This is a genomic window from Flavobacterium amniphilum, from assembly GCF_023634845.1.
Taxonomy (GTDB): Bacteria; Bacteroidota; Bacteroidia; order Flavobacteriales; family Flavobacteriaceae; genus Flavobacterium; species Flavobacterium amniphilum.
Genome location: NZ_JAMLJL010000002.1, coordinates 346,028 through 403,698 on the forward strand (window position 1 = coordinate 346,028; position 57,671 = coordinate 403,698).

General features: G+C 35.6%; 48 protein-coding genes (2 of these 48 running past the window's edge). 29 read left to right on the forward strand and 19 right to left on the reverse strand.

The genetic code is table 11. From position 1 onward, the window contains the following. The 7 genes from NAT51_RS03475 to NAT51_RS03505 form a co-directional block, all read right to left on the reverse strand. On the reverse strand, positions 1-434 hold the start of the coding sequence (locus NAT51_RS03475) for a multicopper oxidase family protein (RefSeq protein ID WP_250595255.1). 1,786 nt of this gene lie to the left of the window's left edge; the window shows 434 of its 2,220 coding nt (coding positions 1-434); it begins with the start codon at positions 432-434; its stop codon lies off the left edge, out of view. 8 nt (positions 435-442) lie between these two features. Further along, positions 443-1,165 carry a heavy-metal-associated domain-containing protein gene (locus NAT51_RS03480; protein ID WP_250595263.1) on the reverse strand — a complete coding sequence of 241 codons (723 nt, stop codon included), beginning with the start codon at positions 1,163-1,165 and terminating at the stop codon, positions 443-445. Positions 1,166-1,256: 91 nt separating this feature from the next. Continuing rightward, positions 1,257-1,817, reverse strand: coding sequence for a helix-turn-helix domain-containing protein (locus NAT51_RS03485; RefSeq protein WP_250595265.1), 561 nt, complete (start codon positions 1,815-1,817; stop codon positions 1,257-1,259). Further along, a complete protein-coding gene (locus NAT51_RS03490) occupies positions 1,817-2,677 on the reverse strand; it encodes a DUF3347 domain-containing protein (protein ID WP_250595268.1) in 861 nt (286 codons plus the stop codon). The genes NAT51_RS03485 and NAT51_RS03490 overlap by 1 nt, the downstream gene beginning before the upstream one ends. A 216-nt stretch (positions 2,678-2,893) precedes the next feature. Then, on the reverse strand, positions 2,894-3,262 hold the full coding sequence (locus NAT51_RS03495; RefSeq protein WP_250595270.1) for a hypothetical protein: 369 nt from the start codon (positions 3,260-3,262) through the stop codon (positions 2,894-2,896). Between the two features lie 59 nt (positions 3,263-3,321). Beyond that, positions 3,322-6,033, reverse strand: coding sequence for a DNA gyrase/topoisomerase IV subunit A (locus NAT51_RS03500; RefSeq protein ID WP_250595272.1), 2,712 nt, complete (start codon positions 6,031-6,033; stop codon positions 3,322-3,324). Between the two features lie 24 nt (positions 6,034-6,057). Then, the gene (locus tag NAT51_RS03505; protein WP_250595274.1) at positions 6,058-7,920 is read right to left on the reverse strand and encodes a DNA topoisomerase IV subunit B; all 1,863 of its coding nucleotides are present in this window, start codon (positions 7,918-7,920) and stop codon (positions 6,058-6,060) included. A gap of 228 nt (positions 7,921-8,148) precedes the next feature. On the opposite strand from NAT51_RS03505, the gene NAT51_RS03510 reads away from it, so the two are divergent. Next, a complete protein-coding gene (locus NAT51_RS03510) occupies positions 8,149-10,863 on the forward strand; it encodes a TonB-dependent receptor (RefSeq protein WP_250595282.1) in 2,715 nt (904 codons plus the stop codon). A 51-nt stretch (positions 10,864-10,914) separates the two neighbouring features. Next, complete coding sequence (locus tag NAT51_RS03515; RefSeq protein WP_250595284.1) at positions 10,915-11,658, forward strand: class I SAM-dependent DNA methyltransferase; 744 nt, start codon at positions 10,915-10,917, stop codon at positions 11,656-11,658. A gap of 27 nt (positions 11,659-11,685) precedes the next feature. Here the strand turns inward: NAT51_RS03515 and NAT51_RS03520 are convergent, their stop codons facing one another. The 5 genes from NAT51_RS03520 to NAT51_RS03540 all read right to left on the reverse strand — a co-directional run bounded on the left by NAT51_RS03520 (position 11,686) and on the right by NAT51_RS03540 (position 15,949). Then, positions 11,686-12,363 (reverse strand): TIGR02117 family protein, encoded by a 678-nt coding sequence (locus NAT51_RS03520; protein ID WP_394799680.1) that lies wholly within the window; start codon positions 12,361-12,363, stop codon positions 11,686-11,688. 8 nt (positions 12,364-12,371) lie between these two features. Continuing rightward, the gene (locus NAT51_RS03525) at positions 12,372-13,034 is read right to left on the reverse strand and encodes a hypothetical protein (protein ID WP_250595288.1); all 663 of its coding nucleotides are present in this window, start codon (positions 13,032-13,034) and stop codon (positions 12,372-12,374) included. A 93-nt stretch (positions 13,035-13,127) separates the two neighbouring features. Further along, positions 13,128-14,222: a redox-regulated ATPase YchF gene (ychF, locus tag NAT51_RS03530; protein ID WP_250595302.1), complete on the reverse strand. Its 1,095-nt coding sequence runs from the start codon at positions 14,220-14,222 to the stop codon at positions 13,128-13,130. A 139-nt stretch (positions 14,223-14,361) separates the two neighbouring features. Beyond that, positions 14,362-15,573: a hypothetical protein gene (locus NAT51_RS03535; RefSeq protein WP_250595304.1), complete on the reverse strand. Its 1,212-nt coding sequence runs from the start codon at positions 15,571-15,573 to the stop codon at positions 14,362-14,364. 25 nt (positions 15,574-15,598) lie between these two features. Then, complete coding sequence (locus NAT51_RS03540; RefSeq protein WP_250595306.1) at positions 15,599-15,949, reverse strand: 4Fe-4S binding protein; 351 nt, start codon at positions 15,947-15,949, stop codon at positions 15,599-15,601. A 144-nt stretch (positions 15,950-16,093) separates the two neighbouring features. Between NAT51_RS03540 and NAT51_RS03545 the strand changes: the two genes are divergently transcribed. The 6 genes from NAT51_RS03545 to NAT51_RS03570 all read left to right on the forward strand — a co-directional run bounded on the left by NAT51_RS03545 (position 16,094) and on the right by NAT51_RS03570 (position 20,923). Next, the gene (locus NAT51_RS03545; protein ID WP_250595308.1) at positions 16,094-17,152 is read left to right on the forward strand and encodes an acyl-CoA reductase; all 1,059 of its coding nucleotides are present in this window, start codon (positions 16,094-16,096) and stop codon (positions 17,150-17,152) included. A gap of 124 nt (positions 17,153-17,276) precedes the next feature. Then, a complete protein-coding gene (serC, locus tag NAT51_RS03550; RefSeq protein WP_250595310.1) occupies positions 17,277-18,347 on the forward strand; it encodes a 3-phosphoserine/phosphohydroxythreonine transaminase in 1,071 nt (356 codons plus the stop codon). A 111-nt stretch (positions 18,348-18,458) separates the two neighbouring features. After that, on the forward strand, positions 18,459-19,418 hold the full coding sequence (locus NAT51_RS03555) for a D-2-hydroxyacid dehydrogenase (protein ID WP_250595312.1): 960 nt from the start codon (positions 18,459-18,461) through the stop codon (positions 19,416-19,418). Between the two features lie 51 nt (positions 19,419-19,469). Continuing rightward, entirely contained in the window at positions 19,470-20,114 is a 645-nt protein-coding gene (locus NAT51_RS03560; protein ID WP_250595314.1) for a DUF937 domain-containing protein, read from the forward strand. A 48-nt stretch (positions 20,115-20,162) separates the two neighbouring features. Then, on the forward strand, positions 20,163-20,600 hold the full coding sequence (locus NAT51_RS03565; RefSeq protein WP_250595316.1) for a DUF6146 family protein: 438 nt from the start codon (positions 20,163-20,165) through the stop codon (positions 20,598-20,600). Positions 20,601-20,617: 17 nt separating this feature from the next. After that, positions 20,618-20,923 (forward strand): DUF6787 family protein, encoded by a 306-nt coding sequence (locus tag NAT51_RS03570; RefSeq protein ID WP_250595318.1) that lies wholly within the window; start codon positions 20,618-20,620, stop codon positions 20,921-20,923. A gap of 34 nt (positions 20,924-20,957) precedes the next feature. Here NAT51_RS03570 and NAT51_RS03575 read toward each other — a convergent pair whose 3' ends face one another. Both NAT51_RS03575 and msrA read right to left on the reverse strand, forming a co-directional pair. Continuing rightward, positions 20,958-21,269, reverse strand: coding sequence for a hypothetical protein (locus tag NAT51_RS03575; RefSeq protein WP_250595319.1), 312 nt, complete (start codon positions 21,267-21,269; stop codon positions 20,958-20,960). Between the two features lie 51 nt (positions 21,270-21,320). Next, positions 21,321-21,869, reverse strand: coding sequence for a peptide-methionine (S)-S-oxide reductase MsrA (gene msrA / locus NAT51_RS03580; RefSeq protein WP_394799681.1), 549 nt, complete (start codon positions 21,867-21,869; stop codon positions 21,321-21,323). Between the two features lie 232 nt (positions 21,870-22,101). Here msrA and NAT51_RS03585 point away from each other — a divergent pair, with 232 nt between their 5' ends. The 3 genes from NAT51_RS03585 to NAT51_RS03595 all read left to right on the forward strand — a co-directional run bounded on the left by NAT51_RS03585 (position 22,102) and on the right by NAT51_RS03595 (position 26,480). Continuing rightward, positions 22,102-22,785 carry an ABC transporter ATP-binding protein gene (locus tag NAT51_RS03585; protein ID WP_250595415.1) on the forward strand — a complete coding sequence of 228 codons (684 nt, stop codon included), beginning with the start codon at positions 22,102-22,104 and terminating at the stop codon, positions 22,783-22,785. Positions 22,786-22,865: 80 nt separating this feature from the next. Next, a complete protein-coding gene (locus tag NAT51_RS03590; protein WP_250595335.1) occupies positions 22,866-23,630 on the forward strand; it encodes a TIGR02757 family protein in 765 nt (254 codons plus the stop codon). A gap of 549 nt (positions 23,631-24,179) precedes the next feature. After that, positions 24,180-26,480, forward strand: a complete 2,301-nt coding sequence (locus NAT51_RS03595; RefSeq protein ID WP_250595337.1) for a GAF domain-containing protein — start codon at positions 24,180-24,182, stop codon at positions 26,478-26,480. Here NAT51_RS03595 and NAT51_RS03600 read toward each other — a convergent pair whose 3' ends face one another. Continuing rightward, positions 26,481-27,671 carry a Pycsar system effector family protein gene (locus NAT51_RS03600; RefSeq protein ID WP_250595339.1) on the reverse strand — a complete coding sequence of 397 codons (1,191 nt, stop codon included), beginning with the start codon at positions 27,669-27,671 and terminating at the stop codon, positions 26,481-26,483. It lies immediately after the preceding gene. 27 nt (positions 27,672-27,698) lie between these two features. Between NAT51_RS03600 and NAT51_RS03605 the strand changes: the two genes are divergently transcribed. Then, positions 27,699-31,430 (forward strand): metallophosphoesterase, encoded by a 3,732-nt coding sequence (locus tag NAT51_RS03605; RefSeq protein WP_250595341.1) that lies wholly within the window; start codon positions 27,699-27,701, stop codon positions 31,428-31,430. Between the two features lie 111 nt (positions 31,431-31,541). Continuing rightward, the gene (locus NAT51_RS03610; RefSeq protein ID WP_250595343.1) at positions 31,542-31,961 is read left to right on the forward strand and encodes an OsmC family protein; all 420 of its coding nucleotides are present in this window, start codon (positions 31,542-31,544) and stop codon (positions 31,959-31,961) included. Here NAT51_RS03610 and NAT51_RS03615 read toward each other — a convergent pair. Continuing rightward, the gene (locus tag NAT51_RS03615) at positions 31,958-32,821 is read right to left on the reverse strand and encodes a hypothetical protein (RefSeq protein WP_250595345.1); all 864 of its coding nucleotides are present in this window, start codon (positions 32,819-32,821) and stop codon (positions 31,958-31,960) included. The two genes, NAT51_RS03610 and NAT51_RS03615, sit on opposite strands and share 4 nt — an antisense overlap. Positions 32,822-33,206: 385 nt before the next feature. Here NAT51_RS03615 and mnmE point away from each other — a divergent pair, with 385 nt between their 5' ends. The 10 genes from mnmE (at position 33,207) to NAT51_RS03665 (ending at position 42,270) form a co-directional block, all read left to right on the forward strand. Then, a complete protein-coding gene (gene mnmE, locus NAT51_RS03620; RefSeq protein WP_250595347.1) occupies positions 33,207-34,607 on the forward strand; it encodes a tRNA uridine-5-carboxymethylaminomethyl(34) synthesis GTPase MnmE in 1,401 nt (466 codons plus the stop codon). Positions 34,608-34,849: 242 nt separating this feature from the next. After that, positions 34,850-35,419, forward strand: coding sequence for a helix-turn-helix domain-containing protein (locus tag NAT51_RS03625; RefSeq protein ID WP_250595349.1), 570 nt, complete (start codon positions 34,850-34,852; stop codon positions 35,417-35,419). After that, positions 35,412-36,557, forward strand: a complete 1,146-nt coding sequence (locus NAT51_RS03630) for a tyrosine-type recombinase/integrase (protein ID WP_250595351.1) — start codon at positions 35,412-35,414, stop codon at positions 36,555-36,557. The genes NAT51_RS03625 and NAT51_RS03630 overlap by 8 nt, the downstream gene beginning before the upstream one ends. Further along, positions 36,544-37,497 (forward strand): hypothetical protein, encoded by a 954-nt coding sequence (locus NAT51_RS03635; protein WP_250595353.1) that lies wholly within the window; start codon positions 36,544-36,546, stop codon positions 37,495-37,497. Before NAT51_RS03630 ends, NAT51_RS03635 begins: the two co-directional genes overlap by 14 nt. Before the next feature lie 195 nt (positions 37,498-37,692). After that, positions 37,693-38,034 carry a helix-turn-helix domain-containing protein gene (locus tag NAT51_RS03640; RefSeq protein WP_250595355.1) on the forward strand — a complete coding sequence of 114 codons (342 nt, stop codon included), beginning with the start codon at positions 37,693-37,695 and terminating at the stop codon, positions 38,032-38,034. A gap of 26 nt (positions 38,035-38,060) precedes the next feature. Further along, positions 38,061-38,474: a hypothetical protein gene (locus NAT51_RS03645; protein ID WP_250595357.1), complete on the forward strand. Its 414-nt coding sequence runs from the start codon at positions 38,061-38,063 to the stop codon at positions 38,472-38,474. Positions 38,475-38,627: 153 nt separating this feature from the next. Next, positions 38,628-39,530, forward strand: coding sequence for a hypothetical protein (locus NAT51_RS03650; protein WP_250595359.1), 903 nt, complete (start codon positions 38,628-38,630; stop codon positions 39,528-39,530). Then, the gene (locus NAT51_RS03655; protein WP_250595366.1) at positions 39,520-40,101 is read left to right on the forward strand and encodes a 3'-5' exonuclease; all 582 of its coding nucleotides are present in this window, start codon (positions 39,520-39,522) and stop codon (positions 40,099-40,101) included. Before NAT51_RS03650 ends, NAT51_RS03655 begins: the two co-directional genes overlap by 11 nt. A gap of 150 nt (positions 40,102-40,251) precedes the next feature. After that, positions 40,252-41,283, forward strand: a complete 1,032-nt coding sequence (locus tag NAT51_RS03660; RefSeq protein ID WP_250595368.1) for a S1 family peptidase — start codon at positions 40,252-40,254, stop codon at positions 41,281-41,283. Positions 41,284-41,334: 51 nt separating this feature from the next. Beyond that, the gene (locus NAT51_RS03665) at positions 41,335-42,270 is read left to right on the forward strand and encodes a hypothetical protein (protein WP_250595370.1); all 936 of its coding nucleotides are present in this window, start codon (positions 41,335-41,337) and stop codon (positions 42,268-42,270) included. A gap of 140 nt (positions 42,271-42,410) precedes the next feature. Here NAT51_RS03665 and NAT51_RS03670 read toward each other — a convergent pair whose 3' ends face one another. From NAT51_RS03670 to NAT51_RS03680, 3 genes are all read right to left on the reverse strand, one after another. Beyond that, entirely contained in the window at positions 42,411-42,845 is a 435-nt protein-coding gene (locus NAT51_RS03670; protein ID WP_250595372.1) for a hypothetical protein, read from the reverse strand. A 560-nt stretch (positions 42,846-43,405) separates the two neighbouring features. Next, positions 43,406-50,398 carry an RHS repeat-associated core domain-containing protein gene (locus tag NAT51_RS03675; protein ID WP_250595380.1) on the reverse strand — a complete coding sequence of 2,331 codons (6,993 nt, stop codon included), beginning with the start codon at positions 50,396-50,398 and terminating at the stop codon, positions 43,406-43,408. A 4-nt stretch (positions 50,399-50,402) separates the two neighbouring features. Further along, complete coding sequence (locus tag NAT51_RS03680) at positions 50,403-50,846, reverse strand: T9SS type A sorting domain-containing protein (protein ID WP_250595382.1); 444 nt, start codon at positions 50,844-50,846, stop codon at positions 50,403-50,405. A 349-nt stretch (positions 50,847-51,195) separates the two neighbouring features. Here NAT51_RS03680 and NAT51_RS03685 point away from each other — a divergent pair, with 349 nt between their 5' ends. The 6 genes from NAT51_RS03685 to NAT51_RS03710 all read left to right on the forward strand — a co-directional run. Then, positions 51,196-52,923: a helix-turn-helix transcriptional regulator gene (locus tag NAT51_RS03685; protein ID WP_250595384.1), complete on the forward strand. Its 1,728-nt coding sequence runs from the start codon at positions 51,196-51,198 to the stop codon at positions 52,921-52,923. Positions 52,924-53,032: 109 nt separating this feature from the next. Then, a complete protein-coding gene (locus tag NAT51_RS03690) occupies positions 53,033-53,215 on the forward strand; it encodes a hypothetical protein (protein ID WP_250595386.1) in 183 nt (60 codons plus the stop codon). Between the two features lie 82 nt (positions 53,216-53,297). Then, on the forward strand, positions 53,298-54,971 hold the full coding sequence (locus NAT51_RS03695; protein ID WP_250595394.1) for a S8 family peptidase: 1,674 nt from the start codon (positions 53,298-53,300) through the stop codon (positions 54,969-54,971). 9 nt (positions 54,972-54,980) lie between these two features. Then, positions 54,981-55,481, forward strand: coding sequence for an ExbD/TolR family protein (locus NAT51_RS03700; RefSeq protein WP_250595396.1), 501 nt, complete (start codon positions 54,981-54,983; stop codon positions 55,479-55,481). A gap of 588 nt (positions 55,482-56,069) precedes the next feature. Beyond that, positions 56,070-57,278 carry a toll/interleukin-1 receptor domain-containing protein gene (locus NAT51_RS03705; RefSeq protein WP_250595398.1) on the forward strand — a complete coding sequence of 403 codons (1,209 nt, stop codon included), beginning with the start codon at positions 56,070-56,072 and terminating at the stop codon, positions 57,276-57,278. A gap of 65 nt (positions 57,279-57,343) precedes the next feature. Beyond that, positions 57,344-57,671: the 5' portion of a hypothetical protein gene (locus NAT51_RS03710; RefSeq protein WP_250595400.1), read on the forward strand. Its footprint extends 77 nt past the window's final position; 328 of the gene's 405 nt are visible here — the first part of the coding sequence; it begins with the start codon at positions 57,344-57,346; its stop codon lies off the right edge, out of view.

The window sequence follows — 57,671 nt, forward strand, 5'->3', positions numbered from 1 at the left end:
AAAGTTGGATCATCATTCCGTTTTTTAAAAATCATGGAACCATACATCCCGATTTGTTCCTGCAGACCTGAATGACTGTGATACCAATGGGTTCCGTTTTGTTTTATAGGGAACCGGTAAACATAAGTGCTGTGCGGTTTTATAGGCATTTGGGTCAAGTAAGGTACACCGTCTTCTTTATTCGGTAAAAAAACACCGTGCCAATGCATCGCAGTTTCTTCATCCAATTCGTTATGTATATAAATTTCCGCGATATCGCCTTCGGTAAAAGTCAATGTTGGCATTGGAATCTGACCATTGACAGCGATGGCTCTTTTTTCTTTTCCGGCATAATTTACAATCGTATCCCGGACGTATAAATCATAGCGGACGACCTTCTGTGCAAAAGCCATCGATATGAAAAGTAATAGTATACTGTTTATTAAAAATTTCATCTTATACGTTATAATAATTGAAGAAGTATATAAGCACTCATGGTGATCATCAATGCATCTTCAATAATGGTTATCGTGCTCATGGGCAAGTTAAAAACGGCTCCCAAACAAGCACACTGTATTCTTTTTTTATTCAAAACCGATTGCAAAACACCAATGATACTGACAGACATAACCACAAAAGTGACCAGATTAGTAACCATCGGATTGAAATCAATCAGAAAAGCAATTCCCAAACCGAGTTCTATAAAAGCATATATATAAGCCCAAGCCGGTAACTTGCGTGCAATCACATCATACATGACATAAGTTTCGGTGAAACCTTTTAAATTCAATAGCTTAAAAAAAGAGAAAACCAAAAAGAAACCTGCCATGAAATGACGCATCCATTCCATAAAATGAAAAGAACCGGATTCCCTTTGAATCAATAAAGTCACAGCAGTAATAAATCCGAAAATCAGTAAAACAGGTTTATAGCTTTCAAACCAGGATTTAGTTTGTTCCATTACTTCATTATGCTCTTTTGCTAAAATTTTATATTTACTGTCTTTTTCAGTCAATACTTTTTGCAAGACACTCAGCAGGACATGTTTATCCATTGAAATTACTACCGAATTTGTTTCTTTTGAAACTTCTACATTAGTAATATCGGCCACAGAAAATAAAGCTGTTTTAACTTTAGATTCGCAACTTGAACATGTCATTCCGGTTATTTGATATTCGTGTGTCATCGTTTAAATTTTTTAAGTGATTTAATAATGACAAAGTTCAGAGCATTCTATATGGGATCTGTTACACTATTCCGGGTTGGATTTGTAATTTTTATAGGTCTTCGATTTGTTTGCGCTTTTTCTCTTTCAGTTGTTTGAAATAAGTGGGTGTAAAACCGGTTACTTTCTTAAATTGGTTACTCAGATACGCCACACTGCTGTAATTGAGTTGATAGGCTATTTCGCTTAAATTCAATTCATCGTAAACCAGAAGTTCTTTCACTTTTTCTACGCGCTGCAGAATATAGTATTTCTCAACAGTAACACCTTCAACTTCCGAAAACAGATTGCTCACATAATTATAATCAAGAGATAATTTTTCACTGATAAAATCTGAAAGATTGGTTTTTATACTTTCCTGGCTATGGTGGACTAATTCAATAATAACCGTTTTAACCTGTTCGATTAACCGGCTTTTTTTATCATCAATCACTTCAAACCCGAATTCCTCCAGTTGTTTTACTACTAATTCCTTTTGGCTATCATCCAAAGAGTCAATTATTTCAGCTTCGCCCAATTCAACTGAAAGGACGTTAAGCCCGAGTTTTTCCAACTCGGACTTAACAACCAATTTGCAACGGCTGCAAACCATATTTTTGATGTAAATTTTCATTATTTAAGCGTTTCCACCGTTTTTCCACACGTCAACATCATCGAACCATAATACGGATTCTTAACTGCATTTTCCTTGCTCAGCCAATTAGCTCCTTTACCGTCGTTAGCCATCGGACAAAATTGATAATATATAGGTTCACTTAATTTTCCGGTTTTCATCAGGGCGTAAATATTTTTGGAAAGTGTGATGAAATGATCTCTTTGATGTTTTATATCTTTAGTATCAGCAATATGTGCAGCATCTTCATTTAAATCAGTATTTACTTTCATCCAAACCATATGCACTTCATTGTCCAATAATTCCATTTTAACCTGACTAAGAGCAGTAGAAAGTTCTTTTGAGATTCCTGAAGCTTTATTGCCATCAGAATTGACCAAGGCGTCTTTTAACTGAAAATAGTTTTGAAAAACATTTGCCAATTGATTTTTTTCTTGTTTAACCTCTTTGCTATCACTATGATTATCGTGGTTATGTGCTGTTTCTTCTGCAGTTGTTTTAACTACTTCCTGTTTAAATTGACGCTTATATTGGCAACATTCAGGTAAATCTTTATAGGCATCTTCCGGAGCCAAAAAAAGAGGACTGTCATAACCTGCCAAAGCGATTCTTTTTAAAATTTCCTCTTTATTGGTCTTCGTTTCATCATAACTGATTGCTGCAACTTTTGTGTCTTTGTCCCAATCAACCGAGGCAATTTTCTTCAAATTTCCTGCCTTTTCGATGGTTTCTTCACACATTTCACAGTTTCCACTGATTTTTACGGTTTCTTTTTTTGCATTTTTGATTTGGGCTTCACACGAAACAGAAAATACTGCAATGCTCAGCAATAAAACTATATTTTGAATTGATTTTTTCATATGTGTATAATTTAATTTTTAGCGGTCACATATGTTATCGCCTTGTTTTCATAAGTGATTGTTTGCAACAAACGTGTTATTAGTCGCGATTTCATAAGTAAACGATTTTAAAGCCTGAATAACAAGCTTATAATTAGTATAAAATTAGATAAATAATTGCAATCGGAAATTTTTATCATTTCCAAAAATGTACAATTATGGCTAGTCAGAAAATCGTTAGCTTATTTTAGGCAGTGCCCAAACAGTAAAGAATACTTTGCTTAACAAAGCATTATAATGGAAGTTATTATTTTTTCCTGTGACAGGAATAAAGAAATTGCTGCTGTTTTCCAAAATTCCGAAAACCATCGAAATACATCCGCCTAAAGAAGTACAGTGGCATTTTGAATCATCACAACTTTTGTTACAGCCTTTTTCTTCAGATGAAGATTTTTCATCACAGCAACTTTTATCCGATGATTTTTTTGATGTTTCTATTCTATGTGAATTGGAAGATTTTCCATTAGTACATGCATAACTTTTTCCGGGCATTACAAACATGCCGAACAGAAACACTATAGCGTATATGAATAATTTTCTTTTCATTTGATACAGGCAAATATAAAAAATAGTAACAGTGGGTACTGTTACTATTTTCTTAAAACTTAATCCAGACTCAGGGTAATTTGCCCATCGTCATCCAGACTTATATTATAATCAGCTAAATCTGATCCTTCTTCAGAATTTGAATCAATCACTTCAATTTCTTCAGGAATCACTTCTATTGGTTCTTCATACGGAAGCGGTTCCAAAAGATTCACCTGTTTTAATTTATCAGTCGTCAATTGATTTCCTAACGCTTTGATTCCTTTTACGGCAATAAATTGTTCCAAATCAATTGTCTGATTCTCTTTTTGAACTCCTTTATTCTTCGCAAAGATAATCTCTGCAACCGGACGCCAGTCGGTTGAAACAATTTCTAATTGTGATTTTTCGTGTTCGGTAATAAAAATTTCTTCTTTGTTTTCGTTTTCAACCAGAAAACGTTTTACAAAATAACGTTCTTTTTCACCATCATAGTAAATGGCCGAAACCGGTTTTTTAGGATGCCATTTTTCCAGAATAATCATGTCTTCGTCAAAATGTGTGGTCAATTCCGGAATAATGGTTTTCAATTTACCCGATTGATTGATAATCAGAAGTCGGTCATTCGGACGGAATTCACCTAACAACTCTCCTCTTGCATCCACATTCAGACGCTGAACAGTATCATCAAACCAAACTTTTCGCGGACGTAAGGTCGAAATACCTTTTTCCTTCAGTTCAATTTTCTTAATTGGATATTTTGACACCGTATTTCCTTTGGAAGCCCTTCCTTTGATAGCGATATCGGCAAAATCCAAATCCCATTTCAATTTTTTCACACTTCCTACCTGACGCAGCAAAATGGTTACTACTTCGGCTTCCCCATTCGGGTTATGTGAAAAATACAACACTTGTGATCCCGGTTTTTCCTGAGTCAGATCATAGGCTTTATCACGCGTAACTCCTGAAACATTGAAACGTTTTATAAACGAAGAACCCGATTTTCCGTCACGGTAAATCATGTTATAGATCGTTCGTTTATCATTCTTGTCGAAAACAGCAATATGGATAATGTCTTTACCGATGAATTTTTTATCGTCGACTTTTGTTATCACCATTTTTCCGTCACGTAAGAATACGATAACATCATCAATATCCGAACAATCGGCAACATACTCATCTTTTTTCAGGCCGGTACCGATAAAACCTTCTTCACGGTTCACATATAATTTAGTATTACGCAGAACTACCTTAGTCGCCTCAATCGTATCGAAAGAACGCAATTCAGTCTGGCGTTCGCGTCCTTTACCATATTTTTCTTTCAGTCTCGTAAAATAATCGATTGCGAATTCAATCAAGTGGGCCAAATGATGTTTCACCTGTTCCATTTCTTCTTCCAGTTTCGCAATCTGCTCATCCGCTTTATCCGAGTCAAAACGTGTGATACGAATCATCGGAATCTGTGTCAGCTTTTGCAAATCTTCGTCAACAATATCCCTCACGAATGATTTTCTGAAAGGCTCGAAACGATTGTACATGTATTCAAATAATGATTCCTTATCCGAATACAATTTGAAATCGATGTACATTTCTTCCCGGATGAATATTTTTTCCAAAGTCGAAAAATGCCATTTGGTTTCCAATTCCTGTAATTGGATCTCCAATTCCTGACGCAATAAATCAACAGTTCTGTTAGTGGATATTTTCAACATATCCGAAACCCCTATGAACAAAGGTTTGTTATCTTCAATCACACACCCCAAAGGTGCCAATGATGTTTCACAAGCTGTGAAAGCATACAGCGCATCGATGGTCTTATCGGGCGAAACACCCGGCGGAAGATGGATCAAAATCTCAACATCAGCCGCTGTATTATCTTCAATTTTTTTGATTTTGATTTTCCCTTTATCATTCGCTTTCAGGATACTGTCTATCAATGACGAAGTATTGGTCGAAAACGGAATTTGGGTAATTACCAATGTCTGCTTGTCCAATTGGGAAATTTTGGCACGTACACGCACACGGCCTCCGCGCAAACCGTCATTATAATTGGAAACATCGGCAATACCGGCAGTTGGGAAATCAGGATATAATGTAAAAGGCTTATTTTTCAGGATTTTAATCGAAGCCTCAATCAACTCATTGAAATTGTGTGGTAAAATTTTGGTGGATAAACCAACAGCAATACCTTCCCCACCCTGCGCTAACAATAATGGGAATTTCACCGGAAGATTGATTGGCTCGGCACGACGTCCATCGTATGACAATCCCCATTCGGTAATTTTAGGAGAATATAAAACTTCCAAACCGAATTTTGAAATACGTGCTTCAATATAACGCGAAGCTGCGGCTCCGTCACCGGTTAAAATATTACCCCAGTTTCCTTGGGTATCAATCAGTAAATCTTTTTGTCCGATTTGCACCATGGCATCACCAATACTCGCATCTCCGTGCGGATGGTATTGCATGGTATGACCAACTACGTTTGCCACTTTATTGTAACGGCCGTCATCCAACTCTTTCATGGAGTGCATGATACGGCGCTGAACCGGTTTAAATCCGTCTTCAATAGCCGGTACGGCACGCTCCAGGATTACATAAGAGGCATAATCCAGGAACCAATCTTTATACATCCCGGTTACTTTCGTAATGGTTGCATCCGGATTTTCTTCATTGTGATCGTAAAAGTGTTCTCCCTCAAAATGACCTTCTCCTGAAGAATGTTCTTCAGCGGATTGATCTTCTTGTGGTGTTAATTCTTCTTCGTTTATATTTTCGTTTTCTTCGCTCATATTTTTGCTGATGCAAACTAGTCTCTAACTTGTTAATTCTTCCACCGTATCCAATTCAACCTTAAGATTATTAATGATGAATTCCTGACGGTCCGGTGTGTTTTTACCCATATAAAATTCCAATAACTTTTCAATGGATGTTGCTTTGTCCAGCATAACAGGGTCCAATCGGATGTCGTCACCAATGAAGTGTTTGAACTCGTCCGGTGAAATCTCTCCCAATCCCTTGAATCGTGTGATTTCCGGTTTTGGCTTTAATTTATCGATGGCCATCCGGCGTTCTTCATCGCTGTAGCAGTAAATCGTTTCTTTTTTGTTACGCACACGGAATAAAGGCGTTTGCAGAATATACAAATGGCCTTCTTTGATAATTTCCGGAAAAAACTGTAAGAAGAACGTAATCAACAGTAAACGGATGTGCATACCATCGACATCGGCATCGGTAGCGATTACGATATTATTGTAACGCAGATCTTCCATGCTTTCTTCTATATCCAAGGCTGCCTGTAACAAGTTGAACTCTTCGTTTTCGTACACAATTTTTTTAGTCATTCCGTACGAATTCAAAGGCTTACCACGTAAACTGAAAACCGCCTGGGTATTTACATCACGTGACTTGGTAATTGATCCCGAAGCTGAATCTCCCTCGGTAATGAAAAGCGTACTTTCCAAACTTCTCGGATTTTTGGCATCGGTTAAATGCACACGGCAATCACGTAATTTTTTATTGTGTAGACTTGCTTTTTTGGCACGTTCTTTTGCCAATTTTCGGATACCTGACAGCTCTTTACGCTCTCTTTCCGCCTGAAGGATTTTACGCAGAAGCAAATCGGCTACTTCCGGATTTTTATGTAAAAAATTATCTAATTTGGTTTTAATGAAATCATTGACAAAAGTACGGACTGAAGCTGCATTAGGTCCCATTTCCGTTGAGCCTAATTTAGTTTTGGTCTGTGATTCGAAAACAGGCTCCTCTACTTTTACCGAAATTGCCGAAACAATTGATTTACGGATGTCCGAAGCTTCAAAAGGTTTATTGTAGAATTCTTTTATCGTACGTACAATTGCTTCACGGAAAGCGCCCAAATGTGTTCCTCCCTGAGTTGTATTCTGACCGTTCACAAACGAATAATATTCTTCAGAATACTGGGTTTTACTGTGTGTCATCGCAATCTCGATGTCATCTCCCAAAAGATGGATGATTGGATACACCATATCTTCTTCGGAAATGTTTTCTTCCAGTAAATCTTTCAGTCCATTATCCGAATAAAACTTCTCACCGTTATAAATTATTGTCAATCCCGTATTCAGGTAACAATAATTTTTCAACATCTTAATGATGTATTCGTTACGGTATTTGTAATGTTTAAAGATCGTATCATCTGCAACGAAAGAAACCTTTGTTCCTTTGCGTTTGGTTGTTTCCTGAACTTCTTCTTCAAGTGTCAAGTTACCGGCAGAGAATTCAGCAGCTTTTTGTTGGTTATCACGAACAGACTCCACACGGAAGAAAGTCGAAAGTGCATTAACAGCTTTGGTACCGACACCATTCAAACCAACTGATTTTTTGAAGGCCTTCGAATCATACTTACCACCGGTATTCATTTTGGACACTACATCCACTACTTTACCTAAAGGTATTCCACGTCCATAATCACGAACGGTTACCATTTTATCTTTAACGGTAACTTCAATGGTTTTTCCGGCACCCATAACAAACTCATCGATACAGTTGTCCAGAACTTCCTTTAATAAAATATAAATACCATCGTCAGGTGAAGAACCATCCCCTAATTTTCCGATGTACATACCGGGACGCATACGGATATGCTCCTTCCAGTCGAGAGAACGGATATTGTCTTCGGTATATTGATTTTGCTCAAGCATATAAAAAATCGGTTTAACTTCTCTATTCGACTTTTATTACTCATAAAAGCCTCGAGTGGTGCTAATATAAAATAAATGGATATCATTTAAAACACCTGACAAATAAAGTTATTGACAATATAATTATCAGCATTCTTCACAAATCTTCTTCCAGAAAAGTTAAATACTTGTTAAAATATTAAATATTTTTTTTGATATTTACAAAAAATAAACACTAATCAAACACGCATGAAAAAAATTGTTCTTATTCTTTTTGGGCTTTTTATGAGTAATACTCTACTGTCCCAAAGCAAACTTATTGGTAAAGTAAGTGATGAATCAGGTCAAGGACTTCCGGGGGTAAACATTTCAGTTACCGGCGGTAGTTTAACAACCTCCGATTTTGAAGGAAAATACCAACTTAATCTGTCAAATGGAAATTATACTATTTCGTTTTCTTTTCTTGGCTTTAAAAGCGTATCAAAAGAAATCACAATAGTAGATGGGGAAAACACTCTTGATGTAACAATGATAGATGATTCAAAATCACTGGAAGAAGTTGTGGTAGTTGGTTCCCGTTCGGCACCAAGAAGCAATACTACTACTGCACTACCTATCGATTTACTGTCCACAAAAGATCTTGCTTCAACAGGTCAGGCATCATTTGATAAAGCATTACAATACAGAATTCCGTCTTTCAACACGGTACAGACTCCTGTAAATGATGCTACTTCATTGCTTGATCCATATGAAATCAGAAATATGGGACCAAGCCGTACATTGATTTTGATTAATGGAAAACGTAAAAACATGAGTGCATTATTGTACACCCAAACCTCTCCGGGACGCGGTGAAACAGGTGCAGATATCTCTGCAATTCCTCAGGATGCAATCGAAAGAGTTGAAATTTTACGTGACGGTGCATCTGCACAATATGGATCTGATGCAATTGCCGGTGTAATGAACATCATCCTTAAAAATTCAGCTAATGCTGGTTCAGCAACTTTAAGAACCGGTATTACAGGCAAAGGCGGAGGAGAAATGCTGGGGGTTAGTATCAACAATGGTACAACAATTTTTGAAGAAAAAGGATTTTTGAATTACACTATCGATTTCTCAAAAACAAAAATGGCTAACCGTCCGGGCAAAGTTGATGCACAAGGAGAAGCTAATGATTTTGGCGCTGATATCAATGATGTACAGGAATTCTTAGACAGACGTCCAGATGCCGGAAACATTAACGCATCACCGGAAACTGCTACATCAAAATTTGAAATCAACGGTGGTGTTGACGTAAGCGACAAATCAAAATTCTATTTTAACGGAGCGTATGTTTACAAAAAAGTAAATTCATTTGCTAACTACAGAACTCCTTACTGGAGAAGTTTAGCTGATTATCCGTTTTTAGCAGACTTTTTCCCTGCTGACACACCAAGTGGATATGACGGATATGTACCTACATTTGAAGGCGACTTAAATGACTACAATGCCACAGTAGGAATAAAATCGAAAAAGAATGGCTGGAACACTGATTTAAGTATAACTTTTGGTGGTAACAAACAAGAATACAGTGTTAATAACTCTTTCAACAGATCTGATATTCAAGACGGTAATGGCGAAAATGTGTATCTGGAAAACAGTCCGATCAGCTTTAAACCGGGTGGAACAAGCTTTAACCATATCGTAGGTAATATTGATATCAATAAAATCATCAACGATCACTGGAGTTTTGGTATTGGTTCTGAGTTCAGAACAGAAAACTTTGCAGTTTTGGAAGGTGACAGAGCTTCTTGGGAAGGTGTTGGAGCTGATTCATTTGCAGGAAACAGACCTGAGAATTCGGGAAAATGGAACAGATACAACTTAGGTGCTTATGCAGCTGTTGATTTTGACCCTACAAAAGATTTCCAGATAAGCGGTACGTTACGTGCTGAAAACTACAGTGATTTCGGAAGTACAGCCGTATGGAAATTAAGTTCACGTTATAAATTCATGGATGACAAAGTTACTTTAAGAGCTTCATTATCTACCGGTTTCAGAGCTCCTTCATTACACCAGATTTATACTCAAAAATCACAATACAGCTTCGTAGCCGGTCAAGGTATCCAAGTGAGTGGATTAATTAATAATGTATCTCCACAAGCAAGATTATTGGATATTGATAAATTGAAAGCTGAAAAATCAAAAAATTTCACGTTAGGTATGGGAATCAAACCAACGGATAATTTCAGTGCTACAATTGACTATTATAATATCACTGTTGACGACAGAATTGTTTTAAGTGATGAAATGACCGATGTGACAAGAGATGGGAAAAACTTAGGGACGCTTTCTTTCTTCACTAATGCACTTGACACGAGAACTTCTGGTTTAGATGTGGTATTAAACTATAAAAACATCGAAATTGGTACCGGAAATTTAGGTTTTAACTTATCAGGAAACTACACGTTTAAAAATGAAAAAAGAAATGATGTGCCATTATTCCTTGTAAACGATGCCACGAACGAAACAGCTCCAATTATTGATAATACACAAGAACGATTGTTATTCTCTTCAAGACCAAAAACAAAATGGATTTTAGGGACTACTTATGATATTGGTAAATTCGGGTTCAACCTAAACAATACATTATTTGGTAAAACAAGATTCCAACAAGCTGGTATTGATTCTAATTTAGAAACAGAATTTGTACCAAAGGTTGTTACTGATTTAGGTGTAAATTTCAACTTAAACGAAAAAATCACAATCGCATTCAATGCAAACAACATCTTAAATGTGTTACCGGAATGGAAATTTGTTGCACTTAATGATGCCGGGCGTGCTATCCTGAGCGATCCAGCACAAGTTAAAACCCAATCCAACTTAATTACTTTTAACCAACGTTATTCAAGAATGACTTACGACGGTTATCATTTCAGTCAATTAGGTTCAATGTTTAGTTTATCTTTAAACTACAAACTATAATCACAAATCATAAAGGCTGGTATCACACCAGCCTTTTTTAATTAATCAGATATGGCAACTTTATACGAAGGCGAAATGGCCGGAATTTATGAAGCTATGTACCAAAGTTTCGTAAACTATGATGAAGAATACACTTTTTACAAAAGCATACTCGATAATTACAATTGTAATTCAGTAGTGGAAATTGGTGCCGGCACCGGTAATTTAGCCTATAGATTTTCGGAAGACAACTTTGATTACACCGGGATTGATTATAGTGAAGATATGCTTTCCATTGCCCGGAAAAAATATCCTGAACTGAATTTATTACACGGAGACATGAGAAACTTCAAACTCCAGAAAAGAACAGACGCAGCTATAATCACAGGAAGAACAACTAGTTACATCATAACCAATAAAGATTTTCACGATGCTTTGGCATCAATTTCAAATAATCTGAACGATAAAGGATTTCTTGCTTTTGATTTTATTGATGCATCCCGATATCTTCCTTTTATCCTTGAAAATAAAGATATCGAACACAAAGCTGTGGTAAACGGAAAAATCTACTCGAGAATTGGCAATTGGTTTCCAACTGAATTGGACAACTTTTTGGTAAAATGGGAAGCCGATTATTTTGTCGAATCCGGTAATGATAAAAAATTCATCCAAAAAGACACTTCAATTGTACGGATCTTTACCAAAGAAGAAATCGAATTACATCTAAAAATAAAAGGTTTTGAAATTATTGAACTTATTGACCGAAAAACATATGCTTATGATACGTATGTAGTAATTGCAAGAAAAGTGAATTAAACCAATCCACTTTTTCTGCAATCTATTTTATTTAGTATAATGATTTAAAATACCAATGTCTGTTGGTGTCCACAATGCAGCTTTCTGATCCGCAGCTTTCAAGGCATTGTTCGTCCAGGTGTTACAGGTATGAAACAAACTGTAACTTCCTTTGGCTTCATAAAAAGCATCGTTTTTACCATAAACTGCATCCGTTTCAATTTTCAGAAAATTATCTGAATCCTGCTTAAATGAATTGGTGATAAAACCAACTAATTTCATGTATTCCGATTCAGAAATCAACAAACGTTTACACTGCGCATTTTCCTTCAGACTTTTATAAAATGTAGTATGAATAGCCGATGTACTTAATCCTGAAGCCGCTTTAAACGCAGTCGAAAATTTTAAATCATCCCATGTTGGCGTTTCCAGATAAAATCCTTTATCACCCCATCCGAAAGCTACTAATTGTGCCGTAGAATCTTTCGCAATTGTATTTTCAAATTTTACTTTTTGGCTCCAATCATATAAATCATTTTTCACCGGAAGGACAATATCGGTATGAACACCATTGGAAAGTATATAAACCTGAATTGTTTTTCCATCAGCCGTAACATCAGAATTTACAGGGATTTTTGGTAGTAAAAAAGCACTCAAAATATAAATCAATAGAAATCCTATAAAACCTAATATTAGTTTTAGAAAGAATTTTGCTGTTTTTCTGATATTCTTCATTATGTTTCTTTGTTAAGTTGGACTTGTTTACTGATTTCCAAATACTTTTTAAACTCTCTTCTGGAAGGGGAAAGAATAAATTTTGTGGAATCGATTTTCTTTGATTTTATTTTAGTTATCGAGTCAAATTGATATAGTTCGCTCCAATTATTTAAATTTTCAATTACAGCAGATTTTTTTTCAAATCTTAAAATTTTTGATTTCCAGAAAACAGAATCTTTTTCATTTAAAATAAGACAGTTACCGAGTCGTTTCATCTTCTGCTTATCTGAAAACTCAAAAAAAATGTCAATTTCTTCATTTGACAATTCGATTGAATCTCCAATAAACCTATACTTCAAAATAAGTTTATCATCCTCCCTGAAAATCATTCTGTTTTTTTCAATAATAAAATCTTTTCTTAAAGAGTCCAAGTCTTTTTTATGTACCATCGATTTATACAGATATTTTGTAATAATCTGATTTTTTGAAACAATCATATAATAATCATTATCAACAAGATAAGATCCAATAAACCTATTTGGAATTTTTGATAATTCAGAATCATTTACAGGCTGTGGGTTTTCAAAATATAAGTCAAAAGATTCCAAAGGCTCCTCACAATGTTCTTTGCAGGAAAAAAACAAAAATAAAAATGAGGCTAGTAAAACGATTGATTTCATGGGGTTATTTTACAAAATGAAATCAAAAATTGAGCCAAAAAAAGCGAAACTGGAAAGTTTCGCTTAATTATTTATATATCAGAATTCTAAAATTTACACATTAAATCTGAAGTGCATTACATCACCATCCTTAACTATATATTCTTTACCTTCCACTCTTAATTTCCCGGCTTCTTTTACTTTAGCTTCGGAACCTAAATTAGAATAGTCATCAAAAGCAATCACTTCAGCACGGATGAATCCTTTTTCAAAATCAGTATGAATCACACCGGCAGCTTTCGGGGCTGTATCACCAATATTAATAGTCCAGGCACGGACTTCTTTCACACCTGCCGTAAAATACGTCTGAAGGTTTAATAATTTATAAGCCGCACGAATTAACACAGAAGATCCCGGTTCAGTCAATCCCATGTCCTGTAAGAACATCTGACGTTCTTCGTAACTTTCTAATTCAGTAATATCTGCTTCTGCTCCAACAGAAAGCACAATAACTTCTGCTCTTTCGTCTTTAACTAACTCACGAACCTGATCAACATATTTGTTACCGTTTACTGCCGAACTTTCGTCCACATTACAAACGTATAAAACGGGTTTCGTAGTAATCAATTGGAAACTTTCCATTAATTCTTCTTCATCCTGGCTTTGAGGTTCAACAGTTCTGGCCGATTTAGCCTGCATTAAAGCATCCTTAATTCTATTTAACAATGCTTGTTCTGCCTGCGCCTCTTTATTACCTGTTTTTGCAGCACGGTTTACTTTTTCCAAACGCTTTTCAATCGTTTCCAAGTCTTTCAACTGCAATTCGATATCAATAGTTTCTTTATCACGGATTGGGTTTACATTTCCATCTACGTGAACAATATTATCATTATCAAAACAACGCAAAACGTGAATAATAGCATTACACTCGCGGATGTTTCCAAGGAATTGGTTTCCTAAACCTTCTCCTTTACTTGCTCCTTTCACCAATCCTGCAATATCAACGATATCCACAGTTGCCATTTGCACACGCTCAGGTTTTACCAATTCTTCCAAACGGTTGATTCTCGGATCCGGAACGTTTACCACACCAATATTAGGTTCGATAGTACAAAACGGGAAGTTAGCACTTTGTGCCTTTGCGTTTGACAAACAATTAAAAAGAGTGGATTTACCTACGTTAGGCAATCCTACGATTCCTGCTTTCATTATTCTGATTTTTAAAAGTGTGCAAATATAGGTTAAAAGTTGTAAAGTCTCAAAGCAGCAAAGTCCCAAATATTTTATTTAAAAAAAATCCCCACAAATTGTGGGGACCTGATATATGTTTGAATTAGCAAATACCTAATTATGATTTTGAAATAAGATAAGAGTTATTGATGTAACTTTCAATATCTGCTTTGTATTTATTGAAAAGGGTCAAATAATCCTGCTGTAATAAAACCATTTCATGTGACACGAAAAAATTATCAATTTTTCGGTGAACAATAATACTTTTCCCTTTGTTTGGATGCGTGATCATATAGGCGATCCAGTCATTTCCAATGCTCAATTTAGGCATCTCATTAACAGTATCCACTTCAAAATTAGCTTCTTTAAGTCTTGAAATTCTCAAAGCTACATATTCATTGATGTCCAAATCCTTTTGCCCCAATTCATCAATGGCAAGATCAACATCTGAACTGATGGCCATGATGGTTTTATCTTTACTTGGAGCATTTACAAATAGATAATCATTGCCGGTTGCGAATTTTTTCCATCCGTCTACTTCCGGAAATTTTACTTCAAATGTCTTTTTATACTTGCTTAAAGCATTTTTCACAGAAGGAAATTCTTTTTCCATTCCTTGGGTAATTGCCATTTTATTGAACAAATCTTTTCCCAAAAGACGGAAATACATATTTAAGTCCAAACCAGGATATAAAGCTGCATAATTATCAATCAGAATATTTTTTTGAGAACTGATTTCTTCTTCAGAAAACAACACATCCCCTTTTAATTTTGAAGCCTCAACCTTACCCAGAGATTTTTCTTTGGCAACATCATATGCAGTTACTTCGGAGGCAGCACACACACTAAATTTATTATCTTTTTTATCGCTTCTGAAATAACCAAGATATTCATTGATCAACAATACGTTTTTCCAACCGTCAGCTTTTAATTGGTCAAAATTCAATTTTGCTTTTGCATCAAAGTATTTCGCCACATCCCTTTTGTTAAAAGCAGTAATATCCAACATACTGTTTTTATTCATCAGGTTTTCTTTTATGGTAGAAGCGTGTTTGAAACGGTAGTCCACAAAATCAGTCATTAATTTTTGTAATTCAACCGATTTACGTTCATTGGCTTCATCAGCTATTCCCTGAGCTATAAGAACCCCTAGAATACCACCATATAAAAAAGGACTTTTATTAAGATTTACTTTAAGATTATTTTCTGCATTTACAATTACCAGTAATTTCATTTTACCTTCATTATTCTGTGCAGCCAGAAATTGTGAAAAAGTTAAACTTATCCCCACAAGTAAAACTTTTACACCCATAAAAAAATTGTTTTTCATTCGTTTATTCAAATTGTTTAGTTACTTAGTCATTGTGCAGGAATGACTGACGGTTCAATAACGTCTCTTCATCTTCCACATGATTATCATCAGGAACACAGCAATCAACAGGACAAACTGCTGCACACTGAGGCTCTTCGTGGAAACCTTTACATTCTGTACATTTTCCCGGAACAATGTAATATATATCATCCGATACAGGGGTTTGCGCTGCATCAGCATCAATTTCTGTTCCGTCAGGTAAAACAATTTTACCGCTTAATGACGTCCCGTCTTTCCAACGCCAGTCATCAGCTCCTTCATAAATTGCCGTATTCGGACATTCCGGTTCACAGGCACCACAATTGATACATTCGTCTGTTATGATAATTGCCATATTTTTCTGATTTATGCTTTAAGCGATTGGCCAAAAGCGATTACACTTATTTTGATGCTTATGGTGTATTGCATACAGCCTAAAGCTAAAAAGTATTATTTTTGTGCAAAATTACAATGTAAACCACACATAAGCAAAAAACAAATGCTACAAAAAAATAAAATAAATGCCTTTATTGAATTAGGAAAGTTTTTAAGTCAGTTCCGGGAAGGGAAAAACGAAAAGATTGATCAAGTCAGGTTTAATGATCTTTACTTTGACCGTTTTATCAGCCTGATTGAACTTTCACAATCCCATAACGGTTGGTTTACGCCCGAACAAGTCTATTTCTCTATTAATTCCTGGGCTGAAGCCTTGACAGAAGAGAACCTTAACAAATGGATAGCTCCCTATGATTTTTCCAAAACGGAAGTTAAAACCGTTGGTTTGATTCTGGCCGGAAATATTCCTTTGGTTGGATTTCATGATTTTTTATCAGTATTGGTTTCCGGACATAAAGTATTAGTTAAAACATCATCAAACGATCAACATTTATTACCTTTTTTAGCCAATTATCTGATAGAAGTACAGCAGGAATTCAAGAATTACATTGAATTCACCGAAGGTAAACTGGAAAATTTTGACGCCGTTATTGCCACCGGAAGCAACAATACGGCCCGTTATTTTGAATATTATTTCAAGGATAAACCGAATATTATCCGTAAAAGCCGTAATTCTGTTGCTGTTTTGAATGGAAATGAAACCAAAGAAGATTTAACGAATCTGGGAGAAGATATTTTCCGTTACTTCGGATTGGGTTGCCGTAATGTTTCCAAGCTTTTTGTTCCGAAAGAATATGATTTCAAAAACTTCTTTGAAGCCATTTTTGTTTATCAGGATATTATCAAATATGAAAAATACGCCAATAATTACGACTATAACAAAGCGGTTTTTCTGATGAGTCTTTTCCAGTTACTGGATAACGGATTCATAACAATAAAACAAGATACAAGCTATGCCTCTCCTATTTCTTCGGTATTTTATGAATTTTATGATGATATCAAGGAAGTGGAATCTCGCTTGCAAAATGACGCCGATTCCATTCAGTGTATTGTCTCGCGCGGATTGATTCAAAACAGTATTCCGTTTGGCCAAACACAGAAACCAAAACTATGGGATTACGCAGATAACATCGATACATTAGATTTTTTGTTACATTTATAACAAGCGAAAACGTTTTCGTTAATAAACTAAAGCCTAATGTTAACAACAATTAGGCTTTTTTTGTTCAGTATTTCACGAAATTTGTGCTGATTTTAATAAATCCGATAAACAACACTTAAAAACAATGAAAAAACACAATTACAGCGCCGGGCCATGTATTTTACCACAGGAAGTTTTTGAACAGTCAGCAAAGGCTGTCCTTAATTTTAACGGAATGGATTTATCCATCCTTGAAATTTCACACCGTAGTAAAGAATTTGTCTCGGTGATGGAAGAAGCACGTGCTTTGGTTCTTGAACTTCTTGGATTGGAAGGCAAAGGTTATCAGGCATTATTTTTACACGGAGGTGCCAGTTTGGAATTTTTAATGGTTCCTTACAACCTAATGAAAGAAAATGGTAAGGCAGCATATCTTGATACCGGAACATGGGCAAGCGGAGCTATCAAAGAAGCCAAACACTTTGGAGAAACCATTGTTGTAGCTTCCTCAAAAGCCGATAATTATACACATATCCCTAAAAACTACAAAATTCAGGCTGATGCAGATTATTTTCACTGCACCAGTAACAATACCATTTTCGGGACGCAGATGAAGTCTTTTCCGGAATTGAATATTCCGGTTGTTTGTGACATGAGTTCGGATATTTTTTCAAGATCGCTTGATTTCTCTAAATTTGACCTTATTTATGCCGGTGCCCAAAAAAATATGGGACCAGCCGGAGCTACTTTGGTTGTGGTTAAAGAAGAAATTTTAGGTAAAACGGGAAGATATATTCCATCGATGTTGGATTATCAACAACATATTGCCAAAGAAAGTATGTACAATACCCCGCCGGTATTCCCTATTTATGCTTCTTTGCTGACATTACAATGGTTGAAAAACCAAGGCGGAATCAAAGCCATTGAAAAGCAAAACGAAGCAAAAGCAAATTTACTGTATACCGAAATTGACCGAAATCCTTTATTCAAAGGAACGGCTTCAGTTGAAGACAGAAGTTCCATGAACGCTACTTTTGTACTGAATGATGAAAGTCATGCCGAAACTTTTGATAAACTTTGGAAAGCTGCCGGGATTTCAGGATTGACAGGCCACCGATCGGTAGGTGGTTACCGTGCATCAATGTACAATGCCTTGCCACTTGAAAGCGTTCAGGTTCTGGTTGACGTAATGAAAGATTTGGAAAGTAAAATATAACTAGCCCCGATAGCAGCGGCATCCTTTTTACCGGGTCATTGAGGCTCCCGAAATGACCCGGTAAAAAGATAAAGCGGATAGCGGGAAGAGCTCCTAAACAAAATAAACACAATGAAAATTTTAGCAAACGACGGGATTTCAAAAAGCGGAATTGCACATTTGGAAGACGCCGGATTTGAAGTAATTACTACAAAAGTGGCTCAGGAACAGGTAGCCAATTATATAAACACGCATCAGGTTGCGGCATTATTAGTACGTAGTGCAACCAAAGTGCGTAAAGACATTATTGATGCATGTCCGTCCTTGAAAATCATTGGCCGTGGCGGCGTTGGAATGGACAATATCGATGTTGATTATGCTATTTCAAAAGATATACAGGTAATCAACACACCGGCTTCGTCATCAAACTCGGTGGCTGAACTGGTTTTTGCCCATTTGTTCAGTGGTGTTCGTTTTTTACATGATTCCAACAGAAATATGCCACTGGAAGGTGACAGCAATTTTGACGGATTGAAAAAAGCGTATGCCAACGGAATCGAATTGAGAGGAAAAACAATCGGTATCATCGGTTTTGGGCGTATTGGCCAGGCTGTAGCCAAAATGGCATTAGGACTGGGAATGAAAGTAATTGCTTCCGATAGTTTTGTAGGTAAAGCACAGATACGCGTTGAATTTTACAATGACCAATTTATAGATGTAGAAATTTTTACCGAACCGGTTGAAGACTTATTAAAGCATTCTGATTTCATTACTTTACACGTTCCTTCACAAGACGGTTACCTGATCTCGAAAAAAGAATTTGAGATCATGAAAGACGGTGTGGGAATCATCAACTGTTCGCGAGGTGGTATTATCAATGAAGTGGATCTGGTTGAAGCTTTGGACAGTAAAAAAGTTGCCTTCGCGGGACTTGATGTTTTCCAGGATGAACCAACACCGGCTGTACAGGTTTTAATGCATCCGCAGATCTCATTGACACCACACATCGGAGCTGCTACGGTTGAAGCCCAGGACAGAATCGGGACTGAATTGGCAGATCAAATTATAACATTATTAAAACACGAAATCTAAAATTATTTCTTACATTTATTGTACATTAACTTAATTAAATGAACAATTAAAATGGCTGGAATTTTAGATTTAATTAATAGTGATTTAGGAAAGCAAATCATTAGCGGCATTGGTAATCAAGCCGGTACAACAGAAAGTGAGACTTCATCAGTTTTAACATCAGCTTTACCCACGTTAGTCAACGCGATGCAGAATAATGCCACAACCGAAGAAGGTGCCGGAGGTTTACTTGGCGCTCTTTTAGGCGGGAAGCACGATGGCGGTTTACTGGACAATCTTGGCAGTATGCTGGGTGGCGGCGGAATTGACACTGAAGACGGCGGAAAGATTCTGGGGCATGTGCTTGGTGGTGAACAATCGAATATTGAATCTAACCTAAGCCAAAGTACCGGTGTGAGTACTGATAAAATAGGAATGATTCTAAAATTGGCAGCACCTATCCTAATGGCTTACCTTGCCAATAAAGCCAAAGGCAGTAACGTTCAGAGCGGAACAGATTTGGGCGGATTATTAGGCGGTTTGCTCGGAGGTGGCAGTCAAAGCCAAGCCGAAGACTCTTCATCAGGCGGATCAATATTAACTTCGGTTTTGGATCAGGACGGCGACGGTCAACTAGGTGTAGGAGACGCAGTAGCCGCAGCCACTAAAAAAGGAGGTCTAGGCGGATTTTTAAGCAGTATATTCGGAAGGAAATAACAATAAAACCACGTTCTTATGGACGTGGTTTTTTTAATACATACAATCATGAGAACTTTATTATTAATGTTGGTAATCATAACAAGTGTCATTTCGTGCAAAACTAAAAGCACAGGCAGTTCCGGCGACAGTATGGCCAATGCCAAGTCGGTTCAGGGAGACACCGTTAAAATTGCCAATTCGGAACTGGAGTATGAGGTCATTATCATCGATCCCGGATTCAATAACTGGTTAAATTCAAGGGCATTCCCAAGAGGATATCATTCAGAATCGTATCTGGAAGGTAAAAACCAATGGTATGTCCAGGAATGGAACAGAAGGGTATTACAGCCACAACGCTACGACCGTAATTTGTACGAAATGTCTATCAATTACGACCCTGCGATACATTATGGCTATGAAGTGAATTATTTGATTTATAATTACATGGTTTATTTTCAAAATACTTTTAAACAACAGCTTTACGGTTTTGTACCACCAAGGTAAATTTCTATATTTGCCTTATGAAGAAATTAAAAGAGCGTTGGGGCATCACATCCAATTGGCAGTTAGCCGTAATCTTCGTTGTATTTGCAATAAACGGTTCGCTGTCGGCGAAGATATCGTCTTTTTTAATGGATTTAATAGGTTTAAACAAACAAAACCTGCACTGGACATTATACTGGATAATCCTTTTAGTTTTAGTGCTTCCCTTGTACCCGTTCATGCTGATTGCCATTGGTTATCTGTTCGGGCAGTTTGAGTTCTTCTTTAAATTTGGGAAGAAGATGCTGAAATCGATGGGTTTGGGTTTTGTTTTCAAGTCATAAAAAAATCCCGGAATACCGGGATTTTTATTATCTACTATCTACTGTTTTTCCTGTCCATAAAATACTCATAGAGCCACGTTAATGTGAATGTAGGTATTATATCCAGACCGGGTATGATCTCTTCAATAAAGGCTACTATACCTCCTATTTTCCCCACACTTCCCTTAAATAGCATTGACAATGCAAAAGCGGCTATGGGAGCCCAGACAATATCAAATGCTTCACCTAAAAGCGGTATCGCATATGTCATCATACCAATGGCGTCAAACATTAAACTTAAAATCAGCTTACCAATTGTAGCCTGAGGCTTATAAACGGAAACCCCAACCTGTACCTCTTTTGTCATGTTACAAAAAATTAATGATTACAATTCATCTACAGCAAAAGGGATGCCAGATTATTTTTTCAGTTTGTCCTTGAAGTCTTTACGTACTTTTTCAACCTTTGGGGTAATGACATACGTACAGTATGATTTCTCCTTGTTTTGGTTATAATAATTCTGGTGGTAGTCTTCTGCGACATAAAAAGTTGAGGCATCACTTACTTTTGTTACTACTTTCTTGCCGTATGTATTCTCGTCGTTAAGCAGTTTGATATAAGCCAAGGCCAATTCTTTCTGTTTTTCATTAGTAGCGAAGATTTCACTGCGGTATTGCGAGCCTACATCGGCGCCCTGACGGTTAATGGTTGTAGGGTCATGGGTAGCAAAAAATATTTCCAGTAATTCCCCGTAACTTATTTTGGAGGGGTCGAAAACAATCTTAACTGCTTCGGCGTGTCCTGAATACCCGGAACACACTTCCTCATAAGTAGGGTTAGACGTTTTACCGCCTATATACCCCGGTTTAATACTCTGTACACCATTCAATTCTAAAAAAACTGCTTCTGTGCACCAGAAGCAACCGCCTGCAAAAATGGCTATTTCCTTTCCGTTATTTGGGTTCATATCCTGGGGTTCTATTTTTTCCACGGGTTTAGCTTTGGATTCACAACTCATCGTCAGTAAAGATATTAAAGATAAAAATAATGTTCTCATGGTTTCTTCTTTTACCAAATTTAAAAAATTAGTCAGCTGTAATTTTGTTCTTAACGAAACTTTATCACTATATACGCAGAATATCAACTGGTGGATTTTATAAAACCCGAAAAACTTTGTTTCTTTGTACAAACTGATAAGGATGATCAAAGCAACCAATATTCATAAATATTATGACCAACTCCAGGTTTTAAAAGGAGTTGATTTACATATCCAAAAAGGAGAAATCGTTTCCATAGTGGGGGCTTCAGGAGCCGGAAAAACCACTTTACTGCAGATTCTGGGAACGCTTGACAAACCTTCTGCCGATAAAGCCACAAGCCTTTTCATTAATGGTGAAGATGTATTGAAGATGAATGACAAATCCTTATCGAAGTTCAGAAACCTGAATTTAGGTTTTATCTTTCAGTTTCATCAACTATTGCCTGAGTTTACGGCGCTGGAGAATGTTTGCATTCCTGCCTATATTGCCAATAAGCCCAAAAAAGAAACTGAGGAAGAGGCAATACGTTTACTGACTTATCTTGGATTGGGACACCGCATCAACCATAAACCGAATGAACTTTCGGGGGGTGAACAACAACGTGTTGCAGTTGCCCGTGCGTTGATTAATAAGCCGGCGGTTATATTTGCCGATGAACCTTCAGGAAATTTAGATACCCATACGGCAGAGAACCTGCACCAATTATTCTTCAAGCTGAGGGATGAATTCGGGCAGACGTTTGTTATTGTGACCCATAACGAAGAACTGGCTAATATGGCCGACCGTAAACTGACCATGGTGGATGGGGATATCCGTAAGGAAGTTATGAGTTATGAGTTATGAGTTATAAATTATGAGTTATAAATTATGAGTTATGAGTTACTATCATACTCCCGGTATCATTTCACTTGCTGTTATACTCTATGAATCTATCTGAACTTAAAGAGTTTCTGGACGAAAAAGCCAGTTTATACAATAATCCCGACTTTATCGAAAGTGATCCGATTCAGATACCGCATGCCTACAGTTTAAAGGAAGACATTGAGATATCCGGTTTTCTGGCTTCGGTAATTGCGTGGGGTAACCGCAAGATGATTATCCGGAATGCCCAGAAGAAAATGGAACTCATGGGGAATTCCCCTTATGATTTTGTGATGAATCATACCGAAAGGGATCTGGAACCCCTTGAAACCTTTGTCCACCGGACCTTTAACGGTCAGGATTTTGCAGGATTCATTAAGGCGTTGAAAAACATCTATACTCATCACGGAGGCCTTGAGGCTGTTTTTTCACGGCATCAGGAAAAAGACTCGATGCAGAAAAGCATATCGGAATTTAAAAAAACCTTCTTTGAAACCGACCATTTAGCCCGTACCGAAAAGCATTTACCCGACCCAATGGGAGGATCTGCGGCCAAGCGCATCAATATGTATCTGAGATGGATGTGCCGTCAGGACAATAGCGGAGTTGATTTCGGGATCTGGAAAAGTATACCTCCTTCCATCCTCTCCTGTCCTTTGGATGTACATTCGGGGAATGTGGCCCGCAAACTGGAAATTCTTACCCGTAAACAAAACGATGCCAAAGCTTTGGCTGAACTGGACCATAACCTGAGATTACTGGACCCGAATGATCCCGTAAAGTATGATTTTGCTTTGTTTGGATTGGGGGTTTTTGAAAATTTTTAGTTTGTTGTTTATTATTGCTCCACTATGCTACACAATACTTCTTATTTTCTTTTTACGTCACCTCGAGTGTTTATATGAAATGAAATGGAATAAAAATGTATCGAGAGGTAATACTTTTAAAAAGGTTCTCGATACAATTTTACCTCCTCGTTGTTACGGCAAAATCACTCGAACTGACGGTATTAATAACTTCTAAGAAGTATAAAAAACTAACTATCTAATAGTCCAATATTACTTTGATATTACTTTGATATTACTTGGCTTCGAGGGCCTCAGCCACCATATACTACTTTGATACGGGTCAACCCTAACTTATACAGTAATTAAATATAAGTTGTACACGACATATATACGCTATATATACGCTATATATCAAACTGAAATCCATTATACTAATTGTGTAACTATTATTTAAGCCTGTTGTTGTTCTGTGCTAATGGGCAAATTGGTTTATGGCAGGGAGAATACAGAATTTTAGTTAAGTAAACCTTAAATTGAAATCCCATATTAGTGCTTATTTAGTAACTTTGACGTAGTTTTATAAAAAGCATGATATTTAAGGAGTATCCTGAGAATCCGTTCCAGATAAAAATCTCGTTTCACAAAGTTTTAGAGGCTTTGGAAGAAATTGCCCAATCCAATGTGGATTACCGTTCCAATTATGCCAAAGCGCTAATTGAAAAGGCGTCTGCATTCCCTGAGTTGCGTGACGGGATTACTGATATGAAGCAGATCGAAGACAATTCGGAGCTGATCAATCATTTATTAGCCGATTTGTTTCCTACTGCCCTGACCAACAATGAGATCAAAGCCGCTGCCATTCCCTTTTTGAATTTTACCTTCAACTATACGGCGCGGTTTAAAAAAATACTGAAAGAAGCCGGGACCGATTTTGACATGGCCATCCGGGACTTCAACGATCATCATTTTTATATCATGAGCTGCTGTTTAATCCTGAACGTGTATTACAACCAGCATTTTGACTTCAGCAAACCCCTTTTTTATGATATTCCGGATGCCGAGGGTATTTTGAAACACTACCGTATTTTATACAATGCCGATTTTCTTGAAATACTGCCCACAGAAAAATCTGTTCCCATCACGCAGGAAGACATTGATTTGTTAATGGACAGCTTTGAGAATTTTGATTTATGGAAGGAGAAATTTCCTGATGGGAGTTGGATCCTGAAAGGCTTCGGGATCGTATCCTTATTTGATGCCACTACCGAAAATGCCGTATCCAACCTTAAGAGTACGTTATTGAAAATGACTGATGATGACACGGCCGATTTCAATGAAATTTTCAAAGGCATCTTGCGTTCGATATACAAAGTCAATGATTTACGGATTGGCTATACCCCTTTTACTTCGGAAGAAATAAAATTCAGTACCATGAACCCCGAGAAGAAGATCAAGAGTTTTCTGGTTTGTGACAATACCGAAGTCAAGTGTAAAAAAGCGCTTAGCGACACCATTTACAAGACATTGATTGAAGACCAAAACTACCTGGCCATTTCAAATGTGGAAAAATTTGCACAAGAGGAAGAAAACGCCGGTTTTGGACAAAAATTACTGTCACAGGATATTAAAAGTGCTATTTTCACACCGGTTGTGAAAGAAGGCAACATGTTAGGAATATTGGAAGTTGTTTCTTCCAAAATAGGCGAATTAAACACCCTGAATGCCCACAAATTGGACATTGTCATGCCGTTTATTGTGGATACGATCGACCGGTACAATTCCGATTTACAAAACCGTATAGAAGCCGTTATCCAGAAAGAATACACGACGATACACCCGAGTGTGTATTGGAAATTCCAGAAAGAAGCACTGAAATATATAGTTGAAGAGCATTCCAGTCCGGAGTATACCTTTAAAGAAATCACTTTCAAGGATGTATACCCGCTGTATGGTCAAATCGACATCAAAGAATCATCTGATACCCGAAACAGAGCGGCACAGGATGATATTAAAAACCAACTGGAAACCTTAATTTCCATCATTGATTTTTTACATATTAAGACCAGTTTGCCTATTCTCGAACAACGGAAATTTGAATTGGGTACCTATTTAAAAGAACTGTTCATCAATTTAAAAGCCGATACCGAGCAACAAATCCAGCGGTATATCGAAACTGAAATCCACCCCATTCTACAGGAAGAAAATGAAGAAGTCCTGGTACAGGAATACTTTGGTCAGATCGATGAGAATACCGGTACCTTTTATCATGAAAGAAAGAAGTTTGATGCTACCCTGATGGCTATCAACAAAAAGATGAGCGTTGTATTGGACAACAAACAGAAAGAAGCACAAGCCATATTTCCCCATTATTTCGAGCGTTTCAATACCGATGGTGTAGAGCATAATTTATACATTGGGAATTCCATAGCGCCGAATTCACACTTCAACCTCAATTACCTGTATAACATGCGTTTGTGGCAATTGCAGGTATTGGCAGAGATGGAAAAAGAACATTATGCTTTGAAAGCCTCGTTACCGTATCAACTCGAGGTTACTTCGCTGATATTAGTCTTCAGTTCGCCCATTACCATCCGTTTCCGAATGGACGAAAAGCGATTTGACGTGGACGGATCCTATAATGCCCGTTATGAAGTAGTCAAAAAGCGGATTGACAAAGCTTTGGAAAAAAACACCAAGAAGCGCATCACTGAAAAAGGAAAAATCACTATTGTATATTCCCATTCCGATGAGGAAAAAGAATACAAAAAGTACATTGAATACCTTCAATTCCAGAAAATCCTTGAACCTACCGTTGAGTTTTTAGAAGTAGAAGATTTACAAGGCGTTTCCGGGTTGAAAGCGATACGCGTTAAGGTTTTAATGGATTAATTACAGTCCGGATGTTTTAAACGCCCATACAAAAGCAAACACCGAACAGATAATTCCGATCATGAAAACCATATAGGTAATGCGCAGTAATTTGTACTTACGGTTAAGTACCAATCCCAGGTAATACAAATCCTTGATCATCGAATTATACAGATAATCACGATCCTTCATCATTTCGTTAACCGCCCACTGGTATTCATCCAAAGGCATTTTATAGAAGTTACCGAAGAACAGAAGATTCACTTTCTTGTCTTCGATATCCTGACGTGTAAACGTACCGCTTGTTACTTTCGGCCGGGTAGACATGATGGCAAAAATGATAGAAATAACACTGAACATCAGCAAGATGAACGTGGGCACAATCAGGTGCACGTTACCCGGGCTGTCCAGTTTCGGGATTAGTGTTGATAAGGCAATCGAGATGATAATTGCATTTACCGAAAGTAAGATATTCGCCTTACTGTCGGCAATTTCACTCAATCGTGTATGGTTGCTTAACGTTGTCCTGAACATCGTATCGATACCACGCTCCGGGCGTTCCAGCTTCTCCATTTTTTTCTTTTTCAGTTTGGTTTTCGAAATACCTTCCGGGTTTTCCGACAGCTTTTGGATTTCCTTATGCAGCTGAAGGATGTTTTTATCTTTGGTTTTCTGCCATTCCGTTTTGGCATAATCCGTAAAATAGCGGTGGCAGTTTACCATAATCCTTCTGTTCTCCGTCATCCATTCCAGATCGGTATATGTTTTATCCAGGGTAAGCTTCCATTCCTCACGCAACAACTGGCAGGTTGCCATATAATCTTCACTTGCAAAATGGCCGTAATCGGCATCTTTGATAATCTTTTCAGAAATCGTCTGCGGTTCATAGTTGACTTCCGTAGCTCGGATAAGCGACACCACCTTATCGATATACTCCTGCCCTTTCTGATTATCCTCCAGAAACTTCCTGACAATCGTCACACTTTCCTCCTCGTGTTTCCCGACACCTTTCAGATATCCAACATCATGGAACCAGGCAGCCACCTGAATGATTTCCGCTTCATCAGCATCGATCTTTTCTTTATCAATCAATACTTTAGTTGCCAAAACTACTTTTTGGGTATGATTAAAATTATGGTAAGTATATAAAATAGAAAGATTATCTTTGAGTAAGTTGAAAACGAAATCTTCTGCGTGTTGAATAAAATTCATACAATGATCTTTTAATTGTACTAAATTATGAAATTGTTTTGGGTAAACGAGTCAATCAAACAAAATTCTAAACTGTTTTGCTATTCCTCCCTGTTATTGCTTTTAAACGCCTGTGCTACCCACCAGATACAATTAGGCAAGGACACCCATACCCTAATGGCTGAAGAAAAGCAGGATACGGTCAAAAACAGCCATACCTTATACCTCATCGGGGATGCCGGAAATGCTGATGACGACCAGACACAGCAAACACTATCACTGTTAAAAAACCGTCTGGACCAATCCGGCAAGAATGCTACCCTGTTATTTTTAGGCGATAATATCTATCCGTTGGGAATGCCTGTTGATAAAAACACCGACGAGCGGAAAGACGCCGAAATCAAGTTGGAGAACCAACTCAAAACCGCCAAAGATTTCAAAGGAAAAACCGTATTCATTCCCGGCAACCACGACTGGTACCACGGATTAAAAGGTTTGTCTGAAGAAGAACTGTTTGTAACCGACCATACCAAAGACAAGAAATCATTTTTACCCCGGAAAGGCTGCGGGATTGAAAGCATCAGTCTGACCAACGATTTATCCTTAGTAGTGATCGACAGCCAATGGTATTTAGAAGACTGGGACAACCAACCCTATATCAATGACAATTGCGATATCAAAACCCGTGAAAAATTCTTTGAAGAATTTGAAAGCCTGTTGAACAAAAACCAGAACAAGACCACGATAGTTGCGATTCACCATCCGTTAATCACCAACGGTCCCCATGGCGGACAGTATTCATTGAAAAAACAACTTTACCCTTCCAAGTTTAAAGTTCCCCTGCCCGTTTTAGGTTCATTGGCCAACCTGATCCGGAAAACATCAGGTGTAAGTCCGCAGGACACCCAAAACAAGCTCTACACCGCCTTTGTCAATCGTTTAAAACCCATTATCCAGAATAAAGAAAACGTCATTGTCGTATCAGGACACGAGCACAATTTACAATACATTGAAAACGACGGTATTTACCAGATTGTGAGCGGATCGGCCTCCAAGAAAGAAGCAGCGAGAGCCATCTACCCAGTTAACTTCTCTTACGGCGGTAACGGTTATGCAGTATTGAATGTAAAAGAAAACGGAAGTGCACAGGTTGTGTTTTACGCTACCGAAGGTACTTCCGAAAAAGAAATCTTCCGTCAGGAAATCATAAAAGAAAAGAAAGAAAAAGAATTAATCTATACCGGGCTGACCAACACAAAGGTTGAAGCCTCCGTGTATACCCCTGAGATGACCAAAAAAAGTGCCTTCTACCGCTTATTATGGGGAAAACATTACCGCGAACACTACAGCAGGCTAATAGAAGCGCCCATTGTGAAGCTTGACACTTTATACGGCGGATTAAAACCAACCATTTCCGGCGGTGGCCATCAATCGTTATCCTTACGTCTGAAAGACAAAAACGGAAAAGAATATGTGATGCGGGCTTTAAAGAAAAGTGCGTCCCGTTTCTTACAATCGGTGGCATTCAAAGAGCAAAATATTGAAAATGATTTTGACAACACCACAGCCGAGCGGTTCATTTATGACTATTATACCACGGCACATCCGTATACCCCGTTTGTAATTGGCGATCTGGCCGATAAAATTGGCGTGTACCATTCCAATCCGAAACTGTTTTATGTACCTAAGCAAACTACTTTGGGCCACTATAACGAAACCTTCGGAGACGGACTGTATATGATTGAAGAGCGCCCAACCGATGAACACAAAGATCTCGAAAGTTTTGGGAAACCTGATGGAATTATAGGCTCTGATGACGTATTGGCCAATTTGAGAAAAGACGAAAAATACAGCGTTGACGAAGAAAGTTACATCAAAGCCCGTTTATTTGATATGCTTATTGGCGACTGGGACCGCCACCCTGACCAATGGCGCTGGGCCGAATTCAAGCAAGGCAATAAAGTCATTTACAAACCCATTCCGCGTGACCGTGACCAAGCCTTTGCCAAAATCGACGGGAACCTATTGGCCTTGATTACCAATATTCCGGCGGCACGGCATATGAAATCATTCAAAAAAGAGTTGCCCAATTCCAAATGGTTCAACTTTGAGGCAAACGGTTTAGATTTGGCTTTCATCAAGAACAACGATGCGGCGATGTGGCAAAAACAGGCACAGTATATTGTGGCCAACCTGACACCGCAAGCCATTGATCAGACCTTTGGAAAACTTCCGAAAGAACTAAGAAATGATGCCACCACAACAGAAATAAAAACCAAGCTGAATAACCGTCTCCAACAACTCGAAACGTATGGATTAGGCTACCGTAAATTCCTGAATAAGAACATCCTTTTATTGGGTACAGACAAAAAAGACAAGTTTGTTATTGAGCGCCAGGCAGGCGGAAAAACCGAAATCACCCAATTCCGTGTGAAAAAAGAAGGAGAAGAAAAGATATTCGGGAGAGTTTATGATGCCGATGAAACCAAAGAAATCGTGATTTACGGTCTGGATGATGAAGACATTTTTGAAGTTGGCGGAAAAGGTTCAAACCCAATCCGGATCAGGCTCATTGGCGGACAAAACCACGACACCTATACTATTGACAGCGGAAAGAATATCCGTATTTATGATTTCAAGTCCAAAGAAAATACCATAACAGGAAGTGGCAATCCGTGTGTGACCCTGACCGATGATTACGAAGTTAACGAGTATTACAGTAAAAACAACAAACCGAATGCTCTGATGACTTTGCCTTCGATAGGTTCCAATCCAGATGACGGAGTCAAACTGGGCATATCGTTGAATTATACCCGTTACGGATTTAAAAGCAATCCGTATGCACAAAACCATCAATTCAAAGGCAATTACTATTTTGCCACCGAAGGCTTCGAATTGTTTTACAAAGGAACATTTGCCAAGACTTTCGGTAACTGGGATTTTGCCCTAGATACCCGCTATACCACGCCTAATTTCAGTATTAACTATTTTGGGTACGGGAATGAGATTGAAAATAACGATGATGAGGCCGGGATGAATTACAACCGTGTGAAAATACAAATGCTTAAAGTGGCACCTTCCCTGATCCGCAAAGGAAAAAACGGCAGTACGATACAAATACAGCCTACGTTTGAAAACATCGAAGTAGAAGAAACACCGGGCCGTTTTGTGGATATTCCCGGGAATGTGAATCCGAAGGTTTTTGACTACCAGCAATTTGCAGGAATCGACTTTAAGTACAGTTTTGAAAACTATGATAATGTATCCAATCCAACGATGGGAATGACCTTCTCGGTACTGGCCAGCTGGAAAACCAATTTAAATGACCAGAAGCGTAACTTTCCTTATCTGGAAGGTATTTATGGAGTAAGTCACAAACTACTGCCAAAAGGGCAATTGGTACTGGGTACTTTACTGAAAGCCAAAGCCGTGTTGAACAACAATTATGAGTTTTACCAAGGCGCATCGTTAGGCGGTGATTACGATTTGAGAGGTTACCGCACCGAACGTTTCTTAGGAAAACAATCCTTTTTCCAGAGCACCGATTTACGTTTGCGAGTGGGTAAAATAAGACAGAGTCTGATCCCGATGCAATATGGACTACTGGGTGGTTATGATTACGGGCGTGTATGGCTGGACGGTGAAGATTCAGATAAATGGCACCAATCTGTGGGCGGCGGATTATGGCTGAACGGACTCAATTCGGTGACAGCAAGACTGACGTATTTTAACGGATCAGACGGAAGCAGGATTGCGTTTGGGTTAGGGTTTGGGTTTTAGGCTTCGATACTTCGACAGGCTCAGTAACCATAGCTCAGCCACCGATGAAAGACTAAGAACTAAGGACTCTTCACTAATCACTAAATTAATAATCACTTAAACATAAAAACCATGAAATTTTCAAGAAAAGCGAATGCCAACTGGAAAGGCACCGGAATGGAAGGAAAAGGAACCATTTCGACCCAGAGTACTACATTGAACAATGCCCAATTATCTTTCAAGACTCGTTTTGAAGACGGAAGCGTGGGTACCAATCCGGAAGAATTAGTTGCTGCGGCACATTCAGGATGTTTTACCATGCAACTTAGTTTTTTATTAAGCGGAGCCGGTTATACCCCTGAAAATTTAGATACCGAAGCGAAGATCACTTTTGAAGACGGCACCATCACCCAAATGCACTTGACTTTAAAAGGCAGTGTACCGGGAATCAGCAGTGAAGAATTTCAGGAAACCGCTCAAAAAGCCAAAGAAATATGCCCGATATCCAAATTACTGAATACCGAGATTATCCTTGACGCGCAACTAGTCTAATCTTTCAACATATACTCATATACCCTGCCGCCTGATTTTTTAACTTTCTCGTCGGCGATATACAAAACCGAATCGCTTATGAACGTCAGTGCTTCTTTTTGGGAGTAATGGTTTAGAGGCAGTTCGGTTTTTGTTCCTTCATAAAACTTATCGGTGGTAAAACCTTTGAACAACCAGATTTTATCATGGCTCAGAATGGCTACTTTTTGTTGGTCCGGACTAATGGCCGCTGCTGTGATGGCACAGGTATTAAAATCGGGGCAACTGGTAAATTTACCCAATAAGGTTGCGGTTTGGGCACCCGGCTGGTTTGGGATTTTATATAAAGAGACACTTCCGTCTGAGCTTGTACTTCTGTTTTTAGTGAACAGATAGAAATGGTTTTGGTACACGATGAATGCTTCCACATCATAAAACCGTTCGCTGGACGGGGGCGGGAATGCGGTTTGGTCCGGGTAACTGAAAGTAGTTTTGGCCGCAGCCGTAGTCTCACTGTTAGTCAATGTTTCCTTACCCACTTTATAAATACACAAATCCTGGCGGACATTATCATTGTTACCGAAATCACCTATATAAATATTTCCTTCCTGATCTGAAGCCAGATCTTCCCAATCCACATTGGTCGCATCGGTAATGCTGATGGTATGGGCAATATTACCGTTTTCATCCAATCGGTACAAATCGTTTTCGTTACCACTGTCTTCTATGGCCCAAAGAGCACTTCCCACCCACTCTATTCCGGAAACTTCTTCGAGTGACTTGGGCAATTTGTACACTGTTTTGAGTTCGTCCTTGTCTGAAGAGCAAAAGCTAAAAGATGTTAAGACAATGGTGGCTATTGAAAAAGGTATAGATTTCATGATGATGAATTTTACTGCTAATTTAATGAATTTAGTGGTTTTAGTGATTAGTGATTAGTGATTAGCACCGTTAAAAGTATGTTTGGTACCCTTTTAAGAGTGATTAATCCATAGACAATAGTCTTCGGTAGCATTTAAAAAGTAACTAGTGACTAGTAATTAGTGATTAGCGACGGTTAAAGAATGGCTAGTCTCTATCTAAGAGTGATTAGTCCTATCTAAAAAGTCATCAGTACCACCTACAAAGTTATCAGTACCACTCTAAGAAATATCAAAAGCTAATTACTAGTCACTAATTACTAGTCACTAATTACTAATCACTCTTCACTAGTCACTAATCACTAAAAACACTACCTTTGCCCTATTCAATTTTGCAAGACGATTCATGATTCATAACGATACCATTGTTGCATTAGCTACGCCTTCAGGGGCGGGTGCCATTGCCGTGATACGAATTTCGGGGAAAGACGCCATCAGTATTGCGTCAGGAGTATTCAGATCCATTCACAACAAAGATTTAAACAAACAGAAGTCGCATACGCTGCATTTAGGCCATGTGATGGACGGTGACAAGGTGTTGGATCAGGTACTGGTTTCGTTGTTTAAAGGAACCAATTCGTACACGGGTGAAAACACAGTGGAGATTTCGTGTCACGGATCGACTTTCATCCAACAACAAATCATTCAGTTATTACTGCGTAAAGGATGCCGCATGGCACAGGCCGGGGAATTTACCCTTCGCTCCTTCCTGAACGGGAAAATGGACTTGTCGCAGGCGGAGGCGGTTGCCGATCTGATTGCTTCGGATAATGAGGCGAGCCACCAGATTGCAATGCAGCAGATGCGTGGCGGTTTTAGCAATGAAATTGCCCATTTGCGTCAGGAGTTGCTGAATTTCGCTTCATTAATCGAGTTGGAACTGGATTTTTCGGAAGAAGATGTGGAGTTTGCCGACCGTACACAGTTCAATGAATTACTGACCCGAATTGAGTTTGTGTTAAAGCGCCTGATTGATTCCTTTGCCGTGGGTAATGTAATTAAGAACGGAATTCCGGTGGCAATTGTGGGTGAACCCAATGTAGGGAAATCAACCTTATTGAATGCCTTACTGAATGAAGAGCGTGCCATTGTGAGTGATATTGCAGGTACGACGCGTGATACGATTGAGGACGAATTAATCATCGACGGAATCGGTTTCCGATTTATTGATACGGCAGGTATCCGTGAAACGAAAGATGTGGTGGAAAGCATTGGTATCCAGAAGACATTTGAGAAAATGGAACAGGCACAGGTGGTATTGTACCTATTTGAAAGTCTGAAATTTAAAAGCCAAAGCGCCGAATACATCACTGAAATAGAGAAAGTAAAAAACAAATACCCACTGAAACCTTTATTAGTGGTGATCAATAAGATTGATTTGCTTACGACAGATGAAGTGGCAATGATCAAACAACAGTTGGAAGCACTGAGTGTGAACTTAGTGACTATTTCAGCGAAGCAGAACATGGGTATTGAAGACTTGAAGAACGAATTATTATCCTTCATCAATACGGGTGCTTTACGTAATAACGAGACGATTGTGACGAATACGCGCCACTATGACTCTTTACTGAAAGCTTTGGAAGAAATCCAGAAAGTACAGTGGGGACTGCAATCGGGCTTATCTTCTGACCTGATGGCGATTGATATCCGTCAGGCGTTGTACTACTTCGGGGAGATTACGGGAGAAGTGAGTAATGATGAATTGCTGGGGAATATTTTTGCTAATTTTTGTATTGGGAAATAACACAGTAAAAGCATCACAAATCAAAACAAACTAAAACGCACTAATCCCTTTTAATTAAAGGGATTTTTCATTTATATGCAAAATTGAAGTTTTTAATATTTCGTTATTTTCTTACATTTTTTGTACCTCATTTGTATCTCATATTATTTTTTTGCTTACTTTTGAAATACAAGGCGAGATTATGTCTCTTATTTACCCTTAATTACTCTTATTTCATCTTATATCGCTTTATTACCTATTTTATGAGTTCAAATATTATTGTAAAAAGAATATGTAATTACTGCAAGAATGTTTTTGATGCAAAAACCATAAAAACCAAGTATTGCTCCCACACTTGCAATAGGAAAGATTATAAACTAAATCAAAAATTACAGAAGATTGAAAGAAGTGATACTGAAACAAAATTAAAAGTTTCGGAATCCGTTGTAGATGTAAATTCAAGAGATTTTTTAACGGTAAAAGAAGCATCAACACTCTTACGTATGTCTTCCAAAACTGTTTACAGATTAATTGAACAAAAAGAATTAAATGCTTTCAATTTTTCAGTCAGGAAAACACTAATCAGAAGAAAGGATATTGACAGTTATTTTGAAAGTAATCTAATAAGTAATGATTATGTCAATCCCAATAGAGAAAATATTACTCCCGACAATTCATATACCATCAATGAAGCTGTCACAATATTTAATATTTCAAATGGTGCATTATACAACATTATCAAAAAACATAACATTCCTAAAAAAACACACGGGAAACACACTTTAGTAAGAAAAGAAGATTTAAACAAGATTTTCAATACCCAATATGAGTAAAGTAACACTAAGAGAGAAAAAACTGAATACCGGAAAAGTAAGCCTTTACTTGGACTACTACCCTCCTATTATCAATCCAAAAAACGGAACTGAAACCCGTAGAGAGTTTTTAAAACTATACTTGTTTAGCAATCCTAAAACAGCAGAAGAGAAAAAACACAATAAGGAAACTTATGACCTTGCAGAAATAATCAAATCCAAAAGAAATGTCCAACTCAAAAACAAGGAATTTGGTTTTAAGGACAATGTGGTACTAAATGTGAATTTTATAACACTGTACAAAAGTGTTGTCGACGACTATTTCAATACTGGAAGTGAATCCAATTATAATTCGTGGAAAGCGTCATTAATCCATTTAGAAAATTTCAGCGGAGGCACTATTCTATCAAGTAACTTAACAGTTGATTATATTAAGAAATATAGAAAATATCTGTTAAACGCTAATACCACGAGAAATTCAAAAGTTGATAAGAAACTTTCAAAAAACACGGCTTCTTCTTACTTTAAAAACTTCATGGCGGTTTTAAAGATTGCTTACAAACAAAATATAATTGAAAAGAATTTAGCCGAAGATGCTGAATACATTAAAGAAGAAGAAACACATCGGGAATACTTAACTGAAGAAGAAATTTCATTGTTATGGAAAACCGAAATCAAAATTGAGAAAGTAAAATACATGGCGATATTTTCTGCTTTAAGCGGTTTACGTTTTGTTGATGTAAACAACTTACGTTGGGAGAATATTTTCAAAGACAAACACCAGGGTTATTATATTTCATTACGAGAAGAAAAAACACAATCAATAAAAAACCATCCCATTTCTGATACTGCCTATAGTATTTTAAAAACACAACAAACTGAAAGCGGGTTGATTTTCGGAGGAATTAAATATTCCCAAATAACAAGACCTTTAAAGGAATGGATAGAAAAGTCCGGCATAAAAAAGAAAATTTCTTTCCATAATTTCAGGCATAGTTACGCAACTTTACAACTCGCAAACGGAACGGATATATACACCGTATCGAAGTTATTAGGTCATAAAAATGTTTCAACAACACAGATTTATACCAAAGTAATGGACAAAAACAAAATTGAAGCAGCAAACAGAATAAATATTGATCTTGATGGATTATCTTAAAATATACAATACAAACTATAATAAAGCCTATCGAATTGGCGAGAGTTTCATGAAACACAAACTAATTCAATTCAATACTGAAGCATTGTCATTCGGCAGAGCCTCTAATCTTCTTCATGAATTATTTAGAGGTTTTAGAGAAAAACTTTTAATCAATAAAACAACAGAGCTTACAGAACTTGCATACACCTATCAAAAATCCCTAAGTAATTATTCAAAAAACTGTATTGAACTGGTTTTAAAAAATGAAGTTAGAAAAGGCTTTTCAGAGCTAAATTTAACTTCAACATATAATACCTATACTTTTGAATTATTCATCAAAGAATTAGCAATAACCAATGCTATGAATGAATTACTAAGAGTCTTCAGTAATTATTCCGAAATGTTCAAAATGATGTATGATAATGATTATTTCGACTCCTTTGAAATTCAAGACTACTCTCCTGCTAATCATTGGGATTCTAAAATTTATATCGATTTAGAAACACGGTTTTACCCTTCAAGAAAATCAACCGAAACTTATTCGGAAAATTTTATTGAAACTTATCTCGATAATACTATTTATGATTTTGAAAGCAGCATCCCTCTTTTCAATGAAAAAGAAAAGGCTTACTTACTTCATTCAATCTATAAAATAATAGAAGAAGCCAAAGGAACAGCTAAGCTAAATAACACCGAATTTTACAAAGTCCTATCCATAGTAAACCTAAATGACAATTCATGTTTAGTAAGCGATAATTACAAAAACTCCGATTATTATAGAATCTTAAGTGCCGGTTTAGAAAAGATAAGTCCCGACCTAAAAGCTCAAGATAATTTTATTGATATTTTGTTGTCAAAAACTAAAGAATTAAAGCTAAAAAACATCACAAAATATCTATCAGAAAAGAGTACATTTTTGAAAGCTTCAATTGCAAAAAACAAAAACAAAGCAAAATAACGCTCACTATCACAAAAAACAGCACACAATAATTAATACATTTTCCCTAAAGGTTGAATTACAAATTCTGCTTTTAGGGAAATTTTCATTTAGCACTATCACTGAAAGCCTCTAAAATCAATATTCAAGAACTATTTGCAAAACACACGAAAAAACACAAAAACTAACACACTTTTTCCGAATCAATTTTGTGATATGAAAAATCAACAAATTTATATGCTCTCGGAAGAAGGAATAAAAGTACTTGTAGAGCAAATCACGGAGAACATCAAAAAAGCACTTAATCTTACCAATCCAACAGTAGAAGATTCCTTTTTGAACATTGACGAAACTGCCAAACTTATCAATTTAGCTAAACCCAGTATTTATGGATTGGTTCACCAAAACAGGATTCCATATCATAAAAAGGGAAAGCGTTTATACTTTTTGAAATCACAAATTATTGATTGGTTGAAATCCGGTAAAAAAGAATCCAAGGATGATGCCGAGGCTAAAGCCAATGATTATTTAATGAAAAATCAACTGTTTAATCGTTAATCTAACGTAACATTTACGGATATTATATGGAAAGCTATTTATATACTTGCCAGTATTGCTCTAAAGAGTATAAACCCAACCGGCGTAAAAAACAAAAATACTGTAGCAATAGTTGCCGGGTTAGATCATTCAAAATAAGAAACACTCAAACTAAAAATTTACCTGTAAAAGTTAGCCAAGACTCAGAAAAACTTAAAATTGAAAAGATGAGCTTTGCAGGTATTGGAAATGCTGCATTGGGTACTCTTGCAGTAAATTTAGCCACTAATTTACTCTCCAATGACGAAAACAAACCTGCAACCAAAAAGGACTTGAAAAACTTAATCACATCGTTAAAACAACGCTACTACCCTATTTTGAATATTCCAGTAAGAAGAGACGGTGCAAAAGCTTATTTTGATATGGAGAGTAAAAGTTTGGTTTACTTTAAACAAAAGTAACACACATTAAATTAGTACGAAATTTATTATATTTGGGTGACTTATCATATATTAGACATACAAATCTAACTCTCATAAGGATACATATGACAAAATCATACATATAAACAAGTCAGAGGTAATTTTTATTGAACATTAACTTAAATAGACCCAATGGATGAATTCCTTTCAAAAATAGAAAATTTTATATTCGACATACTTGGATTAATATTACCTGGTTTTATTTTTCTAGGCGTACTAGTAATTCCTCTTTCTTTAGTCGATATCACTCAGATTCCGTGTAAAGAGTTAGACAATTCTTATATTTTATCAGAACTGTCAACGATAAGTAATCTTTTCAAAAATTATTGGAATGAAAAATCAAACATTATAATCATTTCAATTATAATTTTAGCTTACTTACTTGGCCATTTTGTAAAAGTATTTTCGATTATAAAGTATGAAATATTAGTGGCCGTTTTTGACAAATCAATTAACAAACTAGTCGCTTATTTGTATTCGCTAGTAAAAAGTATGTTTGGTTGGATTTATCAAAAAATGTTTAACGAAAGTTTATTTTCAACAAAAGGTTATTCATGGTTAAAAGATTTATTTAAACCTATTAAAAATACACTATCCAAAATTTTCACTTTTAAATCTGAAGATTACTTTACAGATAATACAAGTTTAAGAACTGAATGTATTACAATTATAAATACTAGGTTAAGTACAAATTATCCTGACAAATGGTATTCATTATATAAATTTTCCACAGTAATTACAAATCAAGAAAGTATAAAATCAATGGCCGCATTTTTTTTAGCTAAATACAATTTATACAGATCTCTTGCATTTATTTTTATGTTTGCAGCATTCTATTACAATATTTTCTTTAATGCTTCGGCTAAGTATACTTCTTCAGAAATTCATAAATTAAGTTTACTAATTTTAATAACAACTGGTGTACTGTGGTTTACATTTCATTATAAATATAAAAGATATTGGACTCTTTGTGGCAATGAAACTTTAGTATCTTTGTATTACTTTTTGAATAAAAAAAATGTAAATGATAAGTAACAAAATATTGTTTATTGACACAGAAACTGGAGGTTTAGACCCATTGGAGAACAGCCTTCTTTCCGTTGCTTTTGCTGTTTGGGATAATGGTAGAATTACTGAAGCAAAAGAGTTTCTAATTAATGATGGTGTTCTTAATGTAACATCTAAAGCTTTAGAAATAAATAGAATAAATATTATTGAGCATTCAAGAATAGCACTAAAATCTAAGCATGCTATATCTGAAATTAAGGATTTTTTAAATAAAAATTTTGGGCTTGATGAGAAAATAATTTTATGTGGGCATAATATATTATTTGACATTAACTTTTTTAAGAATTTCTGGAATAAAAATGAGGGTAATTACAACACCAGATTTTCACATCGCTATGTAGATACTGCTTCAATATTATTCTTTCTTTCAATTACAAATAAGCTACCTAAAAATTCTAACTCTTCCCAAAATGCGTTTGATTTATTTGGTATTTCAATTGACAAACGACATAGCGCTTTAGGTGATGTTTTAGGAACAGCAGAACTTTTCAATCGTTTAATAGAATTAGATTCTTTTAATAGCAAAAACTACCGCTAACAGCTTTTTAGAGCAATAGCTAGTTTTATTTTCCTGTGTCTGAAAATACTAACAGGATAATTCTATATATTTACAAGTAATCTGGGAAGACGTCACCACTGAGCAAAACTGCGGAACGTTATCAATAAGTTATTCCTTTACAAAGATTATATGTCTTCTATTACACACGAAATTATCGGTTCAAATATTGATTTAGCAAAAATTGTCATAAATTTTTTTACTGCTGAACAAACAAATCCAGAACTATTTAAACAAATCAAAGAAATTTGTATTTCAAAATCAAATCATTTCAATAAACTAAACGGTGAATCATATATTGAATCTGGATTTCTTTCATTATTTGATTTTAGTCAGTACATGAGTTATACAAAGCTTAATGGTGGAGGATATAAAATATATCAAGTAGAGCTACTAGTAAATAAATTAGTTGAAAATCACATTATCAGTCCTCTACCAGAGCTTTTAACAGTGAATCATTCAAATGAAAGAAGATTTAAATCCGGTAGTAATTTAACTCAATTTCTTTATGAAAGAGACTTAATTCTTAATGTTGTTTGTGGATGGAACTATATAATTAATAAATATTCAAACTCTGTAGTAAAAATAGAACATAAAGCTCATAACGGTGATTGTTCGATTGGAACAGGGTTTTATTATTCAACAGGAGATAATTCAACTCGAAAAAGCCTTATAATTACTAATAAACATGTTGTTGAAAAAGCAATGCAAATAAAAGTTTTTTTAAAAGACGATACAGAACTTAAATATTTAACAATTAAACAAGATTCTGATAGAGATTTAGCTTTTATTGAACTAGAGCAATACTTACCTATTTCAACTTTCCACCTAAACCCTTCAACAGAAATTTTATCGGAAATAATTACTATTGGTTACCCATCAATTCCCATGACTAAATTTGCTTACCAATTAATCCATAAAGGTGAAGTAAATACTTATGTGGAAGATTATTTTGACAATAAGTTATTTCTTTTTTCAGCGAAAACTTCATCAGGAAATAGTGGCAGTCCAATTATAGACAGGTATGGTATGGTAGTAGGAATTGTTACTGAAGAGCTTTTTGAAAAAGATCAATTTTATAGTAAAGGAAAATTACCATATTATGCTGGTATCCCTTCCGATGAAATAATAAAATCGGCAAATAAAAATGTTTTTCATAAATAACAATAATAGCATTGAGCCACATTCCTTTATGCAAACTAAATTTACTAATGAATGAGAGAACAAGTAACAGATAAAATTAAATATTTTTATGGTGACAGAATTGAAAGTATAGAATCTCTATATGACTTGCTATTTGATATTGAGTATAATGTTACTATGATAGGAGTCTCCAACATTATGAGTTATTCAACTGGTGAAGAAGGGATAAATTTAAATAATACTATTGGGTATAATTCTAAATTAATTTTACCAGAGATATTTGATGATTTAAGTTGTTCGTTGGAATTAATTAAATCAGCCTACTTTAAGCAATCAAACCAAATTTTAAGAAACACCCTTGAACTTATCACGCAATTAATTTATTCAGAATATTTATTAAGATCAAACATGGACAGCACCCCTTGGATTAAAGGAGAAAGGGGCGTTGAAAATATTTTTGAAATCACGAAAACTTTAAAAAAAGTTGTGAGTGTTGGTTTTAAAGCTAAGCTAAAAGAGATAGAAAAATTCTATAATCTCCTTAACCAATCAACTCACTCTCATAAAAACCAGTTAAATACAAATGGCATTGCCAAGTTTGATAAATTTGGAGTCTATGGGTTTGAATATTCTTATTTTCATAATGCTTTTAGTATTCATTTATGCTGTCTTGATTTGGTAATAGAAAGTATTAAATACTTCTATACAAAATTCCCGGAAGATTTCCACAAGACAAATTTGCTAGAAAAAGTTAATTCTATTTGCGAAGAACTAAATCTTTATCGTCCCGAAATTGAAAACTATAAAAAGGGAGATTATGAAAAAGGAGAAGGTTATTTAATTTATAGAAAACATATGAATATAAAAGGTGATTCAATTCTATATTCATACAAAGCAAATAATACAATAATTTGGGCTTCTAAAACCAAAGGAAAGAAATCTGATTTGAAGTTAATTAAAAAAGCAATTGATATAGAATTAGTAAAAAGGAAAATAGCCCGTCCATAGCAGCCGTTTACATTAATTAATCTCTTAAAGCCAATATTTACTGATAAATTTAAAAATAAAATAAGTACAACATTTTGAATGTAAATTCATATAAACTAAAAAACTCCGAAGTCACCTCCGGAGTTTTTTAATTATATAAGTTACTGCTTCTTTAGAATTAATCCTCTGGCTACACCTGAAACGCTACCAAATACTTTATTGTCATCATATTCTAACTTCATAGTTGTTGAAGTTAAAGAAGTAACCCTTGCGTTGTTAAATTCCTCAAAACAACTAATAATCCTATTGCCGTTAAAATAATAGTTATCGCAATTCCAATCCTGTATTTCACAAGTCGGATTGTAATAATGTGAATTAATTTCGGTATTTTCAATAATGTGGGCGTAATCCTTATTAGTACTACACCAATGGTTATAAGGTTCTTCTGTACCATCGGCTCTTATTATTGTAGTGTAAACCCAATCACCGACCATGTTCTTAAAATTCGGTTTTAATTGTTTTTCAGAAGAATCATCATCTTTACTGCATGATAAAACTGATAATCCCATGAATAATAATATTATTGATTTTTTCATTTAATTTATTTTTTAAAATATCGAGCAACTATTTGTTTCACTAAAAGAACAAACATACAAAAAAGAAAGATAATACTTACAATTTCTGTTGCCAGAAACAAACCCTTTACATCAAAATATTCCTCCAAGTTTATGAAAATTACTTGTAGTACAAATAATAAGAAAGCTAAGAATAGAATATACTTTAATGCAGGAGAAACTGATTTTTCCATATTGCATTATTTTTTAGTCAAGTCAAACTTTAAAAAACTTGACTTGACTTATTTTACTTTTGAAACCAAAAGCGTTATCACAATTAATCTAAGAGAAATTATTTTTGTTGAGAATTCTTTTGCGCTCTTTTAAATCCAACATTTTTAACCAAAAGAAAAGAATAAATTGCTAAACTTACTATTGTAACTACTCTTTCGATAGTATAAAAATTTTCGTGACAATTAAAGATGTTCACAATAGCTTTGATTATCAAATGTGCTACAAGTAAGGTTAATAAGAGAATAAAAAACCATAAAATAATTTTTAATAGTACTTTAAACAACATTTTCATAATAGTTTAATTTAGATTAATAATATCGTGTGTCTCCATATGCCGTTATATGTAGAGTTGATCTGTTTGGATTTCCTACATCTACAGACCCTGCAAACTCATAGGCTTGATGAACCAATCCCACAGGAATGCCTAAAACACCAGCACTAATACCTATTTGAGTCGAATATGCTCTAACTGCAATTATACTTTTAGAATTTGGTGTTACCATTGCTAAAGGTTCAATTTTAGTAGTATATCTATAATTAGGTTTATAAGTATCTACTGGATTATACACATTATCCAATACAGGTTCACCAACTTTAACAGAATCTTCAATTACTGAAACTGCCCCATTTTTAGACACAATATACTCATAATCTACAGATAATGAAGCTTCAAATACATTATTCCATAGTATTCTACCCCAACTTCCTTCAAGAGTTTGTTGATCCTTGAATATTGTACCCTCGATTCCGTTATCTCCACCATGTGGCATTGCATGATTCAATGAAGAAACCACTAAACCGGTTACTGCTCCTTTCCAGAAATTACCTCCTGTAAGAGCGGCTCCTGCACCTCCCATAACCGTACCAAAAGAAATCATTCCAAAAGCACTTTTAGCAAACTTTCCTGCTCCTGCCCAACCGGTTCCAGCAACATTATATCTTTTACCGTCTAATACTCTGGTATTTGTTCCACCTGAAAAAGCACTACTTGCGATACTGCTTAACGCTCCAGATGCAGCACCTGTCCAAAATCCGCCTCCTTGAAAACCGCTTAAAGTTCCTTGGAAAATTCCGTGGGAAAGGGCCTGAGTAGTCGCCTTGAGGGTAAAATTACCGATTGTCTGCGTCCACGAGCCAATACCAAAGGTTACCGCTCCACTAACAGCTCCGACAAACGTTGCCATTAAAGCTCCTTTCAATGTTATTGGAGTTCCGTTAACTAAATTAGTTGTCAAATAAGCCGCAAAAGCAATTCCCGCTCCAATCAAAATCGCCGAAACTAATTCCTCTCCGTTTTTGTCTGTGTATTTAAACGGATTGTTCCAACAATAACCGTAACGGTTAAAACTTTGTGTATTGTAAGGGTCTTGCACAAAATTATCCGGTTGTAAGAATCGGTGGAGTTTAGGATCATATAAACGTCCGTTCATGTGAATAAGTCCAACGCTTTCCAAATGCTGATGCCCAGTGTAACCTCTGTCAAAGAATGTCAATTTACTCAGGTTGTTTTCTGCTCCATCCTGTATTTTAAGAATTTCACCCCACGGATTGTACAATCTCTTTTCAACTATACCACCATTAGCGTTGGTAATCGCCATAATACTGCCTTGGTAATCCCTGTGCAGGTAAAAATAATTTTGGTTTGTACCGTCACTTTTTACCACAACTGAGGCATTATAAGCATCACCTCCAACATAGGTTGTAAATTCAATACTTGTTGGCGTCGTGAAATTACCGGCTGTAAAGGTTGCCTTTATTTCCATACTTCCATCCGCACTGAAATATTTACGATACGGTCGTTTGAATTTATCTGTATCAGTACTGCCGTAATACATCACGCTTCTTTGCAACATAGCATTGTAACCGAAGCTGATTTTATCTACGCCTTGCTCTTCAATTTGTATCGGTGCTTTAAAAGCATTATATGAGATACTTTGCAAAGGACGCGCAGTGTAATATTTATGTGCTTCAGTACTTGGAGTTATAAACGTATTTTGGTAAGGCTTGCTCGTATTAGTATAGCTATACTGACCAAGATTATTTTCTGTAATTCTTCCCCTGTCATCATAATTCTGAACATTGATTGAATTATTATCAATTCTCAAATTATCCACATTAAAGGTTGCATTTGGTGGAACCACTCCGCCACCATTTGAACCGTTAGGACTGTTTTCATCAACAATGAATTTTAAAGTAAGTTTTGGACTGGTTACAAAATCACTAATCGTATAATTACTGTCAAAAACACCGTTGTTTATTGTTCCTAAGGGAATTTCAACCAAGTTGGTTGCATTGGTTGGGTCAGTTTCAACCATAATGGCATTGACAACTACACCATCAGTACCCGTTTTACCTGTAATATCTGCTTTTATTCTCAGTTTATTACCTGCTTTTAAATCGAGATTCAAAGGTTTGCTTGCTGATACAAAAGTGTTTTTCAAAACCAGTTTTAAAGTTCCTGCTGAATTGGTTGCAGAACCGGTTGTGGCTGTACCATCGAATACAAAACCTTCAGTTGTGGAATTGAAAGGTAATGTTAATAGATTGGCACCTGCTCCATCCCAACTTGTCAACCTGTCCAAACTGTCATAGGTAAAGTTTTCTCGTGTATCAAATAAACTATTGGTACGACTGGTTAAATTAGCTAGAATCGGTTCAAAAACATTGTTCAAAGTCATTACATCGACATTTCCTAATTGATGCTTGTTTTGCGTTACATAACCAAAGGCATCATACGTATTGGCAATTACAATACCGTTACCAAGTATGGCACTGGTTAACTGTCCACGGGAATTTTCCGCATTGGCTTGCCATTTAATCACACCATTATCCAATAACTGCCATTCTTTACCATTTTTATACGTATGGGTGATAGTCTTGGAACTGGCTTTTCCGTGTGATGATGCAGAAGAAATTTCATTTGAAACCCTTCCGTAAATGTCAAAAGTCAGTTCTTTTGTAAAGGTTGCAAATGGAGTTGATGAACTAACAGGATATAGTGTTTCAACCGTTTTATTCAAAAACTTTGTGGTTGCATCATACGTATAAGTATAATTACTGTCTCCATCATTCGGGTTAGCAACTGCAATATTGGTCAACCACTTATTTGTCGGGTCATAGGTATAAGTACTCGTTATTGATGTACCGCCACCAACAACCGATTTTGTAAGTACCTTTCCAACCGGATTTAACGTATAGGTTGTAGTTCCTTTAGGCGTGGTTTCGGTTTTTGTTTCTCCGAAAGCATTATACGAATAGGTATAAGTTCCTGCCGAAGAATCGGTAAGTCTTTCCTTTCTTCCCCAGTTGTCATATTGAACATTAATCTTAATACCTTGATAATCGGATTCAATCAAATTACCATTGGCATCAAATCTATAATTGATTGTTCCGCCTGGCGAATCAGTTGCTGAAACAACCTGACCATTGGCATTCATCGTTTTGGTTTTACACATTGTTCCGTCATTTACGGAAACGGTATGCCCGTTATACGCTGTAGTTATTATTTTTCCTGTTGGAGCTGTCGATTTAATTGGACGGTTATATACATCATATTCAAAAACAGTCCATAATGAAGGTGAAGAAGTAGAGTAAGGATCGCTCTCTTTTAGTTTCTTTCCTAAGAAATCATATTCAGTATTTGAATACACCCAATTTCCGTTAATATCCTTTACACCTTTTTTGATAGGTCTGGCCAGTGCATCACTTTCCATCATACCACTACTGCCATCATCGCCGATTTGGGTGGTGTTGTAAATATTCCCAGTTCGTGTGTAAGTGTAATTGATGCTTTTACCTAAGAAGTCGGTTATTTTAGTCCTTTTACCCCAATTATCACATTCATTGGTTGTAATCTGTCCGAAAGGATTCTTTTGTTTTAAGATTGTACCGTATAAGTTATGGTAAGTTACATTTTCTGTAACCAATCCTTCAGGGTCAGTTGTGGTTTTAATAAAACGATTAGAAGAATCATAAGTATAGGACGTTGACCGCGGTGAAACTGCGTTTGCCGCTGTTGTTCCGATTGCACTTATGGTTTTGCTTTGAAGCTGTCCGTTTGTGAAATAGGTAAACTTCTCAACTATGGTTTCCGTCGAATTGTTTGACTTCTTTTCAGTTTGAGTCAGGTTCCCATTGGTATAAGAATACTTGATATTGCTTGTCTTTGTATCCGTGCTACCTGTTGGGGTATTTACATACACCATTTTCTTTGTAGTGATTTCATTTGGTCTTCCGATATAATAATTGTTTCCTGTTCCGGAAGGGTTATTATCATAAGCGGTAATTGTCGTGGTGCTTCCATGCAATACATTCCCCACAAAATTATTATTGGTAACGTGTAACGGCAATAAGAAATCATTGGAATAGGAATTATAAACAGTTTCCCTTACGATGTTGGTCAAATAATCCGTTGTGGTTTGTTTATCCAATAATATAGAATATCGCTTACTGGTTAGGTCTGTATTTTCGGTGTAAGTATTCTCAGTTTTACTGATTAAGTTAGTATAATTTGTACCGAAATTGAGAAATTGATTTCCGTCTAATAAAAGGGTAAACGCTTTTACCATCATTCCCCTTGCATTTGGATTATTTTCGGTAACACTCCAAGTCTTTTTTCCTAAACCATCTTTATACCAACTCGAGCGGGCAGTTTTCTTAAACCCAATCATACCAATACCGTTAAGGTTTAATGCTAGTCCATGATATTGAAAATCTTGAAATTTTTCTACACCTGCCGAAATGTTTTTTAGCTTTTTTACCAGTTTGTTACTTGGCATTTGTTTTAACTCAACTAATGGATATTGTAGGCTTTCGGTTGAAGAATAAAAACCATTTAAGTAGCCTAATTCATTTGTCCCTTCTGCGGGGGTCAGCTCATCATAAATGATTTCGTCAACAATTGCCCCGTTTGATTGTGTGATTTTTTGGATTAGGTTGTCTTCCGAAAAATCTTTTTTGAAATCAACGTAAGTAATCGTTTTACTGAAAGATTCCCCACCGTGAAAACGAATCATCAATAAATCACTGTCCAATCCTTTATACTTGTAGTTTCCTGCCATTGGGATTGGTCTGGAATTATCATCGGTATCGTGAGAAGAAGGTGAAGTGTAATTATTCGTAAAAGTCCCGTTTAATCCAATATTGTTTAGGTAAGTACTTACCCTCCAAGAGGAATCAATATCTTTCGGATCCCAAAACGGGTCATATTGCCATAAACTTGTCCATACTTTTACCAAATCCGTTTTACCGTCTTTGTTAACATCCATTGTGTAATACGTACTGGTATGCCATTGTGTATCGTATGAAGTACCCGAAGTCGGTCTGTATGCGGTGATATTATGAGATTCTTTTGTAAAGAATGAACCGCCCGCAGGATTCGGGTTACTGTAATAAATATGCCATAAATCACATTCTGAACAGCCTTCAACTGAATCAGGAAGCATCACATCAGTTTTACCATCGGCGTTGAAATCCCCGAAAAGGATTTGCTTTCTTACGTCATAAGTATCTAAAGTTCCTTGACCGATAAGTTCCAGTTCAGCCCAAGGCGCAACTGTCAATTGTTTAAACGTAAGTACACGATAGTTCTTTTCCCTGTCGATTATCAATATATCTGCTTTACCATCTGAATTAAAATCCATCACATAACGTTCACCGTTTTGCAATAATTGGATATTGGCAGAAGTAAGTCCATAATTACCAAAAGTATTGTCTTCAGATGGGCTTGATGCGTTCAAATCGACTATCCTTGCTTCCTTGATTGTTTCGGAAACTTCTTTGTGCCAGTAGCATTCACTACCTGAGGGGTCGGCAATGTTAGATTGTTCGTTTCTACCTACTTCCGAACCATTTACATCAGGGTCATATTTGAATGTTTTTTTGTCATCATAGCTTAATACCAGTACATCGGACACACTATCCCCGTTAAAATCTCCTTCCAGATATTTGTTACTTTTTTTAATGTAAGTCGGACTCTCACAACGGGAGTTTGAACCGGGAATAGGATTCCCATTTTGGTCTAAGTCTTCAGGTGTACATAAATCGCTGCAATACCCGATATTATCCATTACAACGGTCTTTGAATAGTTGTTCTGAATGCTTCCGTTTTCAAGATTATAGATTTTGAAAGTGATATTGTTAAGTGCTTCATCAACCTTAACTACTGATTGCTTTTGGTTCAGTTTGTTATTGGTTAGTGTAGTTGCGGTAAACAAAACCCTTTTTAAATCTGACCTCCACTCATAAGGGAACTCGTAAGTAGTTCCAGCTCCCTGAAATAGTTTTGTGTATAATTTTTTTCCTGCAATAAAATCCAGTCTTCCGTCACCGTCAAAATCGCCTGACATATCCGGGTTTTTTGATAAATCCAAAGCATCAGTATAAGAAGTCGCGTTTTCCGTAACGGTTTCAGGTGTGGTCTTATACTCGAAAGTAATTGGGTTTGCTCCTTCCAAAGCTCCATTAAATTCCTGTATTTGACTCACACGCTGATAACCTTGTGCATCAGTAGAATGCGCCAACTGATACTTTTTAAATAACAATTCGTTGGTAAACACTTCAACCTTATCGAGTATTTCAACTTTACCAAATTTTTGGCCTTTTATAAAAGCAGATTCCTGTCTGGCTGATGATTTGTAGGTAAATACAATCTTATTCAAGGCAACCGGATTAGTTAAATTATTCCCACTAAAGCGGATTTCCCTAACACAAAGCCCTTTGTTTTCCTGTCTTGAATAAAGATAATTGATGAAGTTACCGTTTACATCTTCTGACCTTACGATGTAAAATGCTGTCGCATCGGTTCCGCTTGTTCCTGTTCCGTTCCCATACCAAGAGCGGGAGCCGTCGGGTGTTGTCACTATAAAATACATTGAAGAACCCGAACCCTTTAACTCAATTTTGTTGTTGCTCTGTACTTCAGTTTCATAGGTTGAGCCATCAGCCCAATAAGTTCCCGTTTTCAATAACAATCGTTGGCCATCGAGGGATAGCTTATCGTCCGAATCGAAATCAACACCATCCCGATAACCGTCAATGTCCTTTCGGGTTGAAATCCTCGAAATATTTGATATTCCACTGATTTCCCACCCCTGTCCTGCAATACCTGAAGTTTGACCGCTTGTATAAACCAGATTTATATTTGGCCCAACTTCTTTGATACTTGGCGGTAAAGCAATTGGTAATGTGAAATTTGCCTGACCATTATTTGAAATATCCAGTTTACCCTGTGTGTCGTGGAAATTCTGCGAAAATAAGACATTGGTAAACAATGCCATTATTAGTAAAATTTTCAATTTCATACCGCTACTGTTTAATGATTTTGATACTCTTTTCTCCTCCCGTATTGTAAGCCAGTATTATGAAATATATCCCGCTTGGATAATTACCGAAGTGAATATTCTGACTTATGGAGTTTTCTTGATGGTCAAAACTTTTGAGTAGTGAACCATTCAGGCTGAAGAGCTTTATACTTGAAATTTTACTTTCAAGTGAATTGTTCCACTTCAGGTAAAGTTCTTCTTTGACAGGATTGGGGTAATAGGCAAAACTGTCTTCAGGAACAAACTTTGTCAAATCGGAATCTGTCAATTGACCTGTGTCTTTAATTTCTGTTTTGGTAAAACAGTTTAAACAATATTCCCGGGTAATTTGATTCCCGGCTGTGTCATAATCAAAACGTATCTTTTGATCTTGACCGAACGATTTGATACTGCTACAGAGCATCATTGTAAATAATAATCGTATCATATAGTTAATTTTAAAGTTGTTTAAATAATGGTAATTGAATGTTTGATAGTGTAAAGCTTCAGATAAGCCCCAAAAAGATTTCTTCATTGTCTTAATGATTTTTTTTATTAGAATTTCTTAGTAGGGAGTTTATTATGAAAGAAAAGGGATTCAGAAATTGAGTAGAATTTCATTTCTGTTACTTCAAAGCTATACCCATTTCTATTGTATCACAAATGATACTGTCTTGGATTTATAAATCATCGCCCTGAATTAATAAATCCTCGCTTTGAATTAATAAATCATTTCTTACAAATGGCTTTTTTTAATATGTTTGCAGACGATTTTTAATTATTCAAAAAAACAGAGTATGGGTTCAAAGAGTTTTATTTTAATATTATTCAGTCTTACTTTTTCAATGAGTTTTGCTCAAAAGGAAGTTAAAAAAGATGGCTATGATGAATTGAGAAAACTGTTTTTTGATAATGCAAATAATAAATCAAAACAGAAGGTTTACGCAAAAGCATTTTTGGATAAAGCAAAGAAGGAAAATAACAACAATAAAATCATTAGAGGATATTACCTTCATTCTTTAGTAAATGAAAAGGATAAAGCATTAATTTATTTAGATTCTGTCATACAGTATTCCATTAATACAGATGATGAAAATTTTCCAAATTCAGCTTATTGCGAAAAAGCGTTTATTTTAGAAAGCCAGTTTAAATATAAAGAAGCCTTACAGAACTATTTACTTGCCGAAAAATATGCAATGAGTAAAAAAAGAATTGATGATTATTATGTAGCCCGATATTATGTCGCAATTACAAAATCAGAAAGTTTAGGAGAAACTAAAGAAGCACTTAATATATATAAAGAGATATTCAATCACTATAAAAAAGGAGATGCTTTTAAAACAGATTACTCAAAAACGATTTATCAAAAAGCAATATTCGGGATTGCAGATTCATATAAAGCGTTAAAATCAACCGATTCAGCTACTTATTACAACAAGTTAGGCTACAGAGAAACAAAGAAAGCAAATAACGAACAGTTTCTAAATTTGTTCATATTAAACGAAGGAGCCAATCAGATTCTGACAAAAAACTATAGGACGGCATCAGACAGTATCAAAAAAGCTCTACCTTTTTTAAAACGAAATAATGATAAAGCAAACATCATGGCTTCTTATTATTATTTAGGACAAATTAATCAAGGACAAGGCAATACAAATGAAGCGTTAAAAAACTTCATTAAAGTAGATTCCATTCACCAAAAGGAAAAAATAATGTTCCCTGAATTAATTGGTGGGTATCATTATCTAATTTCATATTATAAAAAAACAGGTAATAATAAAAAACAATTAGAATATTTAACTAAGTACATCAGTATTGACAGTGCTTTTCAGCAAAGTCATAATAACATGTACAAATTACTTGTAAAGGAGTATGATATCCCCCATTTATTCAAGGAAAAAGAAGCATTGATTGAATCCTTAAAAGACAACAATTCGCTTTTCCTGATAATTTCAATAATATTAATAATTGCTGTATTAGGATTATTGTATTATCAATACAGACTAAAGAAAATATACAAAGAAAGATTTCAAAAAATCATTATTGACACCCAGAAAAAAATAACCATTAATGACAATAAAACACAACCAACACTTGAAAAAAAGGATACTGTTTTAAAAGAAACTAAAACGATTAAAAGTAAAGAATTAAATATTGCAAAAGATGTTGAAGTACGTATTTTAAAAAGTCTCAAGGAATTTGAACGTCAAAAAAAATATCTCAAACAGGGTATTACATTACAATCTTTGGCAAAAGATTGTAATACCAATACCGTTTACTTGTCTAAAATAATTAACAGCTATAAAGAGAAAAAATTCAGTGATTATATTAACGATTTACGTATAGATCAATGTGTGCTTGAATTACAACAAGACTCCGAATTTTTAAAATATACGATTGAAGCAATTGCAACAGATTTTGGTTTTAATAACGAAGATACTTTTTCAATTGCTTTCCAAAAAAGAATGAAATTGAAACCAAGTTTCTTTATTAATGAATTAAAAAAAATGAAGGAAAGCGCATGAATTCAATGAATTCGACCCTGAATTTATTAATTCAGGGAACCTGATACTAATTTCAAGGTTTATGGAAATCACAAATAATTACATTTGCCAAAATCAAATATAAATAGACATGAAAAAAAACAAAAAAGAAAGGTTACAATTTGAGAAATTCAGTGTAATGGAGTTAAACAATTTAATAGCGATTAAAGGAGGTGGTAATGATGCGCCACCTACAGTTACACATGACCTAACCATTACTGGAGGAAGTAGCAACGGAGGAGGTGGATCTTCTTCAGCTGACTGCACAAAATAATTCCTTATGACATGGATATGAAACTTTATCTTTTAATAAAGTTTCATATCTTTTGTTTCAACACAAAATCAAATACTTAATTATGAATTCTATTAAATACATAATCTTACTATCCATAATAAACTTTAGTTTGTATTCTCAAAAGACAGCTGAAGAGGAAAATACACTAAAAGACTGGTACAAAAAAGACTTCGAACAAGATAAAATTTTAGGTATCTCTCTAAATAAATTCCATGATTTAAAAAAAGGAAAAACAACTAAAGCCAAAAAGATCATAGTTGCGGTATTGGACACACAAATTGAGTTGAATCATGAAGATTTAAAACCTGTAATTTGGGTCAATAAAAAAGAAATTCCCAATAACGGAATTGATGATGATAAAAACGGCTATGTAGATGACATAAATGGCTGGGATTTTCTTGGAACCAAAAAAGGAGGCTATATGGTTTACGAGAATTATGAATACGTTCGTATTATTAGAGAACAAGGCAATAAATTTCAAAATGTAAAAAGAGAAGATGTTCAAAGTGCTGAACTTGAAAACTATGATGAGTATCAAAGAGCCTTCAAACTCTATGAAACTAAAGATAAATTTTATAAAAACTGGAGAAAATCTTTAGTATTTAAACTTGGTGTCTATGGAAAAGTGAAAGACACTTTAAAATATTTTTTTCCTAAAGAAAATTATACTTATAAACAATTGGACAGCCTTTACAAAAAGTATAAAACAAATGATAAAACCTTTAGACAAAGAAGAGATAACAATGACCAAGACTTAGGTGCTTTAATTGACTATATGAGAACAAGTTTTGAGGTTGGACACACAACTTTAGAACATATTCAAGGACAAAAAGCACAATTGGATTCCGTTATAGAAAGAAATTTAAACATTGATTTTAAAGAAAGAGGAGAAATAGGTGACAATCCTAATCAATTAGAAATCGGATATGGTAACAATAAGATTGGTGCCAATATTCCCGGCATTCAGTTAATCAATGAACATTCCACCAGAGTTGCAGGAATAATTGGAGCATGTGGAAAAAATAAAATCGGGATAAGTGGATTTTCAAATGATATAATTATAATGCCCTTGCATGTTTCTTCATCAGGCGATGAACATGATAAGGATATTGCTACCGCAATCCGCTATGCGGTGGATAACGGTGCTAAAGTAATCAATATGTCTTTTGGTAAAAATTTTTCGCTTCACAAAGACTGGATTAAAGAAGCCTTTAAGTATGCTGAAAGCCATAATGTTCTTTTGGTACATGCAGTGGGTAATGACGGAATTAATATTGATGAATCCCCTTTCTATCCGAATGATTATAATTATGATAACCAAGAGGAAGTAAGCGGTAATTTTATTAATACAGGCTCTATCAATAGTAAATACGGGGAAAAAATGGTGTCTCCCTTTTCTAATTATGGAAAAAAGAATGTTGATTTATTTGCACCAGGGGAAGATATTTATACGACTATAGAGGAAAGCAAATATGACTTTGATTCTGGAACTTCGTTAGCGGCGCCAATGGTTTCCGGTACAGCGGCTTTGATTTGGTCTTATTATCCAAACTTAACCGTTCAACAAGTGAAACAAATCATATTGGAATCAGGAACAAAGATCGATTTTGAGGTAAATGTACCAACACTAAACAAAAAAGTTTCGTTTTCAGAATTGTCAAAAACGGGAAGGGTTTTAAATGTGTTTAATGCTATGGAACTTGCTGAAAAATTGAGTAAAGGAAAAACTAATTAGTGTTTACAAATGAAAAAAGAAAACAATAAATCAAAAAAAATCTGGATTATCCTGATTGCAGTATGTGCTGCTATTTTTCTACTGATTTCCTTTTTTGTTCTTACAACCACTTTATCAATGCCACAATCAATGGATCTTGGTGTAGTTGAGGATGGTGAAACTCAAAAAGAAAAATTCAGTTTAAATCCAAAAGATGCTGAGAAGGCAATTACCATATTAGTTGGAGGTAACAATAAAGTCATAAGTTATGTTGGCCTATTGTCTTCTCCTTTGGAAAAGCCTAAAGAATTTGAATACGGTGTAAATGGTATCCGCAAGGAGTTATTACGATTAAAATCAACACTTTCAAATGAAGGAAAAGACGATAGAATTGTACTTATCAAAATGAGTAAAAAGGCAAGTTATAAAAATATGGTGGATATTTTGGATGAAATGGCTATTGCTAATGTCCCTACTTACAAATTAGTTGATATTACTCCGGAAGAAGTGCAATTACTGGCAAAAAAATAATGCAGTATTATATTTAAGAGTCTGAGAAGCTTGAAAATCTAATATTCTTAACTATGAAAGAAAGTAAAGAGCTAAGTAGCATTTACACAATGAAGAAAGAAAACAAATATTAAATTTATACCAATATTATTATTTGGTATCCTGTTAGTAAGGGATACCGAAAGATTTGCTCAATATCTTGCCAAAACAAATATTATCAGATATAAGGATGTTTTGGGAATTTTAGGAATGGTAATTGGGGTTGGGATTGACCTGTTTTACTATTTACAATAAAAAAAGCGTGCTTAAAGCACGCTTTTTTTATTTTTACCTATTATATAGTCACATTAATCCTATTCAGTACTATTGTAACCCTCCCCAAAAAATAATTGGAATTTATCCTCATTTTTTTCTTAATCATACCCAAGATTTTGAAGGCTAAAACTACTGATAATTTAGTTCATAAAAATACTATCAGTAAAATAAAGGTGATTAGTTAGTTCTTATAATCGTGAGCATAGCTGTCTGATGAATTACTGATTTATTAAGAAATATCGCATATATTTGCTTGTATTTAAGAGTTAGTGGCAAGCAAAAAACACAACAACAATGACAGAATTACAAGAAAAAATAGAATCATTTCAAAACTTATTAATTGACATTGCCACAAGTGGAAATCGTTCAGAAGAAGAGGGGAACTTTAAACAATCGAGAACAGAGTTGATTGGCAATAATGAAATTAAAGACCTTCTTCCGGACTTTGTGAAAACAAATAGAACAGTAGCACAATTTTGGCAATATATAAAAGGACAATTTTCAACTTATAAAGAAAGGCGAACTTTCATATGGACCGAATTTGCAAAGACTTTAGACCATATTGAAGCAAAACAAAATGGAATCATAAACAACGTTGAAACGAGCAATCAAACAGAAACACTGAAAGATAAACTCATTAAAATTTTAGGAGAACAAAAAGAAATTGGAGACGGGTTTTTACTTAAAATTGATAGTATTTCAAATATGAAAGAACTCGATGATTTTTTAATTGAGTATGATAATTGGAATATGATAAATACTGACATTTTAGACAAAGCATATGTTCAAAAACAGTTATTTCAAATATATTCGGGAGCTTCAAATTATTTAGGAAATGTTTACGTTGAGAAGAACTCTTTTCAGGACAAACGAAATAGAGTTCTTTATTGTTTACCAAGACAACTTGGACACTTAAAAACAGCAATAGATCAGACACAGAATTTACAAAACACGGATTTATTGCCCATTGACAACCAACCAACCACCACTTTTCAACAACAAAGCAAAACGCAAAATAAAATTATGAGCAAATTATTTATTAGCCACTCTTCAGAAGACAAGGAGAAAATCAAACCACTTATTGATTTAATTGAAAATATTGGTGTCTCTCACAATCAATTTTTTTTCTCTTCTCACCCAGCATATGGTGTTGACCTTGGACAAAACATATTTGAAAGACTAAAAACAGAATTGGAAGACAATGTGTTTGCGCTTTTTGTTTTAAGTGATAATTTTTACAAAAGCCCTGTTTGCCTTTGCGAAATGGGTGCAGTTTGGATAAAGTCCAACAAACAAATACCTATTTTAATTCCACCTTTTGATTTTAAAAACGTTCAGGGGGTATTCCCAAATTCACTTGGTTTTAAAATGAATGACAAAGACCAATTAAATTCATTTAAAGGCGTGTTAGAAACTCATTTCAACTTAACACCAATTCACATTTCAAGATGGGAAGAAAAACGAGACGAATATCTTACGAAAATTAATGGACTACTTAAATGAAAAATTGCCTACCACTAGCAGCATAAATTAAACAGCACTAAAATAAGACATCTAAAAAAGACGATATGAGAACGAAATTCATCACACTGATTTTTGTATTATTTTCTATTGCTTCATTTGCTCAAATTCAGACAAAACAAAGTAGTACAATTCAACAAAAACAGATTTCAGAAAACACTGTTTACCAATTATTTCCCACAAAAAATTATTGGACTTTTATCAAATTGGATACACGAAATGGTAAAATGTGGCAAGTACATTTTACAGTTAAAGAAGACGGAGGGAGTGGAGAATTAATCTTGAATTCGCTACCACTTGTAAATAAGGAAAATGAAATAAATGGTAGATTTACTCTCTATCCTACAGAAAATATGTACAATTTTTTATTGCTTG

What these genes read in the sequence shown, in the direction of transcription:
- NAT51_RS03480 (WP_250595263.1), bottom strand. Translation starts at nt 1,165, where the DNA reads ATGACACACGAATATCAAATAACCGGAATGACATGTTCAAGTTGCGAA.
- NAT51_RS03485 (WP_250595265.1), bottom strand. Translation starts at nt 1,817, where the DNA reads ATGAAAATTTACATCAAAAATATGGTTTGCAGCCGTTGCAAATTGGTT.
- NAT51_RS03490 (WP_250595268.1), bottom strand. Translation starts at nt 2,677, where the DNA reads ATGAAAAAATCAATTCAAAATATAGTTTTATTGCTGAGCATTGCAGTA.
- NAT51_RS03495 (WP_250595270.1), bottom strand. Translation starts at nt 3,262, where the DNA reads ATGAAAAGAAAATTATTCATATACGCTATAGTGTTTCTGTTCGGCATG.
- NAT51_RS03500 (WP_250595272.1), bottom strand. Translation starts at nt 6,033, where the DNA reads ATGAGCGAAGAAAACGAAAATATAAACGAAGAAGAATTAACACCACAA.
- NAT51_RS03505 (WP_250595274.1), bottom strand. Translation starts at nt 7,920, where the DNA reads ATGCTTGAGCAAAATCAATATACCGAAGACAATATCCGTTCTCTCGAC.
- NAT51_RS03510 (WP_250595282.1), top strand. Translation starts at nt 8,149, where the DNA reads ATGAAAAAAATTGTTCTTATTCTTTTTGGGCTTTTTATGAGTAATACT.
- NAT51_RS03515 (WP_250595284.1), top strand. Translation starts at nt 10,915, where the DNA reads ATGGCAACTTTATACGAAGGCGAAATGGCCGGAATTTATGAAGCTATG.
- NAT51_RS03525 (WP_250595288.1), bottom strand. Translation starts at nt 13,034, where the DNA reads ATGAAATCAATCGTTTTACTAGCCTCATTTTTATTTTTGTTTTTTTCC.
- ychF (WP_250595302.1), bottom strand. Translation starts at nt 14,222, where the DNA reads ATGAAAGCAGGAATCGTAGGATTGCCTAACGTAGGTAAATCCACTCTT.
- NAT51_RS03535 (WP_250595304.1), bottom strand. Translation starts at nt 15,573, where the DNA reads ATGAAAAACAATTTTTTTATGGGTGTAAAAGTTTTACTTGTGGGGATA.
- NAT51_RS03540 (WP_250595306.1), bottom strand. Translation starts at nt 15,949, where the DNA reads ATGGCAATTATCATAACAGACGAATGTATCAATTGTGGTGCCTGTGAA.
- NAT51_RS03545 (WP_250595308.1), top strand. Translation starts at nt 16,094, where the DNA reads ATGCTACAAAAAAATAAAATAAATGCCTTTATTGAATTAGGAAAGTTT.
- serC (WP_250595310.1), top strand. Translation starts at nt 17,277, where the DNA reads ATGAAAAAACACAATTACAGCGCCGGGCCATGTATTTTACCACAGGAA.
- NAT51_RS03555 (WP_250595312.1), top strand. Translation starts at nt 18,459, where the DNA reads ATGAAAATTTTAGCAAACGACGGGATTTCAAAAAGCGGAATTGCACAT.
- NAT51_RS03560 (WP_250595314.1), top strand. Translation starts at nt 19,470, where the DNA reads ATGGCTGGAATTTTAGATTTAATTAATAGTGATTTAGGAAAGCAAATC.
- NAT51_RS03565 (WP_250595316.1), top strand. Translation starts at nt 20,163, where the DNA reads ATGAGAACTTTATTATTAATGTTGGTAATCATAACAAGTGTCATTTCG.
- NAT51_RS03570 (WP_250595318.1), top strand. Translation starts at nt 20,618, where the DNA reads ATGAAGAAATTAAAAGAGCGTTGGGGCATCACATCCAATTGGCAGTTA.
- NAT51_RS03575 (WP_250595319.1), bottom strand. Translation starts at nt 21,269, where the DNA reads ATGACAAAAGAGGTACAGGTTGGGGTTTCCGTTTATAAGCCTCAGGCT.
- msrA (WP_394799681.1), bottom strand. Translation starts at nt 21,869, where the DNA reads ATGAACCCAAATAACGGAAAGGAAATAGCCATTTTTGCAGGCGGTTGC.
- NAT51_RS03585 (WP_250595415.1), top strand. Translation starts at nt 22,102, where the DNA reads ATGATCAAAGCAACCAATATTCATAAATATTATGACCAACTCCAGGTT.
- NAT51_RS03590 (WP_250595335.1), top strand. Translation starts at nt 22,866, where the DNA reads ATGAATCTATCTGAACTTAAAGAGTTTCTGGACGAAAAAGCCAGTTTA.
- NAT51_RS03595 (WP_250595337.1), top strand. Translation starts at nt 24,180, where the DNA reads ATGATATTTAAGGAGTATCCTGAGAATCCGTTCCAGATAAAAATCTCG.
- NAT51_RS03600 (WP_250595339.1), bottom strand. Translation starts at nt 27,671, where the DNA reads ATGAATTTTATTCAACACGCAGAAGATTTCGTTTTCAACTTACTCAAA.
- NAT51_RS03605 (WP_250595341.1), top strand. Translation starts at nt 27,699, where the DNA reads ATGAAATTGTTTTGGGTAAACGAGTCAATCAAACAAAATTCTAAACTG.
- NAT51_RS03610 (WP_250595343.1), top strand. Translation starts at nt 31,542, where the DNA reads ATGAAATTTTCAAGAAAAGCGAATGCCAACTGGAAAGGCACCGGAATG.
- NAT51_RS03615 (WP_250595345.1), bottom strand. Translation starts at nt 32,821, where the DNA reads ATGAAATCTATACCTTTTTCAATAGCCACCATTGTCTTAACATCTTTT.
- mnmE (WP_250595347.1), top strand. Translation starts at nt 33,207, where the DNA reads ATGATTCATAACGATACCATTGTTGCATTAGCTACGCCTTCAGGGGCG.
- NAT51_RS03625 (WP_250595349.1), top strand. Translation starts at nt 34,850, where the DNA reads ATGAGTTCAAATATTATTGTAAAAAGAATATGTAATTACTGCAAGAAT.
- NAT51_RS03630 (WP_250595351.1), top strand. Translation starts at nt 35,412, where the DNA reads ATGAGTAAAGTAACACTAAGAGAGAAAAAACTGAATACCGGAAAAGTA.
- NAT51_RS03635 (WP_250595353.1), top strand. Translation starts at nt 36,544, where the DNA reads ATGGATTATCTTAAAATATACAATACAAACTATAATAAAGCCTATCGA.
- NAT51_RS03640 (WP_250595355.1), top strand. Translation starts at nt 37,693, where the DNA reads ATGAAAAATCAACAAATTTATATGCTCTCGGAAGAAGGAATAAAAGTA.
- NAT51_RS03645 (WP_250595357.1), top strand. Translation starts at nt 38,061, where the DNA reads ATGGAAAGCTATTTATATACTTGCCAGTATTGCTCTAAAGAGTATAAA.
- NAT51_RS03650 (WP_250595359.1), top strand. Translation starts at nt 38,628, where the DNA reads ATGGATGAATTCCTTTCAAAAATAGAAAATTTTATATTCGACATACTT.
- NAT51_RS03655 (WP_250595366.1), top strand. Translation starts at nt 39,520, where the DNA reads ATGATAAGTAACAAAATATTGTTTATTGACACAGAAACTGGAGGTTTA.
- NAT51_RS03660 (WP_250595368.1), top strand. Translation starts at nt 40,252, where the DNA reads ATGTCTTCTATTACACACGAAATTATCGGTTCAAATATTGATTTAGCA.
- NAT51_RS03665 (WP_250595370.1), top strand. Translation starts at nt 41,335, where the DNA reads ATGAGAGAACAAGTAACAGATAAAATTAAATATTTTTATGGTGACAGA.
- NAT51_RS03670 (WP_250595372.1), bottom strand. Translation starts at nt 42,845, where the DNA reads ATGAAAAAATCAATAATATTATTATTCATGGGATTATCAGTTTTATCA.
- NAT51_RS03675 (WP_250595380.1), bottom strand. Translation starts at nt 50,398, where the DNA reads ATGAAATTGAAAATTTTACTAATAATGGCATTGTTTACCAATGTCTTA.
- NAT51_RS03680 (WP_250595382.1), bottom strand. Translation starts at nt 50,846, where the DNA reads ATGATACGATTATTATTTACAATGATGCTCTGTAGCAGTATCAAATCG.
- NAT51_RS03685 (WP_250595384.1), top strand. Translation starts at nt 51,196, where the DNA reads ATGGGTTCAAAGAGTTTTATTTTAATATTATTCAGTCTTACTTTTTCA.
- NAT51_RS03690 (WP_250595386.1), top strand. Translation starts at nt 53,033, where the DNA reads ATGAAAAAAAACAAAAAAGAAAGGTTACAATTTGAGAAATTCAGTGTA.
- NAT51_RS03695 (WP_250595394.1), top strand. Translation starts at nt 53,298, where the DNA reads ATGAATTCTATTAAATACATAATCTTACTATCCATAATAAACTTTAGT.
- NAT51_RS03700 (WP_250595396.1), top strand. Translation starts at nt 54,981, where the DNA reads ATGAAAAAAGAAAACAATAAATCAAAAAAAATCTGGATTATCCTGATT.
- NAT51_RS03705 (WP_250595398.1), top strand. Translation starts at nt 56,070, where the DNA reads ATGACAGAATTACAAGAAAAAATAGAATCATTTCAAAACTTATTAATT.